58 protein-coding genes (2 of these 58 only partly in view) are annotated in these 55,458 nt (G+C 57.8%); 27 read left to right on the top strand and 31 right to left on the bottom strand.

Features of this window, described 5'->3' with window-relative positions:
• The 5 genes from srlB to gutQ all read left to right on the top strand — a co-directional run.
• Positions 1–294, top strand: partial view of a PTS glucitol/sorbitol transporter subunit IIA gene (gene srlB, locus EKN38_RS07525; protein WP_014833031.1) — the 3' portion only. Its footprint begins 69 nt before the window's first position; 294 of the gene's 363 nt are visible here — the last part of the coding sequence; the start codon falls outside the window, past its left edge; the stop codon is at positions 292–294.
• A 15-nt stretch (positions 295–309) separates the two neighbouring features.
• Positions 310–1,089, top strand: a complete 780-nt coding sequence (gene srlD, locus EKN38_RS07520; RefSeq protein ID WP_014833032.1) for a sorbitol-6-phosphate dehydrogenase — start codon at positions 310–312, stop codon at positions 1,087–1,089.
• A 67-nt stretch (positions 1,090–1,156) separates the two neighbouring features.
• Positions 1,157–1,516: a transcriptional regulator GutM gene (gene gutM / locus EKN38_RS07515; protein WP_014833033.1), complete on the top strand. Its 360-nt coding sequence runs from the start codon at positions 1,157–1,159 to the stop codon at positions 1,514–1,516.
• Positions 1,517–1,579: 63 nt separating this feature from the next.
• Positions 1,580–2,353, top strand: a complete 774-nt coding sequence (locus EKN38_RS07510) for a DNA-binding transcriptional repressor (RefSeq protein ID WP_014833034.1) — start codon at positions 1,580–1,582, stop codon at positions 2,351–2,353.
• Positions 2,346–3,311, top strand: a complete 966-nt coding sequence (gene gutQ / locus EKN38_RS07505) for an arabinose-5-phosphate isomerase GutQ (protein WP_014833035.1) — start codon at positions 2,346–2,348, stop codon at positions 3,309–3,311. Before EKN38_RS07510 ends, gutQ begins: the two co-directional genes overlap by 8 nt.
• On the opposite strand, the gene norR is transcribed toward gutQ, so the two are convergent.
• Entirely contained in the window at positions 3,308–4,822 is a 1,515-nt protein-coding gene (norR, locus tag EKN38_RS07500; protein WP_014833036.1) for a nitric oxide reductase transcriptional regulator NorR, read from the bottom strand. The two genes, gutQ and norR, sit on opposite strands and share 4 nt — an antisense overlap.
• Before the next feature lie 184 nt (positions 4,823–5,006).
• Between norR and norV the strand changes: the two genes are divergently transcribed.
• From norV to EKN38_RS07480, 5 genes are all read left to right on the top strand, one after another.
• Entirely contained in the window at positions 5,007–6,440 is a 1,434-nt protein-coding gene (gene norV, locus EKN38_RS07495; protein ID WP_014833037.1) for an anaerobic nitric oxide reductase flavorubredoxin, read from the top strand.
• Positions 6,437–7,570, top strand: coding sequence for an NADH:flavorubredoxin reductase NorW (norW, locus tag EKN38_RS07490; RefSeq protein ID WP_014833038.1), 1,134 nt, complete (start codon positions 6,437–6,439; stop codon positions 7,568–7,570). Before norV ends, norW begins: the two co-directional genes overlap by 4 nt.
• Before the next feature lie 244 nt (positions 7,571–7,814).
• Complete coding sequence (locus EKN38_RS25715; protein WP_014833039.1) at positions 7,815–7,973, top strand: hypothetical protein; 159 nt, start codon at positions 7,815–7,817, stop codon at positions 7,971–7,973.
• 218 nt (positions 7,974–8,191) lie between these two features.
• Positions 8,192–9,682 (top strand): N-acetylglucosamine-specific PTS transporter subunit IIBC, encoded by a 1,491-nt coding sequence (nagE, locus tag EKN38_RS07485; RefSeq protein ID WP_126521858.1) that lies wholly within the window; start codon positions 8,192–8,194, stop codon positions 9,680–9,682.
• Between the two features lie 131 nt (positions 9,683–9,813).
• Positions 9,814–11,478 carry an SgrR family transcriptional regulator gene (locus EKN38_RS07480; protein ID WP_014833041.1) on the top strand — a complete coding sequence of 555 codons (1,665 nt, stop codon included), beginning with the start codon at positions 9,814–9,816 and terminating at the stop codon, positions 11,476–11,478.
• Here EKN38_RS07480 and EKN38_RS07475 read toward each other — a convergent pair.
• The 4 genes from EKN38_RS07475 to EKN38_RS07460 all read right to left on the bottom strand — a co-directional run bounded on the left by EKN38_RS07475 (position 11,451) and on the right by EKN38_RS07460 (position 16,391).
• A complete protein-coding gene (locus tag EKN38_RS07475) occupies positions 11,451–12,473 on the bottom strand; it encodes a HoxN/HupN/NixA family nickel/cobalt transporter (RefSeq protein WP_014833042.1) in 1,023 nt (340 codons plus the stop codon). The two genes, EKN38_RS07480 and EKN38_RS07475, sit on opposite strands and share 28 nt — an antisense overlap.
• Position 12,474: 1 nt before the next feature.
• Positions 12,475–14,691 (bottom strand): carbamoyltransferase HypF, encoded by a 2,217-nt coding sequence (gene hypF, locus EKN38_RS07470; RefSeq protein ID WP_014833043.1) that lies wholly within the window; start codon positions 14,689–14,691, stop codon positions 12,475–12,477.
• 6 nt (positions 14,692–14,697) lie between these two features.
• Positions 14,698–15,243 carry an electron transport protein HydN gene (gene hydN, locus EKN38_RS07465; protein ID WP_014833044.1) on the bottom strand — a complete coding sequence of 182 codons (546 nt, stop codon included), beginning with the start codon at positions 15,241–15,243 and terminating at the stop codon, positions 14,698–14,700.
• A 134-nt stretch (positions 15,244–15,377) separates the two neighbouring features.
• Positions 15,378–16,391 (bottom strand): LacI family DNA-binding transcriptional regulator, encoded by a 1,014-nt coding sequence (locus tag EKN38_RS07460; protein WP_014833045.1) that lies wholly within the window; start codon positions 16,389–16,391, stop codon positions 15,378–15,380.
• Between the two features lie 215 nt (positions 16,392–16,606).
• Between EKN38_RS07460 and ascF the strand changes: the two genes are divergently transcribed.
• Both ascF and EKN38_RS07450 read left to right on the top strand, forming a co-directional pair.
• A complete protein-coding gene (gene ascF / locus EKN38_RS07455) occupies positions 16,607–18,058 on the top strand; it encodes a PTS cellobiose/arbutin/salicin transporter subunit IIBC (protein WP_014833046.1) in 1,452 nt (483 codons plus the stop codon).
• Between the two features lie 18 nt (positions 18,059–18,076).
• Positions 18,077–19,501: a 6-phospho-beta-glucosidase gene (locus EKN38_RS07450; RefSeq protein WP_014833047.1), complete on the top strand. Its 1,425-nt coding sequence runs from the start codon at positions 18,077–18,079 to the stop codon at positions 19,499–19,501.
• A gap of 62 nt (positions 19,502–19,563) precedes the next feature.
• On the opposite strand, the gene hycI is transcribed toward EKN38_RS07450, so the two are convergent.
• The 9 genes from hycI to hycA all read right to left on the bottom strand — a co-directional run bounded on the left by hycI (position 19,564) and on the right by hycA (position 27,348).
• Positions 19,564–20,025, bottom strand: a complete 462-nt coding sequence (gene hycI / locus EKN38_RS07445; RefSeq protein ID WP_126521856.1) for a hydrogenase maturation peptidase HycI — start codon at positions 20,023–20,025, stop codon at positions 19,564–19,566.
• Positions 20,018–20,428, bottom strand: coding sequence for a formate hydrogenlyase maturation HycH family protein (locus EKN38_RS07440; RefSeq protein ID WP_014833049.1), 411 nt, complete (start codon positions 20,426–20,428; stop codon positions 20,018–20,020). The genes hycI and EKN38_RS07440 overlap by 8 nt, the downstream gene beginning before the upstream one ends.
• The gene (locus EKN38_RS07435; RefSeq protein WP_014833050.1) at positions 20,425–21,192 is read right to left on the bottom strand and encodes an NADH-quinone oxidoreductase subunit B family protein; all 768 of its coding nucleotides are present in this window, start codon (positions 21,190–21,192) and stop codon (positions 20,425–20,427) included. The genes EKN38_RS07440 and EKN38_RS07435 overlap by 4 nt, the downstream gene beginning before the upstream one ends.
• Positions 21,192–21,734 (bottom strand): formate hydrogenlyase complex iron-sulfur subunit, encoded by a 543-nt coding sequence (locus EKN38_RS07430; protein ID WP_014833051.1) that lies wholly within the window; start codon positions 21,732–21,734, stop codon positions 21,192–21,194. The genes EKN38_RS07435 and EKN38_RS07430 overlap by 1 nt, the downstream gene beginning before the upstream one ends.
• A 9-nt stretch (positions 21,735–21,743) precedes the next feature.
• Positions 21,744–23,453: a formate hydrogenlyase subunit HycE gene (gene hycE, locus EKN38_RS07425; protein WP_014833052.1), complete on the bottom strand. Its 1,710-nt coding sequence runs from the start codon at positions 23,451–23,453 to the stop codon at positions 21,744–21,746.
• A 15-nt stretch (positions 23,454–23,468) separates the two neighbouring features.
• Positions 23,469–24,392, bottom strand: a complete 924-nt coding sequence (locus tag EKN38_RS07420; RefSeq protein WP_014833053.1) for a respiratory chain complex I subunit 1 family protein — start codon at positions 24,390–24,392, stop codon at positions 23,469–23,471.
• Between the two features lies 1 nt (position 24,393).
• The gene (hycC, locus tag EKN38_RS07415; RefSeq protein WP_014833054.1) at positions 24,394–26,208 is read right to left on the bottom strand and encodes a formate hydrogenlyase subunit 3; all 1,815 of its coding nucleotides are present in this window, start codon (positions 26,206–26,208) and stop codon (positions 24,394–24,396) included.
• Positions 26,205–26,813, bottom strand: a complete 609-nt coding sequence (locus EKN38_RS07410; protein ID WP_014833055.1) for a 4Fe-4S dicluster domain-containing protein — start codon at positions 26,811–26,813, stop codon at positions 26,205–26,207. Before EKN38_RS07410 ends, hycC begins: the two co-directional genes overlap by 4 nt.
• Positions 26,814–26,883: 70 nt before the next feature.
• Complete coding sequence (gene hycA / locus EKN38_RS07405) at positions 26,884–27,348, bottom strand: formate hydrogenlyase regulator HycA (RefSeq protein ID WP_013098469.1); 465 nt, start codon at positions 27,346–27,348, stop codon at positions 26,884–26,886.
• Between the two features lie 210 nt (positions 27,349–27,558).
• Here hycA and hypA point away from each other — a divergent pair, with 210 nt between their 5' ends.
• From hypA to EKN38_RS07350, 10 genes are all read left to right on the top strand, one after another.
• Positions 27,559–27,909: a hydrogenase maturation nickel metallochaperone HypA gene (gene hypA / locus EKN38_RS07395; protein ID WP_014833056.1), complete on the top strand. Its 351-nt coding sequence runs from the start codon at positions 27,559–27,561 to the stop codon at positions 27,907–27,909.
• A 3-nt stretch (positions 27,910–27,912) separates the two neighbouring features.
• Positions 27,913–28,776 (top strand): hydrogenase nickel incorporation protein HypB, encoded by an 864-nt coding sequence (gene hypB, locus EKN38_RS07390; protein ID WP_014833057.1) that lies wholly within the window; start codon positions 27,913–27,915, stop codon positions 28,774–28,776.
• Positions 28,767–29,039 carry a HypC/HybG/HupF family hydrogenase formation chaperone gene (locus EKN38_RS07385; protein ID WP_014833058.1) on the top strand — a complete coding sequence of 91 codons (273 nt, stop codon included), beginning with the start codon at positions 28,767–28,769 and terminating at the stop codon, positions 29,037–29,039. The genes hypB and EKN38_RS07385 overlap by 10 nt, the downstream gene beginning before the upstream one ends.
• Before the next feature lie 2 nt (positions 29,040–29,041).
• Positions 29,042–30,163, top strand: coding sequence for a hydrogenase formation protein HypD (hypD, locus tag EKN38_RS07380; protein ID WP_014833059.1), 1,122 nt, complete (start codon positions 29,042–29,044; stop codon positions 30,161–30,163).
• On the top strand, positions 30,160–31,170 hold the full coding sequence (gene hypE / locus EKN38_RS07375) for a hydrogenase expression/formation protein HypE (protein WP_014833060.1): 1,011 nt from the start codon (positions 30,160–30,162) through the stop codon (positions 31,168–31,170). The genes hypD and hypE overlap by 4 nt, the downstream gene beginning before the upstream one ends.
• A gap of 62 nt (positions 31,171–31,232) precedes the next feature.
• Positions 31,233–33,305 carry a formate hydrogenlyase transcriptional activator FlhA gene (gene flhA / locus EKN38_RS07370; RefSeq protein ID WP_014833061.1) on the top strand — a complete coding sequence of 691 codons (2,073 nt, stop codon included), beginning with the start codon at positions 31,233–31,235 and terminating at the stop codon, positions 33,303–33,305.
• Positions 33,306–33,456: 151 nt separating this feature from the next.
• The gene (locus EKN38_RS07365; RefSeq protein WP_014833062.1) at positions 33,457–34,455 is read left to right on the top strand and encodes an ABC transporter substrate-binding protein; all 999 of its coding nucleotides are present in this window, start codon (positions 33,457–33,459) and stop codon (positions 34,453–34,455) included.
• The gene (locus EKN38_RS07360; RefSeq protein ID WP_014833063.1) at positions 34,455–35,492 is read left to right on the top strand and encodes a FecCD family ABC transporter permease; all 1,038 of its coding nucleotides are present in this window, start codon (positions 34,455–34,457) and stop codon (positions 35,490–35,492) included. Before EKN38_RS07365 ends, EKN38_RS07360 begins: the two co-directional genes overlap by 1 nt.
• Positions 35,492–36,253 carry an ABC transporter ATP-binding protein gene (locus tag EKN38_RS07355; protein WP_014833064.1) on the top strand — a complete coding sequence of 254 codons (762 nt, stop codon included), beginning with the start codon at positions 35,492–35,494 and terminating at the stop codon, positions 36,251–36,253. The genes EKN38_RS07360 and EKN38_RS07355 overlap by 1 nt, the downstream gene beginning before the upstream one ends.
• A 14-nt stretch (positions 36,254–36,267) precedes the next feature.
• Positions 36,268–37,488 carry an MDR family MFS transporter gene (locus EKN38_RS07350; protein WP_043951796.1) on the top strand — a complete coding sequence of 407 codons (1,221 nt, stop codon included), beginning with the start codon at positions 36,268–36,270 and terminating at the stop codon, positions 37,486–37,488.
• A 5-nt stretch (positions 37,489–37,493) separates the two neighbouring features.
• Here EKN38_RS07350 and EKN38_RS07345 read toward each other — a convergent pair whose 3' ends face one another.
• Positions 37,494–37,838 (bottom strand): nitrous oxide-stimulated promoter family protein, encoded by a 345-nt coding sequence (locus EKN38_RS07345; RefSeq protein ID WP_014833066.1) that lies wholly within the window; start codon positions 37,836–37,838, stop codon positions 37,494–37,496.
• A 173-nt stretch (positions 37,839–38,011) separates the two neighbouring features.
• On the opposite strand from EKN38_RS07345, the gene EKN38_RS07340 reads away from it, so the two are divergent.
• Positions 38,012–38,257: a SymE family type I addiction module toxin gene (locus EKN38_RS07340; RefSeq protein ID WP_014833067.1), complete on the top strand. Its 246-nt coding sequence runs from the start codon at positions 38,012–38,014 to the stop codon at positions 38,255–38,257.
• On the opposite strand, the gene EKN38_RS07335 is transcribed toward EKN38_RS07340, so the two are convergent.
• Together EKN38_RS07335 and EKN38_RS07330 are read right to left on the bottom strand one after the other, a co-directional pair.
• Entirely contained in the window at positions 38,235–38,714 is a 480-nt protein-coding gene (locus tag EKN38_RS07335) for a hypothetical protein (RefSeq protein ID WP_072095008.1), read from the bottom strand. The two genes, EKN38_RS07340 and EKN38_RS07335, sit on opposite strands and share 23 nt — an antisense overlap.
• Positions 38,711–39,526, bottom strand: coding sequence for a transcriptional regulator (locus tag EKN38_RS07330; protein ID WP_043951688.1), 816 nt, complete (start codon positions 39,524–39,526; stop codon positions 38,711–38,713). Before EKN38_RS07330 ends, EKN38_RS07335 begins: the two co-directional genes overlap by 4 nt.
• Positions 39,527–40,051: 525 nt before the next feature.
• On the opposite strand from EKN38_RS07330, the gene mutS reads away from it, so the two are divergent.
• Positions 40,052–42,613 (top strand): DNA mismatch repair protein MutS, encoded by a 2,562-nt coding sequence (gene mutS, locus EKN38_RS07325; protein ID WP_047361432.1) that lies wholly within the window; start codon positions 40,052–40,054, stop codon positions 42,611–42,613.
• Positions 42,614–42,753: 140 nt separating this feature from the next.
• Here mutS and EKN38_RS07315 read toward each other — a convergent pair whose 3' ends face one another.
• The 3 genes from EKN38_RS07315 to EKN38_RS07305 are packed head-to-tail and all read right to left on the bottom strand — an operon-like array spanning position 42,754 to position 45,005.
• Positions 42,754–42,975, bottom strand: coding sequence for a non-oxidative hydroxyarylic acid decarboxylases subunit D (locus EKN38_RS07315; protein WP_003862116.1), 222 nt, complete (start codon positions 42,973–42,975; stop codon positions 42,754–42,756).
• 10 nt (positions 42,976–42,985) lie between these two features.
• A complete protein-coding gene (locus EKN38_RS07310; RefSeq protein WP_014833071.1) occupies positions 42,986–44,413 on the bottom strand; it encodes a non-oxidative hydroxyarylic acid decarboxylases subunit C in 1,428 nt (475 codons plus the stop codon).
• A complete protein-coding gene (locus EKN38_RS07305; protein WP_014833072.1) occupies positions 44,403–45,005 on the bottom strand; it encodes a non-oxidative hydroxyarylic acid decarboxylases subunit B in 603 nt (200 codons plus the stop codon). The genes EKN38_RS07310 and EKN38_RS07305 overlap by 11 nt, the downstream gene beginning before the upstream one ends.
• Positions 45,006–45,177: 172 nt before the next feature.
• On the opposite strand from EKN38_RS07305, the gene EKN38_RS07300 reads away from it, so the two are divergent.
• Positions 45,178–45,585: a MarR family winged helix-turn-helix transcriptional regulator gene (locus tag EKN38_RS07300; RefSeq protein WP_014833073.1), complete on the top strand. Its 408-nt coding sequence runs from the start codon at positions 45,178–45,180 to the stop codon at positions 45,583–45,585.
• Here EKN38_RS07300 and EKN38_RS07295 read toward each other — a convergent pair.
• Positions 45,582–46,469, bottom strand: coding sequence for a LysR family transcriptional regulator (locus tag EKN38_RS07295; protein WP_014833074.1), 888 nt, complete (start codon positions 46,467–46,469; stop codon positions 45,582–45,584). The genes EKN38_RS07300 and EKN38_RS07295 overlap by 4 nt on opposite strands.
• A gap of 108 nt (positions 46,470–46,577) precedes the next feature.
• Here EKN38_RS07295 and EKN38_RS07290 point away from each other — a divergent pair, with 108 nt between their 5' ends.
• Together EKN38_RS07290 and EKN38_RS07285 are read left to right on the top strand one after the other, a co-directional pair.
• Positions 46,578–47,786, top strand: a complete 1,209-nt coding sequence (locus tag EKN38_RS07290) for an MFS transporter (protein ID WP_014833075.1) — start codon at positions 46,578–46,580, stop codon at positions 47,784–47,786.
• Positions 47,783–48,160, top strand: a complete 378-nt coding sequence (locus tag EKN38_RS07285; protein WP_014833076.1) for a DUF4440 domain-containing protein — start codon at positions 47,783–47,785, stop codon at positions 48,158–48,160. The genes EKN38_RS07290 and EKN38_RS07285 overlap by 4 nt, the downstream gene beginning before the upstream one ends.
• 52 nt (positions 48,161–48,212) lie before the next feature.
• Here EKN38_RS07285 and rpoS read toward each other — a convergent pair whose 3' ends face one another.
• From rpoS to cysC, 10 genes are all read right to left on the bottom strand, one after another.
• A complete protein-coding gene (gene rpoS / locus EKN38_RS07280) occupies positions 48,213–49,205 on the bottom strand; it encodes an RNA polymerase sigma factor RpoS (protein ID WP_013098493.1) in 993 nt (330 codons plus the stop codon).
• Positions 49,206–49,264: 59 nt separating this feature from the next.
• Positions 49,265–50,389 carry a murein hydrolase activator NlpD gene (nlpD, locus tag EKN38_RS07275; RefSeq protein WP_014833077.1) on the bottom strand — a complete coding sequence of 375 codons (1,125 nt, stop codon included), beginning with the start codon at positions 50,387–50,389 and terminating at the stop codon, positions 49,265–49,267.
• 116 nt (positions 50,390–50,505) lie between these two features.
• Positions 50,506–51,132 (bottom strand): protein-L-isoaspartate(D-aspartate) O-methyltransferase, encoded by a 627-nt coding sequence (locus EKN38_RS07270; protein WP_126521854.1) that lies wholly within the window; start codon positions 51,130–51,132, stop codon positions 50,506–50,508.
• A complete protein-coding gene (gene surE, locus EKN38_RS07265) occupies positions 51,126–51,887 on the bottom strand; it encodes a 5'/3'-nucleotidase SurE (RefSeq protein ID WP_014833079.1) in 762 nt (253 codons plus the stop codon). Before surE ends, EKN38_RS07270 begins: the two co-directional genes overlap by 7 nt.
• Entirely contained in the window at positions 51,868–52,917 is a 1,050-nt protein-coding gene (truD, locus tag EKN38_RS07260) for a tRNA pseudouridine(13) synthase TruD (protein WP_014833080.1), read from the bottom strand. The genes surE and truD overlap by 20 nt, the downstream gene beginning before the upstream one ends.
• A complete protein-coding gene (gene ispF, locus EKN38_RS07255; RefSeq protein ID WP_013098499.1) occupies positions 52,914–53,393 on the bottom strand; it encodes a 2-C-methyl-D-erythritol 2,4-cyclodiphosphate synthase in 480 nt (159 codons plus the stop codon). Before ispF ends, truD begins: the two co-directional genes overlap by 4 nt.
• Positions 53,393–54,103: a 2-C-methyl-D-erythritol 4-phosphate cytidylyltransferase gene (gene ispD / locus EKN38_RS07250; RefSeq protein ID WP_014833081.1), complete on the bottom strand. Its 711-nt coding sequence runs from the start codon at positions 54,101–54,103 to the stop codon at positions 53,393–53,395. The genes ispF and ispD overlap by 1 nt, the downstream gene beginning before the upstream one ends.
• A 19-nt stretch (positions 54,104–54,122) precedes the next feature.
• A complete protein-coding gene (ftsB, locus tag EKN38_RS07245; RefSeq protein ID WP_008499609.1) occupies positions 54,123–54,434 on the bottom strand; it encodes a cell division protein FtsB in 312 nt (103 codons plus the stop codon).
• A 166-nt stretch (positions 54,435–54,600) separates the two neighbouring features.
• Positions 54,601–54,927, bottom strand: coding sequence for a DUF3561 family protein (locus tag EKN38_RS07240; RefSeq protein ID WP_013098502.1), 327 nt, complete (start codon positions 54,925–54,927; stop codon positions 54,601–54,603).
• A 58-nt stretch (positions 54,928–54,985) separates the two neighbouring features.
• Positions 54,986–55,458, bottom strand: partial view of an adenylyl-sulfate kinase gene (gene cysC, locus EKN38_RS07235; RefSeq protein WP_013098503.1) — the 3' portion only. The gene runs 133 nt beyond the window's last position; the window shows 473 of its 606 coding nt (coding positions 134–606); the start codon falls outside the window, past its right edge — the gene reads right to left on this strand; the stop codon is at positions 54,986–54,988.

The raw sequence follows: 55,458 nt of genomic DNA, 5'->3' as shown, positions 1-55,458 counted from the left end.
ATGCTGATCACTTTCCGCGAAGGTGCACCGGCAGATATCGAAGAGTTTTGCTTTATCCACTGTCACGGCGAACTGCACGGAGAGTTGAAAGCGGGAAGCCAGCTGGAGCTGGGTGATACCCGCTATGCCGTCACCGCCGTGGGCGACGTGGCCGAGCAAAATCTGCGCGAGCTGGGCCACATCACCCTGCGGTTCGATGGCCAGGCGCAGGCGGAATATCCCGGCACGGTTCACGTGGACGGCCCGGTTCCGCAGGCTGTTACCCCAGGCTGCACATTAAAATTTGTTGCGTAATTTAAGGAGAGCGTTATGAGTCAGGTTGCCGTTGTCATTGGTGGAGGACAAACCTTAGGAGAGTTTCTCTGCCGTGGGCTTGCCGCAGAAGGTTACCGCGTGGCGGTAGTGGATATTCAGAGTGAGAAAGCCGCCCGCGTGGCGGATACCATCAACACCGAATTTGGTGAAGGAATGGCGTACGGGTTTGGTGCCGATGCCACCAGCGAGCAGAGCGTCATGGCGCTGGCCCGCGGGGTAGACGAGATTTTTGGCCGTACCGACCTGCTGGTCTATAGTGCCGGGATTGCCAAAGCGGCGTTTATCAGCGATGTCGAGCTGGGGGATTTTGACCGCTCCCTGCAGGTCAATCTGGTGGGCTACTTCCTCTGCGCCCGTGAGTTTTCCCGTCTGATGATCCGCGACGGCATTCAGGGGCGCATCATTCAGATCAACTCCAAATCGGGAAAAGTGGGCAGCAAACACAATTCCGGCTACAGCGCGGCGAAGTTTGGCGGCGTAGGGCTGACGCAGTCTCTGGCGCTGGATCTGGCCGAATACGGAATTACCGTTCACTCGCTGATGCTGGGCAACCTGCTGAAGTCGCCTATGTTCCAGTCGCTTCTGCCGCAGTACGCCACCAAGCTTGGCATCAAAGAAGATGAAGTGGAGCAGTATTACATCGACAAAGTGCCGTTGAAGCGCGGGTGCGACTATCAGGATGTGCTGAATATCCTGCTGTTCTATGCCAGCCCGAAAGCCTCTTACTGCACCGGGCAGTCGATTAACGTCACCGGTGGGCAGGTGATGTTCTGATCGAGCAGGCTGATGCCCTCACCCTACCCCTCTCCCACAGGGAGAGGGAATATAACAAGGAGCCGATATGGTAACCGCACTCATCACCGTCGCCGCCCTCGCCTGGATCTGCCAGTTGGCGTTTGGCGGCTGGCAAATCCACCAGTTTAACCGCGCGTTTGACGCTCTGTGTCAGCAAGGTCGCGTGGGCGTCGGGCGTTCCGGTGGACGCTTCAAACCACGCGTCGTTGTCGCCGTTGCGCTGGATGAAAACAATAACGTCTGCGATTCCCTGATCATGCGCGGCATGACCGTCTTTGCCCGACCGGTGAAAATCCAGGCAATCAACGGCATTTCTTTGCAGGAATTGCGGCCTGATGTGATCTTTCCCCATGATCCACTCTGTCAGAATGCACTATCATTAGCGCTTAATCTGAAACATGGATAATTTCGTTGTGAAAGCTATAGACTTGCGAAATTATCATTTCGCAACCTAAGGAACGAAGCGCCTATGAAACCACGTCAGCGGCAGGCGGCCATTCTTGAGCATCTGCAAAAGCAGGGAAAATGCTCGGTAGAGGAGCTGGCCCACTACTTTGACACCACCGGCACAACAATACGCAAGGACCTGGTATTGCTCGAAAACGCTGGCGCAGTCATTCGAACCTACGGCGGGGTGATGCTCAACAAAGACGAAGCCGACCCGCCTATCGATCACAAAACGCTGATCAACACCCACCAGAAAGCGCTGATTGCCGAAGCCGCCGTGAAATTTATCCATGATGGCGACTCTATTATTCTTGATGCGGGCAGTACCGTCCTGCAGATGATCCCGCTGCTCAGCCGCTTTAACAACATCACGGTGATGACCAACAGCCTGCATATCGTCAACGCTCTCTCGGAGTTTGACAGTGAACAAACCATTCTCATGCCCGGCGGGACTTTCCGTAAAAAATCAGCGTCATTTCACGGCCAGCTGGCAGAAAATGCCTTCGAGCACTTCAGCTTTGACAAACTGTTTATGGGTACCGACGGCATCGACCTGAACGCCGGTGTTACCACCTTCAACGAAGTGTTCAGCGTCAGTAAAGCCATGTGCAACGCCGCCCGGGAAGTGATTTTAATGGCGGACTCCTCGAAGTTTGGCCGTAAAAGCCCCAACATAGTCTGTAGCCTTGAAAGCGTCGATACGCTGATCACCGATGCCGGGATCGATCCGGCGTTCAAAAAAGCGCTGGAAGAGAAAGGCATCGACGTGATCGTAACCGGAGAGAAAGATGAGTGATTTTCTGTTAAACGCTGGCCGTCAGACACTGATGCTGGAACTGCAGGAAGCCAGCCGCCTGCCTGAACGTCTGGGCGAGGATTTTGTGCGCGCCGCCAACACCATCATCCAGTGCGAAGGCAAAGTGATTGTCTCCGGGATCGGCAAGTCCGGCCACATCGGCAAGAAAATTGCCGCGACGCTGGCGAGCACCGGGACACCGGCGTTCTTCGTGCACCCGGCTGAAGCCCTGCATGGCGATCTGGGGATGATCGAAAGCCGCGACGTGATGCTGTTTATCTCTTACTCCGGCTCGGCCAAAGAGCTGGATCTCATCATCCCGCGTCTGCAGGAAAAATCGATCGCCCTGCTGGCCATGACCGGTAAATCCCGCTCGCCGCTGGCGCTGGCGGCCAAAGCGGTGCTGGATATTGCCGTGGAGCGCGAAGCCTGCCCGATGCACCTCGCCCCCACCTCCAGCACCGTCAACACCCTGATGATGGGCGACGCGCTGGCGATGGCGGTGATGCAGGCGCGCGGTTTCAATGAAGAAGATTTCGCCCGTTCACACCCTGCCGGGGCACTCGGCGCCCGCTTGCTGAATAACGTTCACCATCTGATGCGTACCGGCGATGCCATCCCGCAGGTCAAACTCGACACCAGCGTGATGGACGCGATGCTGGAACTGAGCCGCACCGGGCTGGGACTGGTCGCCGTCTGCGACGATATGCGTCAGGTGAAAGGCGTCTTTACCGACGGCGACCTGCGCCGCTGGCTGGTGGGCGGCGGCAAGCTGGAGGCACGCGTGTCAGAAGCGATGACCCCGGGCGGGTTAACGCTGAATGCCAGCAGCCGCGCCATTGAAGCCAAAGAGGTGCTGATGAAACGTAAAATCACCGCCGCACCGGTGGTGGATGACGCTGGCCGCCTGTGCGGCGCCATCAACCTGCAGGATTTCTACCAGGCAGGCATTATTTAACCCTTCAGTCCCAGACGCTTCGCCAGCCGGTGCAGGTTGGCGACGTCCATTTCCAGCGCCCGCGCGCACGCCGCCCAACTGCGGTTGTTCTGCTCCAGCGCGCGGGTAATCATCTGGCGCTGAAATTCTTCTGTCGCCTCGCGCAGGTTCTCGTTCACGCTCTCAGGCGTTGCGGGCTTCACGAACGGGGCACTTTCCTCATGCAGCGCAAAATGCCGCGCATGAATCACGATTTCATCCCCTGAGCGCGTCGCCCGCGCCAGCACCACCGCGCGATGGATGGCGTGCTCCAGCTCGCGTACGTTACCCGGCCAGGCGTAGGTCAGCAGATGGCTCCGCGCCCCCGGGCTCAATACCACGCGCGACAAGCCCATTTTGAGCCGACACTGTTCGCAGAAAAAACCCGCCAGCAGCACCACATCATCCCCACGCTCGCGCAGCGGCGGCACGGTAAGCGGAAAAACGCTCAGACGATGGAACAGATCGGCGCGGAAATTGCCGTTCAGCACCGCTTCGCGCAGGTCGCGGTTGGTTGCCGCCAGCACGCGCACGTTGACCCGTAAGCTGCGGTCGTCTCCCACGCGCTGAATATCACCGTACTGTAATACGCGCAGCAGCTTGGCCTGCAGCGACAGCGAAAGCTCGCCTATTTCATCGAGGAACAGCGTGCCGTTATCGGCCATTTCAAACTTACCGCTGCGGTTGCTGATGGCACCGGTAAATGCCCCTTTAACGTGACCAAACAGCTCGCTTTCCGCCACGCTTTCCGGCAGTGCAGCGCAGTTAAGGTAGACCAGCGGGTTGGCCGCACGCGGTGAAGCTTCGTGAATGGATTTCGCCACCAGCTCTTTACCGGTGCCGGTCTCACCGAAGATCAGCACGTTCAAATCGGATGCCGCGACGATCTCAATCTCTTTTTTGAGTTGTACCATGCCTGGCGAGAGGCCAATCATCTCCGTATGCGCGACCTGTTCAAACGCCGCCGGGCTGCCAGGAAGAATATTCTGGCTCTCCAGCTGTTCAATCAGCAGGGCAGTGTTCAGCGCCCCGGCGGCCAGGGCCGCAATCAGGCGCAGCTCTTCGTCGCTGAAGGTATCGAACTGGTCCGGCGACATCCCATCAAGGGTCAGCGCCCCAATCAGGTTTTGTCCGGCAAACAGCGGCAGGCCGATACAGGCGTGCACCTTCAGGCTCTCCTGCCCGGGTATAAGGCCGTCGTACGGGTCGGGCAGATCGCTGTCCGCCGGAAAGCGCACCACGTCCCCGGCCCGGGCGATGGTTTCCAGCCGCGGATGGCCTTCCAGGGTAAAACGCCTTCCAAGAACGTCCTGCGCCAGCCCGTCGATAGCCAGAGGTATAAACTGTCGTCCTTCATAGCGCAGCAGTGCCGATGCATCGCAGTCCAGCACGTGGCGCAGCGTGGAAATCAGCCGCTGAAAACGATCCTGATGACCGATACCGGTTTGCAGTTCAATGGCGATCTTCGCCAGCACGTCTACGGAAAAGCTCATGTCTGCCTCGCTGTCATTTTGACAATACATAGTGTCATATTGACATCTTTAACAATAGTCATAATGACTACCCATTCCGGGGAATAAAAATTTTAACCCATAAAAATCAATAAAATAAAAGTTGGCACGCAAGTTGATATAGACAAAACAGCTTATTCAACACGCCGTATTATTTGAGGTTGCTATGTCTATTCGGGTTAAAAATAACATTCATTGGGTCGGTCAACGTGACTGGGAAGTGCGTGATTTCCACGGGACGGAATACAAAACGCTGCGCGGCAGCAGCTACAACAGCTATCTCATTCGCGAAGGTAAAAACGTGCTGATCGATACCGTCGATCACAAATTCAGCCGCGAGTTCGTGCAGAACCTGCGCAGCGAAATCGATCTGAACGATATCGACTACATCATCATCAACCACGCGGAAGAGGATCACGCCGGGGCGCTGACCGAGTTGATGTCCCACATTCCGGATACCCCGATCTACTGCACCACCAACGCCATCGACTCCATCAACGGTCACCATCACCATCCGGAGTGGAATTTCCACACCGTGAAAACCGGCGACACGCTGGATATTGGTAACGGCAAACAGCTGATCTTCGTGGAAACCCCGATGCTGCACTGGCCGGACAGCATGATGACCTACCTGACCGGCGATGCGGTACTGTTCAGCAACGACGCCTTTGGTCAGCACTACTGCGACGAACGTCTGTTTAACGATGAAGTGGATCAGACCGAGCTGTTTGAACAGTGCCAGCGCTACTACGCCAACATCCTGACCCCGTTTAGCCGTCTGGTGACGCCAAAAATCACCGAGATCCTCGGCTTCAACCTGCCGGTGGATATGATTGCCACCTCCCACGGCGTGGTGTGGCGTGAAAACCCTACCCAGATCGTTGAGCTGTACCTGAAATGGGCGGCGGATTATCAGGAAGACCGCATCACGATTTTCTACGACACCATGTCCAACAACACCCGCATGATGGCGGATGCGATTGCCCAGGGCATCAACGAAGCGGACCCGAACGTGGCGGTGAAAATCTTCAACGTGGCGCGCAGCGATAAAAACGAGATCCTCACCAACGTCTTCCGCTCTAAGGGCGTGCTGGTGGGCACCTCCACCATGAACAACGTGATGATGCCGAAAATAGCCGGCCTGGTGGAAGAGATGACCGGCCTGCGCTTTCGCAACAAACGCGCCAGCGCCTTTGGCTCCCACGGCTGGAGCGGCGGTGCGGTAGATCGTCTTTCCACCCGCCTGCAGGATGCCGGTTTTGAGATGTCCATGAGCCTGAAGGCCAAATGGCGGCCTGATCTCGACGCGCTGGAAATCTGCCGTCAGCACGGCCGCGATATTGCGCGTCAGTGGGCGCTCGCACCGCTTCCGCAGGCAGCGAAACCGACCGAACAGCAGGAGGCCTGCGCCGCGACCGCCGATCCTGGCCCACGCATGCAGTGCAGTGTCTGCCAGTGGATCTACGACCCGGAACTGGGCGAGCCGCTGCAGGATGTCGCACCGGGTACGCCGTGGAGTGAGGTGCCGGACACCTTCCTCTGCCCGGAATGTTCCCTTGGGAAAGACGTCTTTGACGAACTGGCAACGGAGGCAAAATGAGCAATGGCATTGTCATCATCGGCTCGGGCTTTGCCGCCCGCCAGCTGGTGAAAAATATCCGCAAACAGGATGCAAACGTGCCGCTGACGGTCATCGCCGCCGACAGCATGAATGAGTACAACAAGCCTGATTTAAGCCATGTGATTAGCCTGAACCAGCGCGCTGACGATCTCACCCGCCAGACGGCGGGAGAGTTCGCGGAGCAGTTCAACCTGCGCCTGTTTCCCTACACCTGGGTCACCGATATCGACGCTGCCGCGCACGTGGTAAAAGCGAAAGACAAAACCTGGCAGTACGACAAGCTGGTGCTGGCGACGGGAGCCTCAGCTTTCGTGCCGCCGGTTGAAGGCCGCGAGCTGATGATCACCCTGAACAGTCAGCAGGCGTACCAGGCCTGTGAAACGACGCTTTGCGACGCAGGGCGGGTGATGATTGTTGGCGGCGGTCTGATTGGCACCGAGCTGGCGATGGATTTCTGTCGCGCAGGTAAAGCCGTCACTCTGGTCGACCACGCAGCAAGTATTCTGTCGGCCTTGATGCCCGCAGAAGTAAGCAGTCGCTTACAGCACCGTCTGACTGACATGGGCGTGCATCTGCTGCTGAAATCGCAATTGCAGAGTCTGAGCAAAACCGAAGGCGGCATTCGCGCAACGCTTGACCGCAACCGCAGCGTGGAGGTCGATGTGGTGATTGCCGCGACAGGGCTGCGCCCGGAAACCGCGCTGGCGCATCGCGCTGGCGCAGAAACAGACCGTGGTGTGAAGGTGAATAGCTACCTGCAAACCACGCAGCCCGACATTTACGCGTTGGGGGACTGTGCGGAAATCAACGGTCAGGTGCTGCCTTTCCTGCAGCCGATCCAGCTTGGCGCCATGCATCTGGCAAAAAACCTGCTCGGCGGCAGCGCACCGCTGAAATTACCGGCCATGCTGGTGAAGGTGAAAACGCCTGACATGCCGCTGCATCTGGCAGGCGAAACGCAGCGCCAGGATCTGCACTGGCAAATCACCCTCGACCCGCAGGGCATGGTCGCGCGAGGCGTGGATAACGAGGGTCAGATACGCGCCTTTGTCGTCAGTGAAGACCGGATGAAGGAGGCTTTCGCTCTGCTGAAATCACTGCCTGCTTAATCCGGCGTCGCCTGCCACGTTGACGTGATCTCTGGATATTAGTGTCCGCCGCCCCGCTGTCCCGGGGCTTTTTTTGGCGCATCTTATTCATGAGGTAAATACATATTAGATAAATCATCGTTTTTAATCCCTTATTCATTCCGTCCATAATTATTTAAATGCGGAACAGCTGTAAAACATCAACCTGTTTTATTCCCTGCTCCCGGCTTAGTCTGATGATTAATGACTCAACCGGAGATATCCCATGGCGACGTTCACCAAAGAGCTAAACTATCTTTCAGCCTATTTTACGCGGGTAAAAAAATCAGAGCGTATATTATTTCGCTGGCTCTATCTTAGCCCGGAGGCACGCATTGAGCGTCTGCGTGAACTGATGATGCCCCTGAACCACACGAAACGATGAACGCATCCAGAGCTTACAGGCCGGGTATGCGCAGTGCAACCCGGCAAAAAGCGGAACAAATAATTGAACTCATCATTGTTTATTTAAATATTAATTGACTGAGAAAATATAATAAAAATTAATTTATCCTCTATCACAATTTCATCCTTCCTGCTTTCGCATTAAAATTAAAGCTGTTATTTTTTGTCGTGAATTAAGTTCTACTGGAATCCACTCACATGAATGCATTTAGTTATCTGCAACGTCTGGGTAAAGCCCTGATGTTGCCAATCGCCACGCTGCCGGTGGCAGCGATATTATTACGTCTCGGTCAGCCTGATGTTTTTAATATTCCCTTTATTGCGAGTGCGGGGGGCGGTATTTTTGACAGCTTACCGCTCCTTTTTGCCCTTGGTATCGCCATTGGTCTGGCTAAAGACAACGCGGGCGCGGCGGCCCTTGCCGGTGCCGTTGGCTTCCTGGTGCTCACCAAAGCCACGGCGGTCATTAACGCCTCCATTAACATGTCCTTCTTCGCGGGGATTATTGCTGGCGTGGTGGCTGGCCACTGCTATAACCGCTTCTCGAATACCAAACTGCCGGACTTTCTTGCCTTCTTTGCGGGCAAGCGTCTGGTCCCCATCATGACCGGGCTTATCTGCCTGTTCATCGCCTGGGTGTGCGGCTACGTCTGGCCTTCGGTGCAGCACGGTATTGATACTTTTAGCCTGCTCGTTTCCCGCAGCGGCGAACCGGGCTGGTTTATCTATGGGGTGCTTAACCGGGCGTTGATTCCGTTTGGCCTGCACTACATTCTGCACTCCGTCTTCTGGTTTAGCCTCGGCGACTGTCTGAAGGTGAGCTATGATGCCGCGAGTGCAGTTCATAACATCTGTCTCGCGCCGGATGTGGTGAAAGGGCTGGTTGACGGTGGTACCGTACCGGGCATCGAGGGCTCCACCATCACACAGATTGCCACTGACCTGACCCGTGGCGACCTTAACCGCTTCTTCGCGGGTGACCCGCATGCTGGCGTCTACATGGCCTGGGCGTACCCCATCTTTATGGGCGGCCTGCCGGGAGCTGCGCTGGCAATGTATTTCGCCGCGCCGAAAGCCCGCCGTTCAGCCGTGGGCGGGATGCTGCTCTCTGTGGCGCTGACGGCCTTCCTGACCGGCATCACCGAACCCATCGAATTCTCCTTCCTGTTCCTTGCTCCTGCCCTGTACGCCCTGCATGCAGTACTTGCGGGCGTCAGCATGGTGATCGCCAACAGCCTCGGCGTGCTGCACGGCTTTGGTTTCTCCGCCGGGTTGATCGACTTTGTGCTCAACTGGGGGCTTGCCACGAAACCGTGGATTTTAATCCCGCTGATTGTGCTGTTCTTCGCGATCTATTTTGTGGTGTTCACCTTCGCTATTCGCGCCTTCAGGCTGAAAACGCCGGGTCGTGAGGAAGAGGACGCAATAACGGGGGATTCTGATGATCAGAGCGAGGCCATTGCCCGGTACATCGTGGCGTTAGGCGGCAAAGAAAACCTGACGAGCGTCGATGCCTGCATTACCCGCTTGCGCCTGACGCTGGTGGATAACAGCCTGCTGGATGAACCGGAGCTGAAAGCGCTGGGTGCCAAAGGTATTCTGAAGATGGGTACCCGGAATGCGCAGGTCATACTTGGCCCCCAGGCTGAACGTATTGCCCTGAAGATTCGGGCACAGACAGAAGCCTGACGCGGCGCGTTGCTGTTCCCTCTCCGTACCGGAGAGGGAATAAAACCGGAACACTTTACCTTTCCAGACCTTATTTATTCCGCAAAACGCCCTACACTCTCTGCATCCCTTATCATCTCCGGTATGTCGCCATGCGCCAGCTTCAGAAAATCCGACAATATCAACGGCTTTATCAGCACTTTGGTGCTGCGCCAAAGCCCACCACCATCGCTGAAGTGGCTGAGGTTGCGCTGTGCAGTGAACGCCACGCGCGTACCCTGCTGCGCCAGCTCGCGCAGAGCGGCTGGGTAAGCTGGCAGGCCCAGCCGGGACGCGGGCATCGTGCCATTCTGCATTGTCTGACGACCACCAGCGAACTGAGCGCGCCGCTAATGCATGCCTGTCTGGAGAAAGGGGATTACCAGAGCGCACTGCAGCTGGCAGACGGTGATCCGGCCAGCCTGCATCACATCATCACCCCATTTTTAGGCGGTAAATGGCTCAAGCACCAGCCCACGCTGCGTATTCCGTGGTACCGTCCACTGACGTCGCTCTGTCCTGCCTTGCAGCGTCGCCGCGCCGAGCAGCATATTATCTGCGCGGTTCACGCGGGGTTAACGCGATACACGCCAGGTCATCCTGACCCCGTGCCGGATTTGGCTCACCACTGGCATGCCAGTGAAGACAAACGCTGCTGGTACTTTTACCTGCGCAGCGGCGCGCACTGGCATAACGGGCAGGCCATCAGCGATGAGGATATACTCAGCGCCTTGCACCAGCTGCTGGCGGATCCGGCACGCAACGCGGGGCTGTTGCACGTTTCCCGGATATCGCTTGTCGCCCCCTGGTGTCTGGAGATCACGCTGAATATCCCCGATGCCATGCTGGCGCATCGTCTTGCCCATCATGTTTGCCGTCTGCCGCATCCACTGCAACCGACCATCGGGGCCGGGCCGTTTGCCATCGCACATCATCATTCGCACTATCTGCGCCTTGAGCGTCAGCCCTGGTACTTTGCCGCACACCCGCTACTGCATGCGATTGAGTTCTGGCGAACCCGCTCAGAGACACAAAAACCGGCCTGGATCACCGTCGGTAAGGGACAAAACGCGCAGAACGCAGCAACCTCGGTCAGCGGCGGTTTTACCTGGCTCATGGTAAATGCCGGGCTGCCATCTTCGCTCGCGGCCTGGTTGCGTCAGGACGTTCAGCAGATCAACCAGCATATTGCCCATCGGAATGATGTCGAAACCCGCACCGAAATCCTCCCCGGTCTGACGACGCCCGCAGTGCCAAAAGCTTCTGACGTCACACTTCCTGCCACGCTTTCACTGGTCTGTTATGACACGCCGGCGCTGTGCGAGCTTGCCAGCATGCTGCAAACTCGCCTGAGAACGCGCGGCTGCGAATTGCAGGTGTCCTTTAAAGACCGCGAAGCGTGGCATATTCCGGACGCGCTGGCGCAGGCTAACCTGCTGCTGGGCGATTATTTGTCGGGCGAGTCTCCGGCGTTTGCGCTGGCAGAGTGGTTCGTCGATGAACCGGCATGGGGGGCCGCACTGGGTGAAACCATATGGCAACGTGAGAAGCAGAAACTGATGGGTTATTGCGAAAGCGAGAAGAGCCTGCACACCCATCTGCCCGCTTTCTTTCGACGCGTGCTTGAAAGCGGCGTCTGCACGCCGCTGTTCCACTACCGCTATCGCCTGAATACCCTGGAAAATGTGCAGGACATTGTGCTGACCGCCAGCGGCTGGCTTGATTTTACCCGCGCCTGGCTACCGCCTGCTCAGGAGCGCACCACCAGCGCATCGTAGCCGCGCCAGCGGTAGTTGATCATGGAGATCAGCCAGCAGGCGACAAACAGCCCGACCACCACGAATCCGGCATTGCCGAGGTTGTCGTTGACGGCGCCAATGCGATCCCAGATGCCGCCGCTGAGAGCAAATTTATCCATCAGCAGCCCCAGCGCTTCCAGCCCGCCGATGAACACCGCCACCACCACAGAGGTGCCGGTGATGGTCATGTTGTAGTAGAGCTTGCGCTGCGGCTTGTTGAATGCCCAGCCGTATGCCCCCACCATCAGCATATTGTCGAGGGTATCCACCAGCGCCATGCCGCTGGCGAAAAGCGCCGGGAAGATCATGATTGACCACACCGACATGCCGTGTGAGGCGCTGGCGGCAGAGATCCCGAGCACGCCGATTTCGGTGGCGGTATCAAAGCCAAGCCCGAACAGAAAACCGACCAGATACATCTGCCAGCTTTTGTTGACCAGGCGGAAGGTCGCGCCAAACAGCCAGTGCATGACCCCACCCTGCACCGGGAGGGTCATGTCATCCTGTACCGCCTGTCCGTTTTTCAGCGCCTTAAAATTACGCCAGACGCCGCGCAAAATCACCATATTGACTAACGCCATCGCCAGCAGGAACGTCGCGGAGACGGCCGTGCCAATCAGGCTGCCGGTTTCATGAAACCAGGCCATATTTTTCTGAAACGCGGTCGCCGTCGCGGCAATGGCAATGGAGGCCAGCACCACAATGGTCGAGTGCCCCAGCGAGAACCACGCCCCGACGCCAGAGGGGCGCTTGCCCTGCTGCATCATCTTGCGTGTCACCGTGTCAATGGCCGCGATGTGGTCAGCATCCACCGCGTGACGCAGCCCGTAGCACCACGCAAGCAGGCTTGCGGCCATTAACGCAGAACTGCCGCTAAAGGCGTTCCACGCCCAGCCCCACGCCAGAAGATTAGCCATTACCAGCACCAGCAGCAGGAGCGCGGCGCGAGGTTCATTGCGTAAGCGTCGTAACATTTTAAATCCTTTTTGAACATGACCGGGCTGCGGCAACCACCGCCTGCCCGAAGGAGATAGCCCCGTCACCCGCAGGCAGATGATGGGGAAAAAGAAGCGTGAAATCAGAGAGGTGTGCCCGCAGACGCGCCCGCAGCAGGCGGTTATGTAACACGCCACCGCTGAAACAGACGGTAGAGAGCGACAGGCGTCGGGCATGGTGCCGGGCTAACGCCGCCAGCCCTTTTGCCAGCGCGTCGTGAAAGGCCCATGCGCGCTCGCAGGGTTGCGCCTGCCAGGCCAGCCACTGCTGCCAGAAGAGCGCAAGGTTTTCAACCTGAAGCGTCACCGGGTGCTCAACACCCGGGCACTGCGCGGCCAGCGCCTCAAGCCTGCAGGCGGCTTCGCCTTCATAGCGTTGTGTTTCAATACCCAGAGCACAAGCCACGGCATCAAACAACCGGCCGCAGGACGACGCCAGCGGCGCGTTAAGGCTGCGCTGAACGGCGGTCGCTAAAAGCGGCCAGTTTTGCGAACGTACGGCACGGGTTTCCGGGTAGCGTTGCCAGTCAGGCACAAACGCCAGGCAGTGTGCCAGCAGATTTCGCCAGGGCTGCATGGCCGCGAGATCGCCTCCCGGCATCGCCACGGCGGGCAGGCCGCCCAGATGCTCACACTCAAGGTAGTTCACCCGCAGACACTCCCCGCCCCACAGCGCGCCGTGCTCACCCATGCCAATCCCGTCCAGCGTCAGGGCGATCGCATCCCCGCCGTCGAGCGGCCAGCCGTTCTCCGCAAGGCAGGCCGCCGCGTGCGCGTGATGATGCAACACGGTATCGACCGGCTGAACCTGCTCCTCTGCCCAGTGCCGGGCGTGATAACCCGGATGGGCATCGCACACCAGCCGCTCTGGCTGAAAGGCGTAGATCTGCTGCATCAACGACAGTGCCGACCGCCACTGGGCCTCGACACCATCGTCACTGAGATCGCCAAAGTGCTGGCTCAGCACCGCCTGGTTACCGCGCACCAGACAGAAGGTATTCTTCATGTCGGCACCGGTCGCCAGAATGGCGGGAAGATGGCAAAAACCGGCGGGTAACGTGATGGCATCCGGCACGAAACCACGCGCCCGACGCAGCAAGGCGCCGTCCCGATCCATCACGGAATCGTCCATCCGCTGCAGGATGTCGCGGTTATGGAGCAGAAAACCGTCAGCGATCTCTGCGAGCTGTTCCAGCGCCTGTGAATTAGTGATGGCAGGCGGTCTGCCGCTGAGGTTGCCGGAGGTCATCACCAGCGGGCGTTGCGTCTCCTGCATCAGCAAATGCTGTAGCGGATTGGCCGGGAGCATCACACCAATGGTATCCAGGCCCGGCGCGATGTCGTCCGGGAAGGTCGGCAGCCACGCCTTGGGGATCAGCACGATGGGCGCGGCGGGCGAGCGCAGCTGCGCTCGCACCGCCTGCGGAAGGCCGTCGGCGCTGCGGATCATCACCGCCAGCGGTTTCCCCGGACGCTGCTTACGTGCCCGCAGCGTTGCCACCGCCTGCGGGTTAAGCGCGTCACAGGCCAGATGAAATCCCCCCAGCCCTTTGATGGCCACAATGCCACCGTTTTTCAGCCTCTCCACCGCCGCGTTCAGCGCCAGCTCGCGGGTGACAACCCGATCGGCCGCACGCCACTCAAGCTCAGGGCCACAGTCCGGGCAAGCCACGGGCTGGGCGTGAAAACGTCGGTCCGCAGGGTTGCGGTATTCCGTTTCGCACGGCGAGCAGAGCGGGAATGGCGCCATGGCCGTGGCCGGGCGGTCATACGGCATGGCGCGGATAATGGTAAAACGCGGGCCGCAGTGGGTGCAGTTAATAAACGGGTAACGATAACGGCGCTCGTGCGGGTCGTTCATCTCCGCAAGGCACGCGGGACAGGTGGCCGCATCCGGCACAACCTGGGTGTCCATTGCGCCACCCGCACTGTGGCGGATGGTGAATGTCTCCGGCACCGTTGACCAGTGGAACGGCTGCGTGTCGATACTCTCGATGTGCGCCAGCGGCGGGCAGTCCTGGCGCAGCCTCGCGGTGAAATGCCCCCCATTACCCGCGAGGCGCACCAGCACGCCCTCTCCGTCGTTGCAGACATCGCCGGTCAACTGCAGCGCCTGCGCAAGTTGCCAGACGAAGGGCCGAAAGCCCACGCCCTGCACCTTGCCACGCACCCGCAACTGTACGCCGTTACCGCTCATGACGGATCAGAACAACAGAGATGAGGTGGTATCGAACGCTGCGCGACGGCGCTTTTCGGCGCTCATCTGCTCAAGCTTGTCGCGATCCACGCACACCAGCGCGTGTGTCGGACAGGCTTCCATACAGGCCGGACCGGCGTCACGGTGGTAGCAGAGATCGCATTTGTTGGCTTCGGCTTTTTCCGCCCGCACGTTCAGCCCCATGCCGCTGTTGCGCACGACCGGACGAACAACCACCTCCATCGCGCCATACGGGCAGGCGACCACGCAGGTTTTACAGCCGATGCAGCGCGCCTGCATCACATGCACAAACCCTTTTTCACGTTTGATCGCCCCGTTCGGGCAGACATTGGCGCACGGCGCATCTTCGCACTGACGACAGATGGCGGCGGTGGAAATATTCACGCCTTTGATGACGTGGATCCGCGGCAAAAAGGTCTCAGGCGTCAGCGAAGCGCAATCCTGCTCCGCCTGATGAGACACCACGCACGCCACTTCACAGGTACGGCAGCCAATGCATTTACTGGCATCGGCCATAATAAAACGGTTCATCTGCTTCTCCAGCATTACAGTCATGCGCGGAGATATTCATAAACCGTGCCAGTTTTTAACTCGTTGATTTATAGTGATTTAGAAAATGACGGCGGGGCTGTCATCGTCACTTCTGACGATGACAGCTGTCGACATCAGCGGTGCGGGCCGTCGATAACAGAGTCGCGCAGGATAAGCTCACCCGAGAAGGTTTGCTGATACTTAAACTCGCCGCCGTCGAGCATGAAAATCAGGCGGCTGATGGTCTCTTTAATCATCTCCGTGACCGGAATGCGCACGCTGGAGAGCGAGGGCACGGTGTAGGGCGCAATCGCCACATCGTCGAAGCCTATCACCGACACCGCGCCGGGCGTGGCGATGCCGCTGTCGTGAAGCTGTTTCATGGCCCCAATCGCCATATCGTCGTTACTCGCCACCAGCGCGGTAAAGGTTTCGCCGTGCGACAGCAGTTCAGACACCGCCGCCGCGCCGCTGGCGGGGTTCCACTTGCCCTGCACGATCAGCGTCGGGCGCAATGGGATCTGGTGCTGCGCCAGCGCGTCTTTGTAGCCGGAGAGACGCTCTACGCCCGTGGGCGAATCCAGCGAGCCGGTGATAAACGCAATGTCACGATGCCCTTTCTCAATCAACTGCGACACCGCCTCCTGGCAGGAGGCTTTATGATCTGACCAGACGCTGTGGCTGCTGTTTTTTCGCAAGCGGCGGTTCAGTACCATGATCGGCTGTTCGTATTTCTCGACGATCTCGTCCATCTCCTCCACGCTCAGAAAACGTGGATAGATGATCACCGCGTCACAGCGCATATCGAGCAGGTACTGGATGGCTTCGCGCTCTTCGTCCGCGCTGTGCTTACCGTCCGCCAGGATCAGCTGCCGCCCTTTCTCTTCCGTCATGCGGGCGGCGTGAAACAGCAACTCACTAAAATAGACGCCGTGATACAGGGTGTTGGTCACCACCAGTCCCAGCGTCTGGGTGCGTTTGGTCGCCAGGTTACGCGCCAGCAAATTGGGGCGATAGCCGCTCTCTTCGATGGCCTGAAACACCCGGTCTTTGGTCTCCTGGCTGACATAGCCATTCCCCGACAGCACCCGGGAAACCGTCGCTTTCGAAACGCCTGCCCGCTTCGCCACTTCAAGCATCGTGGTCATATTGTTATTCCCTTTCACACAGATGCCACGCAGTGTACTGCACTGCAAAACAATTGTCGTAGCGACGATCGCACGCTTTTTGTGCCGACTGGTGATCGTCATCACGAAATGAAAAAATGGTCAAAATGCGATCTTGTTTCATTCAAAGAAACTCATGATGATTATGTGGAACCGGTTTCCTACATACTCTCACAACGACAACAGGATCACATCCGATGGCCAAAAATTATGCCGCGCTGGCGAACGACGTTGTCAGCGCGCTTGGCGGCAAAGACAACATCGTCGCCGTCACCCATTGCATGACGCGACTGCGTTTCGTGCTGAAAGACGAAACCCTTACCGATGCCGCACGCCTGAAAAGCATCAGCGGCGTACTGGGCGTCGTGCGTAACGACAACCAGTGCCAGGTGATTATCGGCAATACCGTTTCTCAGGCGTACCGTGAGGTGGTGAGCCTGCTGCCCACCCACCTGCAGCCTGCCGTGCCGGAAGGCCCGCAGAAATTGACTCTCCGCCGAATCGGTGCGGGGATCCTCGACGCGCTAATTGGCACCATGTCACCGCTGATCCCGGCGATCATCGGCGGCTCGATGGTAAAACTGCTGGCAATGATCCTTGAGATGACCGGCGTGCTGGAGAAAGGCGCGCCGACGCTCACCATCCTGACCGTGATCGGCGACGGGGCGTTCTTCTTCCTGCCGCTGATGGTGGCAGCGTCTGCCGCGGTGAAATTCAAAACCAACATGTCGCTGGCGATTGCCATTGCGGGGGTGCTGGTGCACCCGAGCTTTATCGAGCTGATGGCGAAAGCCGCACAGGGTGAGCACGTCGAATTCGCGTTTATTCCGGTGACGGCGGTGAAGTACACCTACACCGTGATCCCGGCGCTGGTGATGACCTGGTGCCTGTCGTATATCGAACGCTGGGTGGATCGCATTACGCCTGCGGTGACGAAAAACTTCCTCAAGCCGATGCTGATCGTGCTGATTGCCGCCCCGCTCGCCATCGTGCTGATTGGGCCGCTGGGGATCTGGATCGGTAGCGCGATCTCCGCGCTGGTCTATACCATCCACGGCTATCTGGGCTGGCTCTCCGTGGCGATTATGGGGGCGCTCTGGCCGCTGCTGGTCATGACCGGGATGCACCGCGTCTTTACCCCGACTATCATTCAGACCATTGCCGAAACGGGTAAAGAGGGGATGGTGATGCCGTCGGAAATCGGTGCCAACCTGTCGCTCGGCGGTTCATCCCTGGCGGTGGCGTGGAAAACCAAAAACCCGGAGTTGCGCCAGACGGCGCTGGCCGCGGCGGCTTCCGCCATCATGGCGGGCATCTCTGAACCGGCGCTGTACGGCGTGGCGGTTCGCCTGAAACGCCCGCTGATTGCCAGCCTGATTAGCGGCTTTATCTGTGGCGCGGTGGCCGGGATTGCGGGGCTTGCCAGCCACTCGATGGCGGCGCCGGGGCTATTTACCAGCGTGCAGTTCTTCGATCCGGCCAACCCGATGACCATTGTCTGGGTATTCGGCGTCATGGCGCTGGCGGTCGTGCTCTCCTTCGTGCTGACCCTGATATTAGGCTTTGAAGATATCCCGGTCGAAGACGAGGCTGAAAAAGCCCGCGCCCTGCAGAGCGCGCCGGTGCAGGCCAAAACCGCACAAGTTTAACCGTATAACGAGGTAGAAATGTCTGTTTTTCCACAAGGATTTTTATGGGGCGGCGCGCTTGCCGCCAACCAGAGCGAAGGCGCTTACCGTGAAGGCGGCAAAGGGCTGACCACGGTCGACATGATCCCCCACGGCGCAAACCGCCTGGCGGTGAAGCTTGGTAAGGAAAAGCGTTTTTCGCTGCGTGACGACGAGTTTTACCCAAGCCACGAGGCGATTGATTTTTACCATCGCTACAAAGAGGACATCGCCCTGATGGCGGAGATGGGCTTTACGGTGTTCCGCACCTCAATTGCCTGGAGCCGCCTCTACCCGAACGGCGACGAGCCGCTGCCGAACAAAGAGGGCATTGCCTTCTATCGCGCGGTGTTTGAAGAGTGCAAAAAGTACAACATTGAGCCACTGGTCACCCTGTGCCACTTCGACGTGCCGATGCATCTGGTGACGGAGTACGGCTCCTGGCGCAACTGCAAGATGGTCGATTTCTTTGCCCGCTACGCCCGCACCTGTTTCGAAGAATTTAACGGCCTGGTGAAATACTGGCTCACCTTCAACGAGATCAACATCATGCTGCACAGCCCGTTCTCCGGTGCGGGGCTGGTGTTTGAAGAAGGTGAAAACGAAGATCAGGTGAAATACCAGGCCGCGCACCACGAGCTGGTCGCAAGCGCGCTGGCGACCAAAATCGCCCACGAGGTCAACCCGGAAAACCAGGTCGGCTGCATGCTGGCGGGCGGGAATTTCTACCCTTACTCCTGCAAGCCGGAAGACGTGTGGATGGCGCTGGAAAAAGATCGCGAGAACCTGTTCTTTATCGATGTGCAGGCGCGCGGCAGCTATCCGGCCTACTCCGCCCGCGTGTTCCGGGAAAAAGGGGTGGTGATTGTCAAAGATCCGGGCGATGACGAACTGCTGAAAAACACTGTCGATTTTGTGTCGTTCAGCTATTACGCTTCGCGCTGCGCGTCGGCCGATATGAACGCGAACAATACCAATGCGGCGAACATCGTCAAATCCCTGCGCAACCCGCATATTCAGGTGAGCGAATGGGGCTGGGGCATCGATCCGCTCGGCCTGCGCATCACCATGAACATGATGTACGACCGCTATCAGAAACCGCTGTTCCTTGTGGAAAATGGCCTCGGCGCAAAAGATGTCATTGATGAAAACGGCGAAATTAACGATGACTACCGCATCAGCTATCTGCGCGAGCATATCCGCGCGATGGGCGATGCCATTGAAGACGGCGTCCCGCTGATGGGCTATACCACCTGGGGCTGCATTGACCTGGTGGCGGCCTCAACGGGCGAAATGAGCAAGCGCTACGGGTTTGTCTATGTTGACCGCGACGATGCCGGAAACGGCACGCTGGAGCGCAAACGCAAGAAATCGTTCTGGTGGTATAAGAAGGTGATTGCGAGTAACGGGGCGGATCTGGCGTAGGCTGTTGCCCTCACCCTAACCCTCTCCCCATAGGGGAGAGGGGACAAAAAACACCCTCTCCCCTATGGGGAGAGGGGTTCAAACCCACCCTTTCCAGCCCACCCCGCAAGCCGTGAATAGACCACTTCCACCGCTGCTTTCACCGGTGGCGTCATCGGGTAATAAAACCCAACGATGTCCGGCTGAATGCCCAAAAACAGCACCTCGCCAACGTCCTCTTTGATCTGATCCACCAGATAGTTAAGCGGCATATTATGCGTGGTCATCATGAACATGTCGGCAATGTCGTCCGGGTCGCTCAGGCGGATGTCCCCCGGGTTCAGCCCCATATCCGTAGCATCGACAATCAACAGCCGATCAGGGTGCAGTTCGCGGATGGCCACCACGTCATTTTCCGGCGCGCTGCCGCCGTCAATCACCACCCAGTTGCCCTGCGGGTTCGCGGCACACATCTCTGCCAGCAGTGGGCCTGCGCCGTCGTCGCCCATCATGCTGTTGCCGACACACAGTAAAACGTCAGTCACGTAATCTCCTCACCATCAGGTAGATGGCACTTTCCTGATGAATGTCATGCAGCATGCTGAGCAGCGTTTTGCTCCACGCCTGCTGTTCGGGGGTTTGCCGTTTCAGCGCCGCGTCAAACGCGTTCGCCAGCATCGCAATATGGTTGGCGTCGATAACGATCTCACCGTACTTCGGTACCCCTTCCATTTTGCGCCGCGCCGTACTGCCCTCCTCCAGCGTGGCGATCCACGCCAGATAGTCGGACCACGGGCAGCTCAGCGCCGCCTCCAGGCAGTCGATCACCCCGAGGTGATGCCCAATCGCCAGGCTGTAATAGACCACCTGCTGCGCCGCGTCTGGCGTGGCATCGTTCTCATCAATAAATTTACGGCTCAGCTGACTGAACACCACCGTCTCACTCATCGAATACGCGCCTCATCCACAATGCTGTTCAGGTTCGCCACAATCTCATTGAGACGCGGGTCGTTTTCCGCCTCCAGCCAGCGCGCCACCTGGTGCTCGCCCTGGCTCAGCAGGCGCAGGTAATCGTCGGCAATCTGACGGCCATAGCGATAGCCCGCCAGCCTGCGCGCCGTGCGGTCGACCTTCACCCGCAGCGGCTGCACCATGTCCGGGTGCAGGATCATCGCAGGCTGATTATCGGGTTCACCCGGTTCACGGGCGTGGATTTTCTGCTCCAGCAGGCCGAGCGCCATGGCAAAGCCGTACAGCGTGGCCGCAGGCGTTGGCGGACACCCTGGAATGTAGACGTCCACCGGCACGATTTTGTCGGTGCCGCCCCACACGCAGTAGAGGTCGTGGAAGATGCCGCCGCTGTTACCGCACGCCCCGTAGGAGATGCAGATTTTCGGATCGGGCGCAGACTGCCAGGCGCGCAGCGCCGGCGAGCGCATGGCGCGGGTGACGGCCCCGGTAAACAGCAGAATGTCGGCATGACGCGGAGACGGCACCACTTTGATGCCGAAGCGTTCAGCGTCAAACAGCGGTGACAGGGTGGCGAAGATCTCAATCTCGCAGCCGTTGCAGCCGCCGCAGTCCACGCGGTAGACGTAGGCCGAGCGTTTGATTTTTTTCAGCAGCGACGCCTTCATGCTGGCGATGGACTCCTCCACCGTCATCGGCACCGGAATGCCCCGCTCGTCGCGCGGGCCGAGTAAGTTTTCCATCAGCTGGCCTCTCTCATATGACGGGTGATATCGATGCGGTCGGACGGCAGCAGACATTTCTGCCGTTTGCATTCCGGGCAGGTTTCAAAGCTTTCGCGATGATGCTCCGCACGGGCATCGCCGTTGTGCTTCAGCAGCGCGATGGCGTAGTCGATCTCTTTTTGCACGGCGAACGGACGTTTGCAGACGCGGCAGTTACACAGGGCAAAACGCGACTGCTGCAAAAAATCCTCTTTCTTCCACACCGCCAGCTCGTACGCCTGAGACAGACGAATGGCGACCGTCGGGCAAACCTCTTCGCAGCGGCCGCAGAAGATGCAGCGTCCGAGGTTAAACTGCCAGGCCAGTTCGCCGGTTTTCAGATCTGTTTCCACCCTCAGGGCATTCGACGGACAGGCGTTGACGCAGGCCGCACAGCCGATGCACTGCTGCGGGTTGTGCTCGGGCTTGCCGCGAAAGTTTTTATCCACCGGCATCGGCTCCAGCGGGTAGCGGCTGGTGGGCGTGCCGGTTTTGATCACTTTTTTGATAAAGGTAAACATGACGAGTCCTTATTTCAGCGGCGAGTTCTTACGCTCGATGCTGTAGCGCTCAAGCTCTTTGTACGGCACCACCTGGCTTTTCTTCTTGCGCACGTCCACCACGGTCATGCGGTCGGTGCAGGAGTAGCACGGGTCGAGGCTGCCGATGATCAGCGGCGCGTCGGAGACCGTGTTGCCACGCAGCATATAGCGCAGGGTTGGCCAGTTGGCGTAGGTCGCCGCGCGGCAGCGCCAGCGGTAAAGCTTCTGGTTGTCGCCGGTCATGCTCCAGTGGATGTCGTCCCCGCGCGGCGCTTCGGCAAAGCCGAGGGCAAAGCGGTTCGGGATGTAGGTGAAACCCTCCACCATCAGCGGGCCACCCGGCAGGTTATCGAGGCCGAAGTCGATCATATTCAGGGCGGTGAATACCTCGTTAATACGCACCTTGAGGCGCGAAATAACGTCGCAGCCCTGCTCGCTGTGCACGGTCATCGGCAGCAGGCCGTAGCCGACAAACGGGTGATCGGCGCGGGTATCACGGGCGTGGCCGCTGGCGCGCACCATCGGGCCGACGTTGCTGAAGTCGCGGGCGATTTCCGGGTCAAGACGGCCGATGCCCACGGTGCGCTGCTCGATGTTTGGCGTGCTGAGCAGCATATCCACCAGCTCCTGCACGTCGCGACGCATCTGCTGTGCCAGCTGGCGGGTCTGGATCATGTCGTTTTTAAGCAGGTCACGGCGGATCCCGCCGATCAGGTTCAGACCGTAGGTTTTACGCGCCCCGGTAAGGATCTCCGCCATCTTCATCGACGCCTCGCGCACGCGGAAGAACTGCATAAACCCGGAGTCGAAACCGACGAAGTGACAGGCCAGGCCGAGGTTCAGCAGGTGCGAGTGCAGACGTTCCACTTCCAGCAAAATGGCGCGGATCATCTGCGCGCGCTCCGGCACCACGATCCCCATGCCGTTTTCCACCGAGGTGGTGTAGGCGGTGCTGTGGGCGAAGCCGCAGATGCCGCACACGCGGTCAGAGAGGAATGTAACCTCGTTATAGCCCATCCGGGTTTCCGCCAGTTTTTCCATGCCGCGATGGACGTAGAACAGGCGGTAGTCGGCGTCGATAATGTTTTCACCGTCAACAAACAGGCGGAAATGGCCCGGCTCATCAGAGGTGACGTGCAGCGGACCAATCGGCACCACGTTATTCTTTTTGTTGCCGAGCTCATTAATGAACTCATAGGTTTCGCTGTCGGTGGTCGGGGCCGGACGCTGGCGGTAGTCCATGCTGTCTTTGCGCAGCGGATACAGTTCGTCCGGCCAGTCGTCCGGCAGCACCAGGCGGCGTTCATCCGGCAGCCCCACCGGCACGAGGCCGTACATGTCGCGCACTTCGCGCTCGCCCCAGACGGCGGCAGGAACACGTGGCGTGACGGACGGGTACTCCGGTTTATTCGGGTCGACTTCCACGCGCACGGTAAGCCAGCATTTTTCGCCCTGCTCCATCGACATCACGTAGTACACCGCGTAATTGCCGCACAGCTGACGCTCGTCATTACCGAACAGCACCGACAGCCAGCCGCCCTGCTGGTAGTAAAGAAACTCCACCACTTCCGGCAGATAGTTCACCTTCACGGTGACGGTTACCTGGTCTTTGGTCTGCCATCCTTCCTCCAGCACAACACCCGGAAAAGCCTGATGCAACGCGGCGAGATACTGCTGACCTTTTTTTTCTTCAGACATAAATACTCTCTTTAATCACGCCACCAGCAAGGAGACGAACGCTAAAAATGCAAAACCAAAACCGGCCCAGGTGATGCGCGAGGTCGCCACAAAACGCAGACGCGCCATGCTGTTTTCAAACAGGGCAATCACTAGCACGCCGATAAGCAGCTTGAGGGCGGCAACCACCACGGCCAGGATCAGGCCGCCTGCTGAGAAGTGCGTCATCTGCCCCCACGGGAAGAAGACGCCAACAAACATCTGCAGGACCACCAGCTGTTTGAGGCTGATGCCCCACTTCAGCACCGCGAAGCCGTAGCCGCTGTACTCGGTCAACGGTCCTTCCTGTAATTCCTGCTCGGCTTCCGCGAGGTCAAACGGCAGTTTGCCCATCTCGATAAAGGTGGCGAAGGCGCAAGCGCACAGGGCCAGAAGCAGCGGAAGGGAGCGGGCCACCGGCCAGTGGTAAACGGTGTGGGTGATGAAGCTGATATGGGTGGAACCCGCGACCTGCGCGGCCACCCATAGCCCCAGCAGCAGGATCGGCTCGACCAGCACGCCCAGCATCGCCTCGCGGCTGGCGCCGATACCGGTAAACGGGCTGCCGGTATCCAGGCCCGCAATAGCAAAGAAGAAGCGGGCGATGGCGAAGAGGTAAATCAGCGTAATCAGATCCCCAAGTGCTGGCAGCGGTGCCCCCACCGTCACCACCGGCAGCGCGGTGGCGATGGTCAGCATCACGCCGACCATCACGAATGGCGTGAGGCGGAAGACCCAGCCTGCGGCATCCGGCGCCACGCTCTGGCGGGAGAGCAGCTTGAAGAGATCGCGGTACTCCTGGAGCACGCCTGGCCCGCGACGGTTGTGCATCCGGGCGCGCGCCACGCGCGTGATGCCCGACAGCAGTGGCGCAACGGCGAACAGCACCAGCGCCTGAAGTATTGCCAGTAACAGACTCATGTCAGGCTCCTCGTGAAATCACAATCACCACCAGCACCGCCAGCTCGATCAGCGCGAGACGGCGCAACAGCACAGGTACGGCGGCGCTCTGCCAGCCCGGCATCCAGCCCACCGGGTTCAGCCAGTGGCGCAACTTCAGCACGGCAGCAAAGTTCTCTTTCACCGGCATGGCAAAACCGTGGGCGGTGATCACCATCGATTGTTCGTGTTCGTAGCCACAGGCCCAGGCCGCCCCGCGCGAGCGGGAGGCGAGTCGGTCGCGCCTGAAGAACAGCATCAGCACAAACGGCAGCAGCGGTGCGACAATCAGCAGCAGCGCCATCATCGGCTGGGAGACGGTGGTATGGGCGGTGGTCAGCGGCAGTGGAATGGCGTTACCCAGCAGCGGCAGCAGCCATGGGGCGGCGACCCCGCCCGCGATGCAGCACAGCGCCAGCGCGACCACGCAAGCACCCATCAACACTGGCGCGCAGCAGGCGTTTTCCGCTTCCCGCGTGCGCGGTGCGCCGAGGAAGGTGACGCCGTAGACTTTTGCCATACACATCACCGCCAGCGCCCCGGTTATCGCCAGGCCAACCGCCAGCAGCGGGCCGAGCAGTCGGGCGATAAAGGCGTCGCTCTGACCGAGCGCGAAGAAGGACTGGTAGATCACCCACTCGCCCGCGAAGCCGTTCAGCGGCGGCAACGCGGCCATCGCCATCAGCCCGACCAGCATGGCGAGAGAAATCACCGGCATCTTTTTGCCGATACCGCCGAGTTTTTCGATATCCCGATGACCGGTGCGGAACCAGACGCTTCCCGCGCCCAGGAACAGGGTGCTTTTGAACAGGCTGTGGTTAACAAGGTGATACAGCCCCCCGATAAACCCGGCGGCGATCAGCGCCGGTTGATTGAGTCCCAGCCCGGTCACGCCTGCGCCGATGCCGAGCAGGATAATGCCGATATTTTCCAGGGTGTGGTACGCCAGCAGACGCTGAATATTGTGCTCCATCAGCGCATACAGACCACCGACAAAAGCGGTAACCATACCGGCGATAAGCAGCGCGACACCCCACCACAGCGGCGGCTGGCCGCCGGTCAGGGTGATCGTCAGCATGCCGAACAGACCGACCTTCATGACCACGGTGGAAAACAGCGCGGCAGCGGGCGCTGAAGCATTCGCGTGCGCCTGCGGCACCCAGCCGTGCAGCGGGATAATCCCGGCCAGCAGGCCAAAGCCCACCACGCCCAGCAGCCAGACGTCATTTCCCAGCGGCTGACCGTTAAGCGCTGCGAAGTCAAGCGTGCCGAAACGTTGCCACACCAGCCAGCAGGCCAGCGCCAGCAGCAGCGTGCCGAGGCGCCCCAGCGCAAACCACAGTTTGCCGGAGGCGCTACACCCCGTCAGGAACACGCCGCAGAGCGCCATGATCTCCGCCATCACCACCAGCGCGCCGAGGTTGCTGGCGATAACGGTACAGACCGCCGTCGCCAGCAGCAGGTTGACCAGCAGACCATTGGCTCTGGTGTGTGGATGGCGGTGCCAGTCGATATTGAACAGGCTGATAAACAGCCCGCACAGGCCAAAGGTGATAAGCCAGATGGCGTTCAGCGGCGTAAGCGCCACGGTGTGGCGGATCAGCGGCATCACCGCCTGCGCGGATTGTCCACCAAGCAGTACCACCCCGCCCGCCGCCAGCGTCATCAGGCTTCCGACCGCTCCGCCGATCCCGGCGATCCAGCCGCTCAGGGTTTTATGGAATGACAGAAGCCACGCCAGCACAGCGGCGGCGGCAAAGTACGCCACCGCGCTGGTAATCATCGTAACCGCGTTCATTTCGCCCCCTCATTAAGCGCCTGAAGCAGAGAAAGATCGCCCATATCGCTGTTGATGGTCAGCTCGCGCTTGCGCTTGCTGGTACGGGCGATGTCACGAATGTTGACCAGAATCAGCGCTTTGGTCGGGCAGGTGCGCACGCAGGCCGGGCCCTGTTCATCGAAGCTGCACAGGTCGCACTTCACCGCCACCGCACGCACGCCGGGCACCCAGTCGAGCAGCGTGCTCACCCGTGCCGTAGCCGGTGGCGCAGGCGGCGCTTTTGGGGTGTTGGCATTCGCCGGAATATGCAGCGGACGGCTGCCGGAAAATTCAATCGCACCGAACGGGCAGGCTATACCGCACAGCTTGCAGCTCACGCACAGGCTTTCGTTCAGCTGTACCGCGCCGTCAACGCGGGTGATGGCATTCACCGGGCAGACACCCGCGCACGGCGCATCTTCACAGTGGTGGCAGAGCTGCGGGGCAGACTCTTTTTCATTACGCATGACGCGCAGTCGCGGCATGGACTGGAGCCCGTGCAGGCGGTGCGTTTCCGAACAGGCCGCCTCACAGGTTCGACAGCCAATACAGACCGTCGAGTCAGCAATTACAAAACGGTTCACCGGGTCATCCTCTGGTGATAGTCATTTTTGACGAAAAACTGTCATGTCGACACTTTTCGACACGTGATGATCAGGCCACGTCCGCTGAGGCGTGTTCATCCATCAGCTGCTTCAGGTTGACCGGGAGATCGTGTTCAACGGCGGTGTACAGACCGTTATAAACCGGCGCGATTTTTTCCAGATAGTGCTCCAGCACCTGCTGGCGATCGCGGTTGCTGACGTGACCGTCCACCATGCCGTCGGCCATCAGTTGCGCCTTTGCAATACACTGTTTTTCACCCTCTTTTGTCTCGACGTAGTACTCAATGGTGTGGCTGTTGAAGGTGTCAGCCAGGGTGACGTAAATCGTGAAATGGCCGAACAAAACAAAGCGCATATCCCCCTGCGCCGCACAGCTCATGGCGTGGTGAAGACGGGCTTTGGAGAGGGTGATGCCCTGGACCAGTGAGTTGCAGTAAAGGTGCCACTGGTCCTGTAACTGCTGGTGACGCTGCGCGATGTAATCCGCTTTTTCGCTAATTTCCCAAATAGTCATAGAAGGTATCCGGTTAATGGAGATAGCGGCTGTTAAGCAGATTCCATGCCAGCTTTTAATATATTGATATTTAATGGATTTAATTCAAAACAGGCTGTCAATGTGAGGGTGTCGACGTGTCATTTCGACAGCGTTGACATCGTCACCCCCTAACCAAAACCAGGCTGGCACTGTTATTGCATTAACGGGGCAATTCATTAAGGAGGCGTCATGCACGAAATCACCCTCTGCCAGCGGGCACTGGAACTCATCGAACAGCAGGCAGCGCAAAACCACGCGACGCGCGTGACCGGCGTCTGGCTGAAAGTCGGGGCCTTTTCCTGCGTCGAAACCAGCGCCCTCACCTTCTGTTTTGAGCTGGTGTGCCGCGGCACACTGGCGGAAGGCTGCGAACTTCATATTGAAGAGCAGCAGGCGGAGTGCTGGTGCGAGCAGTGTCAGCAGTACGTCACCCTGCTGTCGTCGAAGGTCCAGCGCTGCCCACAGTGTCAGCACACCGGCCTTCGCATCGTGGCGGATGACGGGATGCAGATCCAACGCCTTGAAATCGAGAAGGAGTAAAGTATGTGTAGTACCTGCGGTTGCGCCGAAGGCAACCTGTATATCGAAGGGGATGAACACCGTCCTCACTCCGCGTTTCGCTCCGCCCCCTTTACCCCCGCACCGCGTCCGGCAGCGGCACTCACCGGCATTCGCTTTGCGCCTCAACGCTCCGATGAGGGCGATCTTCATTACGGCCACGGCGAGGCGGGTACCCATGCGCCGGGCATGAGCCAGCGCCAGATGCTGGACGTGGAAATCAACGTACTCGATAAAAACAACCAGATCGCCGCCCGCAACCGCGCCCGGTTTGCCGCACGTCAACAGCTGGTACTGAATCTCGTCTCCAGCCCCGGCTCCGGCAAAACCACGCTGCTGACGGAAACGCTCAAACGCCTGAACGAACGCATCTCCTGCGCGGTAATCGAAGGCGATCAGCAAACGGTCAACGATGCCGCGCGCATTCGTGAAACCGGCACCCCGGCGATTCAGGTCAACACCGGTAAAGGCTGCCATCTGGATGCGCAGATGATTGCCGATGCCGCGCCGCGTCTGCCGCTGGCGGATAACGGCATTCTGTTTATCGAAAACGTCGGCAATCTGGTCTGCCCGGCGAGCTTCGATCTCGGGGAGCGGCATAAAGTGGCGGTCCTCTCGGTGACCGAAGGAGAAGACAAGCCGCTCAAATATCCGCATATGTTTGCCGCCGCGTCGCTGATGCTGCTGAACAAAGTCGACCTGCTGCCGTACCTGAATTTCGACGTGGATAAATGCCTGGCTTATGCCCGTGAAGTGAACCCGGACATTGCGATCCTGCTGGTCTCCGCCACGCGCGGCGACGGCATGGAGCACTGGCTGAACTGGCTGGAGAGTGAACGATGTGCATAGGCGTCCCCGGACAAATCTATTCCATTGACGGAAACCAGGCCAAAGTGGCGGTCTGCGGCATATTGCGCGACGTGGATTTAACCCTGGTGGGCAGCACCGATGAAACGGGCGTCTCGCGCCTTGGGCAGTGGGTGTTGGTACACGTGGGGTTTGCCATGAGCGTGATTAATGAAGCGGAAGCGCGCGACACGCTGGATGCCCTGCAGAACATGTTCGACGTCGAACCGGACGTCGGCGCGCTGCTGTACGGCGAGGAACGGTAATTATGCGTTACGTTGATGAATACCGCGCGCCTGAGCAGGTGATGCAGCTTATCGGTCATCTGAAAACGCGGGCCACCCTGCTGGAGTATACGGCGCAAAAACCGCTGCGGATCATGGAAGTCTGCGGCGGGCACACCCATGCCATTTTCAAATTTGGCCTCGACCAGCTGCTGCCGGACAACATTGAGTTTATCCACGGCCCGGGCTGCCCGGTATGCGTGCTGCCCATGGGGCGCATCGACAGCTGTATTGAGATAGCCAGCCAGCCTGATGTCATTTTCTGTACCTTTGGCGACGCAATGCGCGTGCCGGGAAAAACGGGTTCGCTGTTGCAGGCCAAAGCGCGAGGTGCGGACATCCGGATCGTGTACTCGCCGATGGACGCCCTGAAGCTTGCAACCGATAACCCGGACCGCAAGGTGGTATTTTTCGGGCTGGGTTTTGAGACCACCATGCCCGCCACGGCAATCACCCTGCAGCAGGCCAAACGCAGCAACGTCACCAATTTTTTCTTTTTCTGCCAGCACATTACGCTTATCCCGACGCTGCGTAGCCTGCTGGAAGAGCCGGACAACGGCATTGACGCGTTTCTGGCGCCGGGCCATGTGAGCATGGTGATTGGTACCGACGCTTACGGCTTTATCGCTGACGATTACCATCGCCCCTTAGTTGTCGCTGGTTTCGAACCTCTTGATCTACTGCAAGGCGTCACCATGCTGGTTGAGCAGAAAATAGCAGCCCTGAGCGCGGTGGAAAATCAGTACCGCCGCGTGGTGCCGGATGCCGGAAATGAACGGGCGCAGCAGGCGATAGCTGACGTGTTTTGCGTTGAAGGCGACAGCGAGTGGCGCGGGCTGGGGTTGATTGCTGAATCTGGCGTGCGCCTGACGCCAGCCTACCGGTCGTTTGACGCAGAAACGCATTTCCGTCCACAGCCACAACAGGTTTGCGACGATCCCCGGGCCCGCTGCGGCGAGGTTCTGACAGGAAAATGCAAACCCCATCACTGCCCGTTATTTGGCAACACCTGTAACCCGCAAACGGCCTTTGGCGCGCTGATGGTCTCTTCCGAAGGGGCATGCGCCGCGTGGTACCAGTATCGCAACCAGGAGAGTGAAGCATGAAGACGGTTGAAATGGCGCACGGCAGCGGCGGTCTGGCGATGCAGCAGCTGATAAACCGGCTGTTTATGGAGGCCTTTGATAATCCCTGGCTCGCCGAGCAGGAAGACCAGGCCCGCATTGACCTCACTTCCCTCACCGCCCAGGGCGACAGGCTGGCCTTCTCCACCGACAGCTATGTGATTGACCCGCTGTTCTTCCCCGGCGGCGATATCGGCAAGCTGGCCGTCTGCGGTACCGCGAACGATGTCGCCGTCAGCGGTGCCATTCCGCGCTACCTCTCCTGCGGATTTATCCTTGAAGAAGGTTTGCCGATGGAGACGCTCGCGGCGGTGGTCAGCAGCATGGCGCACACCGCGCGCGAAGCAGGGATTGCTATCGTCACCGGCGATACCAAGGTGGTGCAGCGCGGCGCGGCGGACAAGCTCTTTATCAACACCGCCGGGATGGGGGCGATCCCCGCCGATATTCACTGGGGCGCGCAGCAGCTGGCCGTGGGCGACGTGCTGCTGGTCAGCGGCACGCTGGGCTGTCACGGGGCGACCATCCTTAACCTGCGCGAAGGGCTGGGGCTGGACGGGGAACTGCGCAGCGACTGCGCGGTGCTCACCCCGCTCATCCAGACGCTGCGTGCGATCCCCGGCGTGAAAGCCCTGCGCGATGCCACCCGTGGCGGCGTCAATGCCGTGGTGCATGAGTTCGCGGCCTGCTGCGGCTGCGGTATTGAACTTACTGAGCGCAACCTGCCCGTGAAGCCTGCGGTTCGTGGACTGTGCGAGCTGCTGGGGCTGGATCCGCTCAATTTTGCTAACGAAGGCAAGCTGGTGATAGGCGTTGAGCGCACCGCGGCCGAAGCCGTACTTGAACAGTTGCGGGCGCATCCGTCAGGAAAAGAGGCCGCAATCATTGGTGAGGTGGTTGAGCGCAAAGGGGTGCGCCTGGCCGGACTGTATGGCGTGAAGCGCACGCTGGAGCTGCCGCACGCGGAACCGTTACCCCGCATTTGCTAGAACCGCGCGAAAAGCGGTCGGCACGGAATTTATTTTTTTGCCCGTTTCTACTGGAAAGCACTATGCCGTATACACCGATGAGCGATCTCGGACAGCAGGGTCTGTTCGACATTACGCGAACACTTTTACAGCAGCCCGACCTGGGTGCGCTGAGCGATGCCCTGACGCGCCTGGTCAGGCAATCTGCACTGGCAGACAGCGCCGCCATTGTGCTCTGGCATAGCGGCAGCCATCGTGCGAGCTACTTCTCCACACGAGAAAACGGAAAAGCGTTTGAATACGAAGACGAAACGTATCTCGCTCACGGGCCAATCCGCCGTATTCTTTCCCGACCGGAAGCGCTGCACTGCAATTTTGAGGAGTTCCGCCAGGCCTGGCCCATGCTGGCCCGGAGCGCGTTATACCAGCCATTCGGCCACTACAGCCTGCTGCCGCTGGCGGTGGAAGGCCATATTTTTGGTGGCTGCGAGTTTATCCGCAATACCGACCAGCCGTGGAGCGAGGCGGAATATGAGCGTCTGCACACCTTTACCCAGATAGTGGCCGTCGTCGCCGAGCAGATCCAAAGCCGCGTCAGCAATAATGTGGATTACGACCTGCTGAGCCGCGAGCGTGACAACTTCCGGATTCTGGTGGCAATCACCAACGCCGTGCTCTCCCGTCTCGACATGGATGAGCTGGTCAGCGAAGTGTCGAAGGAGATCCATCACTACTTCAAAATAGACGCCATCAGCATTGCCTTGCGCGGCCATCGCAAGGGCAAGCTAAATATCTACTCCACCCACTATCTCGACGAAGCGAATCCGGCTCATGAGCAGAGCGAAGTGGATGAAGCAGGAACCCTCTCGGAACGGGTGTTTAAAAGTAAGGAGATCCTGCTGCTCAATCTCAGCGAGCAGGATGTGATGGCGCCTTACGAGCGGATGCTGTTTAACATCTGGGGCAACAAAATCCAGACTCTGTGCCTGCTGCCGTTGATGTCCGGTAACACCATGCTGGGCGTTCTCAAGCTGGCGCAGTGTGAGGAAGGGGTGTTCACCACCGCCAACCTGAAGCTGCTGCGTCAGATTGCAGAGCGTATCTCTATCGCGCTGGATAACGCGCTGGCGTATCAGGAGATCCACCGTCTGAAAGAACGGCTGGTGGATGAAAACCTGGCGCTGACGGAACAGCTTAACAATGTCGACAGCGAATTTGGTGAAATCATCGGACGCAGCGACGCCATGTACAGCGTACTCAAACAGGTGGAAATGGTGGCGCAAAGCGACAGCACGGTGCTGATCCTGGGCGAGACCGGCACCGGCAAGGAACTGATTGCCCGTGCGATCCACAATCTGAGCAACCGCAACAGCCGCCGGATGGTGAAAATGAACTGCGCCGCCATGCCTGCGGGTCTGCTGGAAAGCGATCTCTTTGGCCATGAGCGCGGCGCGTTTACCGGCGCCAGCAGCCAGCGACTGGGCCGTTTTGAGCTGGCGGATAAAAGCTCGCTGTTCCTCGATGAAGTGGGCGATATGCCGCTGGAGCTGCAGCCGAAACTGCTGCGCGTGCTCCAGGAGCAGGAGTTCGAACGTCTTGGCAGCAATAAGCTGATTCAGACCGACGTGCGGCTGATTGCCGCCACCAACCGCGATCTGAAAAAAATGGTCGCCGACCGCGAGTTTCGCAGCGACCTCTACTATCGCCTGAACGTGTTCCCGATTTGCCTGCCGCCCCTGCGCGAACGTCCGGAAGATATCCCGCTGCTGGTCAAAGCGTTTACCGCCAAAATTGCCCGTCGGATGGGACGCAACATCGACAGTATTCCTGCCGAGACGTTACGTACCCTTTCATCGATGGAGTGGCCCGGCAACGTGCGCGAGCTGGAAAACGTTATCGAGCGTGCGGTGCTGCTGACGCGCGGAAATGTGCTGCAACTCTCCCTGCCGGAGGTCTCTCTGCCGGAAACGCCCGTTACGGCGACCGACGTGGCTCAGGAAGGGGAAGATGAATATCAGCTGATTGTCCGCGTGCTGAAAGAGACCAACGGCGTGGTGGCCGGACCGAAAGGGGCCGCCCAGCGGCTGGGGTTAAAACGCACCACCCTGCTGTCGCGCATGAAGCGTCTCGGAATTGATAAAGAGAGCCTGATTTAAGGCGCATTCCGGCGGTGTTTTTTGACACCGCCTTTCATCACCCTGCGTTATTGTCCCTCATTGACACAAAATCGATTCCTCTGTATAAAATTCCGCCTTAATAATGAGTTTCATTTGCATCAAAAATAATTTTAATGAAGGGTAGCGTTTAATGAAGAAGGTCATCTGCGCGTTAGGCCTGGCGGTTGCGTCGGTCAGTTCTGCTCTGGCAACCACTTATCCTCTGACCATTGAAAACTGCGGTTATAAAGAGACCTTCACCAAAGCGCCGGAACGCGTTGTGGCCCTTGGTCAAAATACCGTTGAGATTTTGCTTCTGCTGGGTCTGGAAGATAAGGTAAAGGCCAGCGCCTTCTGGCCGACCAAAGTGCTGCCGCAGCTGGCGGAACAGAATGCCAAAATCAAAACGCTCACCGTCGAAATTCCTACCCTGGAATCTATCCTTGCGCAAAACCCCGATTTTGTTCCTGCACAATTGCCGCTGCTGCTCGGGCCAGAAAGTAAGGTCGCAAAACGTGAGGATCTGGCTACCGTCGGCGTGAACAGCTATTTATCACCGGGTATGTGCGCCACCAAAAAAGCCTCGGGCGATATGTACGGCAGCCGCCAGAAGCTGTGGGATATGACATATCTGTATAAAGAGATTGAAGATTTCGCCAAAATTTTCAACGTTGAAGATCGTGGCCAGGCCGTGATCGCCGATTTCAAAAAGCGGGAGGCAGACCTGCGTCAGGAGTTTGGCAAGAGCAAAAAAGACCTCTCTTTTGTCTTCTGGTTCTCCAGTTCATCCCCTTCTGCTGATGCCTACGTGGGCGGTAAGAACAGCGCCTCCGGGTTTATCGCAAACGTACTGGGTGGCCACAACGCCATTACCTCCGAGACCGAATGGCCAACCGTGGGCTGGGAAAGCATCATTGCCGCTAACCCGGATGTGATTGTGGTCTCAAGCCTCGACCGTAACCGCTGGGCGCTGGATAACGCGGAAGAGAAAATCAAATTCCTGAAAAGCGATCCGGCCGTCAGCCAGCTTGATGCGGTCAAAAAAGGCCATATAGTGGTGATGGACGGCCAGGCAATGAACCCGACGATCCGTACCATTTATGGCGCTGAACAGGTGGGCGAACAGCTCAGAAAACTGGGGCTGAACTGATGACGGCAGCCGTACTTCAGGCCCGGCAGGGCCTGTTCCTGACCACTTCCGCTCTGCTGGCTATTGTCCTGTTGTTTCTGGTGATAGCCCTTGGTGTAAGCGTCGGAGAGTTGTCGATTCCGCTGTCCAATGTCTTTTATGCTATCGGTAATAAGCTGGGGCTGACCGCGGTTCCGCTTAACCGCATCTACGAGAGCGTGATTTGGGACTTCCGCCTGAGCCGTGCGCTGGTGGCGGCCTGCTGCGGCGCGGGGTTGGCTATCTGCGGCGCGGTTTTGCAGAGCCTGCTGAAAAACGCGCTGGCTGAACCTTACGTGCTCGGCGTCTCTGCGGGAGCGTCCACCGGCGCGGTTTCCGTCGTGGTGCTGGGGATAGGGACCGGCGCGGTGTCACTCTCTGCGGGCGCGTTTGCCGGGGCATTCGCCGCCTTTGCGTTTGTCGCTTTTCTGACCAACGGCGCGCGCGGCGGCAACGAGCGCACCATCCTCGCAGGTGTGGCCGCGTCACAGCTTTTCAACGCTATCACCGCCTATACCATCAGCACCTCCGCCAGCGCGCAGCAGGCGCGAGATGTGATGTTCTGGCTGCTGGGCAGCTTCAGCGGGGTGCGATGGCCAGAATTTCAACTGGTACTGGTCGTGGTGCTGGCTGGCCTTGCCATTTGTCTTTATTACTCCCGGGCGCTGGATGCCTTTACCTTTGGTGATGACGCCGCCGCCTCGCTGGGGATTGCCGTTCCGTGGGTCCGCCTGGCGCTCTTTACCACCACCGCATTGATCACCGCAACCATCGTCAGCATGGCGGGCTCAATCGGCTTTGTGGGCCTGGTGGTTCCGCATATGATGCGCTTCTTCTTCGGCCCCCTTCATCGCACATTGCTGATTGCCAGCGCGCTGGCAGGTGCCATCCTGATGGTGCTGGCAGATATCGCTTCGCGTCTGCTGATTGCCCCGCAAAGTCTGCCGGTGGGCGTGGTGACCGCGCTGGTTGGCGTGCCGTTCTTTGCCGTGATCATCTACCGTTCAAGGAATAAGTGATGAGTATTTGCGCTGAAAATATTACCTGGAAGGTCGGCAAAAAGGTCATCGTCAATGACGTGTCGCTCAACGTGGCGCAGGGTGAAACGGTAGGACTGCTTGGTCCCAATGGCTGCGGTAAATCATCGCTTCTGCGCATTCTGGCTGGCCTGCGCCGCCCGGATGCAGGCTGTGTGACGCTGGACGGTCAGAACATCTCCCGCATCGCCAAAAAGCAGCTTGCGCGCCGGGTCGCCTTCGTTGAACAGCACGGCATGACCGATGCCAATATGCGCGTTCGCGATGTCGTCAAACTGGGTCGCATTCCGCATCACTCCCCGTTCTCAAACTGGAGCAAGCAGGATGACGAGACCGTCACCGCGGCCCTGCAGCGGGTGGATATGCTGGAAAAAAGCGATCAGGGCTGGCTGAGCCTCTCCGGTGGGGAGCGCCAGCGCGTGCATATCGCCAGGGCGCTGGCGCAGACGCCGACCGAAATTCTGCTGGATGAACCGACCAACCACCTGGACATTCACCATCAGATGCAGCTGATGCACCTGATAAGCGACCTGCCGGTGACCAGCATTGTCGCCATTCACGATCTCAACCATGCGTCAATGTTCTGTGATTCGCTGATTGTGATGCAGAAGGGACAAATCGTAGCCACCGGAACGCCACAGGAGATCCTCTCCGAGGAGCTGCTGTGGGACGTGTTTCGGGTGAAAACCAAAATCGAGATCTCGCCGTTCCATGGCAAAAAGCACATCCATTTTATGGTTTAGGCGTCACTAGAATGATGCCCCTGCGCCCTGCAACAACGCTCTGGCCGCCCGTCTTACTGGGCAGCCAGTTTGTGTTTAACATCGGTTTTTACGCGGTTGTCCCCTTCCTGGCGATTTTTTTGCGCGACGATATGCTGCTTTCCGGCGGGCTTATCGGGCTGATTCTGGGGCTGCGTACCTTTTCGCAGCAGGGGATGTTCATCGTCGGCGGTGCGCTCTCCGACCGCTTTGGTGCCAAAATCATTATCCTCTGCGGCTGCATCATCCGCGTTGCTGGTTATCTGCTGCTGGCGTTTGGACACGCTCTCTGGCCCATCATCCTTGGCGCCTGTCTGACCGGCATTGGCGGCGCGTTGTTCTCTCCCTCCATCGAAGCGCTGCTGGCAAAGGCGGGTACGCAAAGCGAGACTAAAGGGAAACGCAGCCGCGCTGAGTGGTTTGCGCTCTTTGCCGTCTGCGGTGAACTTGGCGCGGTGCTGGGCCCGGTTGCCGGGGCTTTGCTCACGGGGCTGGGGTTTCGCCAGGTGGCACTGGCTGGCGCGGGGGTCTTCGTCGTCGCGCTGATTGTGCTCTACTTCTGCCTTCCGGCTGCGCGACACAGCAAGCAGACACTCACTATTGTTCCCTGGTGGACGACCTTCCGTCAGCCGCGTTTTGTCGCTTTTATCATCGCCTACAGTTCGTGGCTGTTGAGCTACAACCAGCTCTATCTGGCGCTGCCGGTGGAGATCCAGCGCGCCGGCGGTAACGAGAAAGATCTCGGCCCCCTGTTTATGCTGGCCTCTGTGCTGATCATCACCTTGCAGCTTCCGCTGGCGCGTTTCGCCCGACGCGTGGGCGCGATAAGAATTTTGCCGGTGGGCTTTTTGCTGCTCTCGGCCTCCTTTGCGAGCGTGGCGATGTTCGCCCCGGCTGCGCCATCAGAGGGCTGGCTGCGGTTACTTCCGTCCGTGTGTCTTGTGACGCTGTTGACGCTGGGGCAGATGCTGCTGGTGCCCTCGGCAAAGGATCTGGTTCCACGCTTTGCAGAGGAGTCGACGCTTGGCGCGCACTACGGCGCACTCGCCACCGCTGGCGGTGTTGCGGTGCTGGCGGGAAATTTACTGTTTGGCAGTCTGCTGGATCGCGCCCTGGTGCCCTCACCTCAGGCAATGTATCCCTGGCTGCTGCTGGCCCTGTTCCCGTTATGCAGCGCGGTCGCCCTGAACGTCATTTGTCGCCCCTTCAGGGGCTGAAGCCGTTACTTTTTGGGGCGATACTTTTCCGGTAATTCCGGCACCGGACGACGATCGTCCAGCAGATGACGAACCGTCAGGATCGGGTGACGCCATAGCATGCGTGGCCCTGCCCAACGCATTATCTGCTTCATCTCTTCACGCCTGGCAGGCTGGTAGCAGTGTACCGGACACTGTTTACAGGCCGGTTTGTCCTCACCAAAGACACACTTATCCAGACGCTTATCCGCATAGGCGTTCAGCACCTGATAATGCCCCGCTTCCTGAGATGCCTCCGGGCACTGCTTTTCATACAGAGCGATCATTCTGGCGATCGTCTTTTTTTCTCGTGAAATTCGTTTACCAGACATAGCAGCTCACCGTTTGAAACATGCATCAATAATACCTTTTTATACCCTAATTTTCAGTTGTTGCATGTCGTTTTCTGAAGCCGCCTTCCACTATTAAGCCCACACTCGCCGTTTTTTACTGGTATTTTATACAGGCATTACGAACACACATTGCCCGTCGTTATGGAGGCTGTATGCAAGAGATCGCTATGACCAAACACTATCGCCACTTAAAAGTCGGTTATTTCAGAAAACGTCACGAAAACCGGAAAACCAAAATCCCGACACGCTACAGCGTACATGCGGCATTAAGCTTAAAAGGCGACTGGCTTGAGCAGGCAGGGTTTACCACCCACTCTCAGGTGCGGGTGGGCGTTGAACAGGGGAAAATTGTCATCGAACTACTGAAAGAAGATCTCAGCGAGAACAGAAGAAAATAGGACGCTTACCGACGGTAAATAGAAACCCTCTGGGCCCTTGTTTCAGAATGGTATAGTTCAATTTATGGTTCGGGTAAATAAAGAAATCAGGCAACACGTCGCCGAGCACGTTATCCGGCAGAGAATCTTCGTTAACGTCATGGATCTTAACGGAGGTAAACTGGAAAGAGTCCTTGTTTTCAGTCCAGATATAAGACACGTCTCTTCGGATAGACGCTATCGCCTTATCGTTTTTAAAATACGTACCGCCTACCGCGACAACACCGGTCTGCTTCTGCATGGTATACATAAAGTCCAGCGTAAGGTGTGCGCGGACATCCTCATGATAAACAACAACAGAAACTGAACAGGCTTCCGTATCATGTTTTTTTTCTAAGCGATAATGGTAAAGCCAGGACGCCAGTGCGCCCGCAGCAAACAGTAAGAGACACATTATGGCAGTGGACTTTTTAGTCACTGATTGTACCCCCTGAAATAAAGCGTAACGCACCCTGCATCTTCTTCTTGTTCATACGGTTTTCTGCAAATAAGTACCGAAAGTGCCGGAGCCGTACTGGTTGAGGAGAAATAGACCCACGGGTATTTTTTACAATCGAGCCCCGTTTGCATGATAATTTTTTTATAACGCGTGTAGTTTCCGATGCTTTTAATATCATCGTTTCGTGAGAAAAAATGGCACCCATTTTCGGTGCTGCTTATGGTGTAATCTTTAAAAAAATCTTTCTTTGAATAGTCATGCACGGCCAGATGGAGAATAAAATAGCCCAGCCCAAAAGAGAGGGCCATAAAAAGCAGTGGAAGATAGCGACGATAGTGATGACGCGGGGTCTTATCCTTCACCTGAACGGCAGCAGTTTCCGCAATAGCCTCTTTCGGGACGGTGACAGGCCGGGCTTCTGCTGTCGCGCTTTCTGATTCTGCTACGTCGTTTTCAATTCGGGCGACCTTAACTTCTTTTTTAATCTGGAACCCTTTTCTGGGTACCGTGGCAACCAGCGTGTCGTCAGTCTCTCCCGTCGTGCGCAACCCACGCCGGATAATGGAGATATTCTGATAAAGGGTATTGGCCGGAACTAACATTCCGTCTTCACCCCAAACTTTAGTGAAGAAATCCCTTTGATTAACCACTTCCGGGGCGGACTCTAGCAGGAGAACCAGGCAACGACTGGCTGGCGTGGTCAGAATGACGCTTAACTCCGGTCGGGCCATAGAGACAAGTAAGTTTTTCTCTGGACAAAATTTAATATTATCGTTAATTATCCAGAACATATGATACTCACTATGCAATAAACAGAATCAGAAAACTGTTGCCAGAGTTAGCAAGTATACTCTGCGAATATTCCTTGTCAAAGCAGTAAGTTATGGCGTTTGTTCAACAGTAACGCTGAAATAAAAATAATATGAGCATAATAGAATATTGTACCCACATCGAAGACAAATACGTTTCTGAAACAGAAAAAGAAAGGTTCACGTTATATTCTGACGCCTTTATTCCCGTTTACGTTTAATACGCAAGGAATATCGCGCGGTGTTCCTTTAGCGTTACCGGACCAGCGCGCCTGCCGCAATTGCGGCAAGACAGGCCCACGTCTTCAGCATCGCTGGAATCAGGTACGCATTTTAGTCGAAAGAGCCTGCACGTCTGTTTTCCTGTCCAGCAGAGTCCGTTATCATGGTCCGTGAACGATTCATGATAAGAAACGCAGGATGTCATGCGTTCCAATGAGAGAGTAAGAAACCTGACAATAAAAAAGACAACTCATTGAAATTGAAAAAAATGGACACGGTAACCTAATGAGTACACTTGAAAATTTCGACGCCCACACCCCAATGATGCAGCAGTACCTGAAGCTGAAAGCACAGCATCCGGAAATCCTGCTGTTTTACCGCATGGGCGATTTTTACGAGCTGTTTTATGACGATGCTAAACGGGCATCGCAGCTGCTCGACATCTCTCTGACCAAACGTGGCGCATCGGCAGGTGAGCCTATCCCGATGGCAGGCATTCCGCATCATGCGGTAGAAAACTACCTGGCCAAGCTGGTGAATCAGGGCGAGTCGGTGGCCATCTGTGAGCAGATCGGCGATCCGGCCACCTCAAAAGGCCCGGTAGAACGCAAGGTCGTGCGAATCGTCACGCCAGGCACCATCAGCGATGAAGCCCTGCTCCAGGAGCGCCAGGACAACCTGCTGGCAGCACTCTGGCAGGATGGTAAAGGGTTTGGTTACGCCACGCTGGATATCAGCTCCGGACGGTTTCGTCTGAGCGAGCCGGCTGACCGGGAAACCATGGCTGCCGAACTCCAGCGCACCAACCCGGCGGAACTGCTGTATGCCGAAGATTTCGCCGAAATGGCGCTGATCGAAGGTCGTCGCGGTCTGCGCCGCCGTCCGCTGTGGGAATTTGAAATTGATACCGCGCGCCAGCAGCTCAATCTGCAGTTCGGCACCCGCGATCTGATTGGCTTTGGGGTGGAAAACGCCCCGCGCGGGCTGTGCGCCGCGGGCTGCCTGCTGCAGTATGTGAAAGACACCCAGCGCACCGCCCTGCCGCATATCCGCTCTATCACCATGGAGCGCCAGCAGGACAGCATCATTATGGATGCGGCCACGCGCCGGAATCTGGAGATCACTCAGAACCTGGCGGGGGGCGTTGAGAACACGCTGGCATCCGTCCTCGATAACACTGTGACGCCGATGGGCAGCCGCATGCTGAAGCGCTGGCTGCATATGCCCGTCCGCGATACGGATACGCTCGTTTGTCGTCAGCAGACCATTGCCGCGCTGCAGGATCGCTACACCGAGCTGCAGCCCGTGCTGCGTCAGGTGGGCGATCTGGAGCGTATTCTGGCTCGCCTGGCGCTGCGCACGGCACGGCCTCGCGATCTTGCACGGATGCGTCACGCCTTCCAGCAGCTGCCGGAACTGCGTGCTCAGCTGAGTGACGTTGACAGCGCACCGGTTCAGAAACTCCGCGAAACCATGGGTGAGTTCGCTGAACTCCGCGATCTGCTTGAACGCGCGATCGTTGATGCGCCGCCGGTTCTGGTCCGCGACGGGGGCGTCATTGCCCCTGGCTATAACGAAGAGCTGGACGAATGGCGCGCGCTGGCTGACGGCGCAACGGATTACCTCGACAAGCTGGAGATCCGCGAGCGCGAACGTCTCGGACTCGATACCCTGAAAGTTGGCTATAACGCGGTACACGGTTACTACATTCAGATCAGCCGCGGACAGAGCCATCTGGCGCCGATTCACTATGTGCGTCGCCAGACGTTGAAAAACGCTGAGCGCTACATCATTCCTGAGCTGAAAGAGTATGAGGACAAAGTTCTCACCTCGAAAGGCAAAGCGCTGGCCCTGGAAAAGCAGCTTTACGACGAGCTGTTCGACATGCTGATGCCACACCTCGCGGACCTGCAGTTAAGCGCAGGTGCGCTGGCGGAGCTGGATGTGCTGGTGAACCTGGCAGAGCGCGCTGAAACGCTGAACTATACCTGCCCGACCTTTACCGATAAGCCCGGCATTCGCATTACCGAAGGCCGCCATCCGGTGGTGGAGCAGGTACTCAACGAACCGTTTATCGCCAACCCGCTGAGTCTGTCACCGCAGCGCAGAATGCTGATCATTACCGGTCCGAACATGGGCGGTAAAAGTACCTATATGCGCCAGACAGCACTTATCGCGCTGCTCGCGTATATCGGCAGCTACGTGCCGGCGCAAAAAGTGGAGATTGGCCCCATCGATCGTATCTTCACCCGCGTGGGTGCGGCGGACGATCTGGCCAGCGGTCGTTCCACCTTCATGGTCGAAATGACTGAAACCGCCAATATCCTGCACAACGCAACAGAACACAGTCTGGTGCTGATGGATGAAGTCGGACGCGGCACCTCAACCTACGACGGACTGTCGCTGGCGTGGGCGTGTGCCGAAAGCCTGGCGAATAAAATCAAGGCCATGACGCTGTTCGCGACGCACTACTTTGAACTGACGCAGTTGCCGGAGAAAATGGAAGGCGTGGCAAACGTCCACCTGGATGCACTGGAGCATGGTGATACTATCGCCTTTATGCACACGGTGCAGGATGGTGCGGCGAGCAAGAGCTATGGTCTGGCCGTCGCGGCGCTGGCGGGTGTGCCTAAAGAGGTGATTAAACGCGCGCGTCAGAAACTGCGCGAGCTGGAAAGTCTGTCGCCGAATGCAGCCGCCACCCAGATTGATGGCACGCAGATGTCGCTGCTGGCTCCTGCGGAAGAGACCTCCCCCGCCGTTGAAGCGCTGGAGAATCTCGATCCAGATTCCCTGACGCCGCGTCAGGCGCTGGAGTGGATTTATCGGCTGAAGAGTCTGGTGTAGTTCTCTGCGATCTTTGCCCGGTGGCGCTGCGCTTACCGGGCCTACGGGTTTTGTAGGACGGGTAAGGCGAAGCCGCCACCCGGCAAAACAGACCGCACGATGTTACCGCCCGGTAAGCGTAGCGCCACCGGGCTTTTTTTTTACAACAATGGCGGAATGGTTGGCACCTGCGGCGCCTCATCAATATCCTTCTGCGTCATGCGGAACGCTTCCGGATAATGTTCACGGCTGGTACGACGCAGCGGCTCGGTATCGCGCCAGGTATACAGACAGTGCTGGCACTGATAAACCGTCCAGACCCCTTTCACCGGTGATGTGGCCATCACCTCAATATGCTCATCGGCACAACGTGGACAAATCATCTTTTCCTCCTTATTGACGTGCTGCCAGCATCGCGGTCAGCTTTTCAGCCCAGGCTTTGGTTTCAGGTAAATCCTGCACCGGCTGGCTGTAGTGACCGCGGTTATCCGGCGCGACAGGCGTGGTGGCATCAATAATCAGCTTGTCAGTGATCCCTGCCGGGCTGGAGCCCGGGTCGAGCTCAAGAACCGACATGTTCGGCAACTGCACCAGATCGCCTGCCGGATTCACTTTCGAGGACAGCGCCCACATCACCTGCGGCAGGTTGAACGGATCCACGTCTTCATCCACCATGATCACCATCTTCACGTAGCCCAGACCGTGTGGCGTGGTCATGGCACGCAGGCCAACTGCGCGGGCAAAACCGCCATAGCGTTTTTTGGTGGAGATAATCGCCAGCAGGCCGTGGGTGTACATGGCATTCACCGCCTGGACTTCCGGGAACTCTGCTTTTAACTGCTGATACAGTGGCACACAGGTCGCCGGCCCCATCAGGTAGTCAATCTCGGTCCAGGGCATCCCCAGATAGAGCGACTCGAAAATCGGTTTGGTGCGGTACGAGACTTTATCAATTCGCACTACCGTCATGTTGCGCCCGCCGGAATAGTGCCCGGTAAACTCACCGAACGGCCCTTCGATTTCACGTTTACGGCCTTCAATCACCCCTTCCAGGATCACTTCTGAACCCCACGGCACATCGAAACCGGTCAACGGTGCCGTGGCAATCGGATACGGGCTTTCACGCAGCGCCCCGGCCATTTCATATTCGGATTGATCGTATTTCAGCGGCGTCGCACCCATCAGGGTGATTATCGGGTCGTTGCCCAGAGTAATCGCCACCGGCAGATCTTCACCGCGCTCTTCGGCTTTATGCAGATGCAGGGCGATATCGTGCATCGGCACTGGCTGCAGGCCGAGCTTACGTTTGCCCTTCACCTCCATACGATAAATACCGACGTTCTGCTTGCCGAAGTGGTCCGGGTCGAGCGGATCGCGCGACACGACACACGCTTTGTCGAGATAAAAGCCCCCGTCCCCGTCGTTCAGACGGAACAGCGGCAAAATGTCGAACAGGTTGATGTCTTCGCCGTCTACCGTATTCTGCGCCCACGCAGGATCGGCGCGCCGCTCGGGCGTAACCGGGAATTTATCCCAGCGGCGAATGAATTCGTCGATCTGCTTTTTTACCGGCGTATTTGCAGGCAATCCCATGGAGATAGCGTGGTTTTGCCAGGAGCCGATGGTGTTCATCACCACCCGGGCATCGGTAAATCCGCGAATGTTATCGAACCACAGCGCAGGTGCGCCGTCACCAATTCGTCCCGTCGCGTTGGCGGCCGCCGCCAGATCCGGTTCCGCATTGACCTCTTCTTCAATTTTCAGCAGTTGCCCTTGCTCATCGAGCGCCTGCAGGAAGCTTCTCAAATCATCAAATGCCATCTTTATTCTCCTGTGAAAAATGTTTCGCCGCCTGCAAACCGTTCCAGCGACGCGCTTTTGTATGCTCCAGACCAAACTGGTCGAGCACGCGGGTCACGATGTGTTGGGTGATGTCATCGGCGGTTTGCGGGTGGTTGTAATACGCAGGCATGGGCGGCACCATCGCCACACCCATGCGAGAAAGCGCGAGCATGTTCTCCAGATGAACAGTGCTGAGCGGCGTTTCACGCGGGACCAGCACCAGCTTGCGCCCCTCTTTCAGCACCACGTCTGCCGCACGGCCCACCAGCCCTTCGGCATAGCCCGCGCGGATCCCCGCCAGCGTTTTCATACTGCAGGGAATGACGATCATGCCGTCGGTGCGAAACGAGCCGGATGAAATGGTGGCGGCCTGATCGGCCGGGCTGTGGACAACATCAGCCAGGGCGGCGACATCCTGCGCGGTATAAGGCGTTTCCAGCTCGATGGTGGTTTTTGCCCATTTCGACATCACCAGATGGGTCTCGACCTCCGGCATGTCGCGTAACGCCTGCAGTAAAGCCACCCCCAGCGGAGCACCTGTTGCCCCCGTCATTCCGACTATCAATCTCATTCAGCACCTCAATCAATTCGTTCGCATACGAACATATTGAGTAAACTACTCCCGGAACGCCTGCCTGACAAGATCGTTCGCATACGATCACACTAAATGCTAAAAACTGCTGCGTTAAAATCACAGGCAATAGCGGCTATCATAGGGGGAGAATTTTTTCGTCGGAGTGTTCATGGAACTGAGACAAGAAGCGTTCCACCTTTTACGTCAGCTTTTTCAACAGCATACGGCCCACTGGCAACATGCTTTACCGGAGCTGACCAAGCCACAATATGCGGTGATGCGCTCTATTGCCGAAAATCCGGGAATCGAACAGGTCGCCCTGACGGAAGTGGCGGTAAGCACAAAAGCGACGCTGGCCGAAATGCTGAGCCGCATGGAATCACGTGGGCTGGTGAAGCGCGAACATGATCCTGCGGATAAGCGCCGCCGGTTTGTCTTCCTGACGCCTGAAGGTGAAGCCCTGCTTGCAAGCTGTAAACCGGTCGGCAACGAGGTGGATGAGGCGTTTTTAGGGCGTCTCAGCAAAGATGAGCGGGAACAATTTACGGCACTGATCAAAAAGATGATGCACGATTAGTTCACGCGGGCACGCATAAAATCAATAAATGTCCGGACCTTAGCGGGCACATGCTGGGCATCCGGATAAACGGCATAGATGCCCTGCTGAGCAAAGGTGTATCCCGGTAAAAGCGATACCAGATCGCCCGAATTCAGTGCGTTTCGCACCAGCCACTCCGGCAGCAGCGCCACTCCACATCCCGCATGTGCGAAAGCCATCAGCGCCTGGGCGCTATCGGCGTACAGGCGCGAGGCTTTTTTAATCTCAAAGGCAACCAGATTGCCATCCGCATCTTTCACCTGCCAGTGCAGCGGCGAAGGTAAACGCTCGTGAACGATCCATTCTGCCTGGGCCAGGTGTTCGAGAGATTCAACCGGATGGTTAGCCAGCCACCCGGGGGCGGCAACCGGCAGGATCGAAAAGTGTGAAATCAGGGCGGCGTGGTAGCGCGAATCAGCGAGTGTTCCCAGCCGGATGGCGACATCAAAGCGCTCCGAGATGAGATCGGCATGCTGAGACGACGAAACATGACGAACGCGAAGGTCCGGGTGCTGCTGGCTAAATTCGGCCAGCAAAGGCACAACCACCTGCGAACCGTACTCGGGCGTGGTGGTGATCCGCAATTCCCCGGTCAGGCCGGCATGGTTAGCGCGAACGTCATCCTGCAGGCGTTCAGCCTCCTGTAAAAGCCTGACGCTTCGCTGATGAAAAAGCACGCCCGCCTCGGTTAACGTCAGGCGACGGGTGGATCGCAGCAGCAGCGTGACTCCCAGCTCATCTTCCAGCTGGCGAATATTGAAGCTGACCACGGCCTTTGTCAGCCCCATCGACTCTGCGGCGGCAGTAAAACTGCCCGCATCCGCTACCGCTACAAACATCGCCGTTCGCTGGAGATTCAGCATCGTTAACCTTCATTATTGTCAAAATAGTTTTGACAGTATATCGCGAATTGTTGCGTTTATCGGCACCGGACAAGCCGATACGATACGCCCCTCACCGGAGGATCCACCATGACGTATCGCAGCAAAGTCGCCGTAGTCTATCTGCTGGGCTTTTTTCTTGATTTGATCAACATGTTTATCGCCAGCGTCGCCTTTCCGGCAATGGCGCAGACCTATCACGCCACGCCCTCTGCACTTGCCTGGGTCAGTAACGGGTATATTGTCGGCCTGACGCTGGTGATCCCGTTCAGCAGTGCCCTGACGCGCCGCATCGGGGCAAAGCACGTCATCCTTCTCTCGCTGGTTCTCTTTAGCGTAGCCTCCACCGCGGCAGGCTTGTCTGCCACACTTGAAACGCTGATTGCCTGGCGGGTGCTGCAAGGCGTGGGCGGTGGCTTATTGATCCCCGTAGGGCAGGCGCTGACCTGGCAACAGTTTAAAGCGCATGAACGCGCCAGGCTCTCTTCCGCCGTCATGCTGGTTGCACTGCTTGCCCCCGCATGCTCACCTGCGTTAGGGGGCCTACTGGTTCAGGCTTTAAGCTGGCGGTGGGTATTTTTTGCTACCCTCCCGGTTGCTCTCCTGACCTTTGCATTGGCCTGTCTGTGGCTTAAGCATGAAATGCCAGCGATAAAAGCAAACCGACTGCTGAACCTGAGTTTGATCGCCGATCCGCTTCTGCGCGTTTCCATGATGGTTTATGTATGTGTCCCCGGCATGTTTATCGGAATAAACGTCACGGGCATGTTTTATCTGCAGAGCGTGGCCAACATGACGCCAGCCGCGACGGGCATGCTGATGCTGCCGTGGTCTCTGGCATCGTTTATGGCCATCACCGCAACGGGCCGTTACTTTAACCGTGTCGGCCCCCGACCTCTGTTGATCGCGGGATGCCTGCTTCAGGCGTCAGGTATTCTGCTTTTGCTCAACGTCAGTGCGACCACGGGCACGTTGCCAGCGACCGTTGCGTTTGCATTAATGGGCGCAGGAGGCAGCCTTTGCAGCAGTACGGCGCAGAGCAGCGCATTTCTGACAACGCGTCGGGAAGAGCTGGCTGATGCCAGCGCGCTGTGGAATCTTAATCGTCAGCTGAGTTTTTTTACGGGTGCCTTTCTGCTGGCACAGGTGCTGGATCTGGCCCAGAGGTATTTGCCCCCCGTCGCCGCGTGGCACGGGATGTTTCTGGTTGCTTCGGCCATCACCCTGGTGCCCGTCATCTCTGTATTTCGTCTTAACAACCCGCAGGTGCTTGCACAACTGCAACAGGAGAAACCATGACGCCTTTCGAACACGACATCATTGATATTCATATCGCACTGGAAAGCTGGCTGGGTGCCGGTGAAGGTCATGTTGATGCCCTGCTCGCCCGTTTCCAGCCTGACTTTCTGATGGTTCCCCCGACTGGGGCGCATTTAAACCATGACGCCCTTGCCCGTTTTCTGCACGCCCAGCGTGGAAGCCGACCCGGCCTGAAAATCATCATTGATGAGTTAGCCACGATTCAGTCATGGGATAACGGTGCGGTACTTCATTATCGGGAGACGCAGACCCGCCCGGACCAGCCCGTCAACGTACGCTGGTCAACCGCGGTGCTCAATCGGGAAGGCGAGACGATCAGCTGGCGTCTGCTGCACGAAACAGCGCAGCCGTAAGAGATTAAAAAAGGCCCGTCTCACGACGGGCCTTTTTCTGACGAAAGGTTGCTTATTCGCGGAACAGCGCTTCGATATTCAGACCTTGCCCCTGCAGAATTTCACGCAGGCGACGCAGACCTTCAACCTGAATCTGACGAACACGTTCACGGGTCAGGCCAATTTCACGGCCGACGTCTTCCAGTGTCGCAGCTTCATACCCCAGTAAACCGAAACGACGTGCCAGCACTTCACGCTGTTTGGCGTTCAGTTCGAACAGCCATTTAACGATGCTCTGTTTCATGTCATCGTCCTGCGTGGTGTCTTCCGGACCGTTGTCTTTCTCATCGGCCAGGATATCCAGCAGCGCTTTTTCGGAGTCGCCACCCAGCGGGGTGTCAACCGAGGTAATGCGCTCGTTGAGACGCAGCATGCGGCTTACGTCATCAACCGGTTTGTCGAGTTGCTCAGCAATCTCTTCTGCGCTTGGCTCGTGGTCCAGTTTATGGGACAACTCGCGCGCGGTACGCAGATAGACGTTCAACTCTTTGACGATGTGAATCGGCAGTCGAATCGTACGGGTTTGGTTCATAATCGCCCGTTCGATGGTCTGACGAATCCACCAGGTCGCGTAGGTGGAGAAGCGGAACCCACGTTCAGGGTCAAACTTCTCTACTGCGCGGATGAGACCTAAGTTGCCCTCTTCAATCAGGTCCAGCAGAGCCAGACCACGATTGCCGTAACGACGGGCAATTTTCACGACCAGACGCAAGTTACTTTCAATCATGCGACGGCGCGAGGCAACATCACCACGCAAAGCACGACGTGCGAAATAGACTTCTTCTTCGGCCGTTAACAGTGGGGAGTAACCAATCTCCCCAAGGTAAAGCTGAGTCGCGTCCAGTACACGCTGTGTGGCACCCTGCGATAACAGCTCTTCTTCAGCCAAATCGTTATCACTGGGTTCCTCTTCTACTAAGGCTTTTTCGTCAAAAGCCTCTGCTCCGTTCTCATCAAATTCCGCATCTTCATTTAAATCATGAACTTTCAGCGTATTCTGACTCATAAGGTGGCTCCTACCCGTGATCCCTGAACGAGACACCCTGGCTGGCATGCCCCGTCAATTTATCGCTGCGGCAAATACTGCAGCGGGTTTACGGATTTCCCCTTGTAACGAATTTCAAAATGCAAGCGTGTAGAACTGGTTCCGGTGCTACCCATGGTAGCGATTTTTTGCCCCGCCTTAACTTCTTGTTGTTCCCGGACCAGCATTGTGTCGTTATGGGCGTAGGCACTCAGGTAATCATCGTTATGTTTGATGATGATAAGATTACCGTAACCGCGCAGAGCGTTACCGGCATACACAACGCGTCCGTCTGCGGTCGCGATGATAGCCTGTCCCTTACTTCCTGCGATATCGATCCCTTTGTTCCCTCCTTCGGAGGAAGAGAAGTTCTCGATAACCTTACCGTCAGTTGGCCAGCGCCAGGTTGAGATTGGCGAACTGGAACTCATACTGCTGGCAGTCGGTTCAGTAGAGCTAACCACAGGTGCCGTAGCCGGTGCTGTGACAGCAGTCGCAGTCCCTTTATTATTCGGCAACATTTTGTTAGCAGTCTGATCACCTGAATCTTCAGAATACGTAATTACAGGTTGTGAAGCAACCACCGTGGTGGATTTTTGTGCAGGCTTAACGCTGTTATTTTGCGCGGTCACATCCGCTGCAGAAACGGTGTTACCAGGCGTAAGCGGCGTACCCGTCGCGTTGCCCACCTGGAGCGTCTGCCCGACTTCCAGCGCATACGGTGCCTGGACGTTGTTGCGCTGCGCGAGGTCACGGAAATCGTTCCCGGTGATCCACGCGATATAGAACAGCGTATCGCCACGTTTCACGGTATAAGTGCTGCCGCCGGTATAGCTGCCTTTCGGAATGTTCCCATACTGACGGTTATATACTATGCGGCCATTTTGGGTCTGAACAGGTTGTTCGACTGGCTGAATCTGTGTTGGCTGTGTAACAGGTTGTTGCACAGGCTGAATCTGTGGTGTTTGCTGCGGCGCAGCAGTACCCATTTTAGGCGGCGGCGTGATCAACATTCCGCTGGACGTGTTACCGGAGCCGCTGGTTCCGCCGACGGAACTGACAGGCGCAGGTGCATTGTTAGAACTCGTACAGCCTGCCAGCCAGAGCGAAACCAGTGATAATGCCGCAACACGGCTGATGGTGAATTTAGGGCTTCCCGCGCTCATTTATCCCCCAGGAATGTGTTAACTACCAGTGACTTAAAATTAACCGTGATGGCACGACTCTTTCGCGCCACACCATACGCTGAATTTGCCTTAATAACCCTGGATAATTCCGAGTCTTAGGCCAGTTCCCCCTTTACCAGAGGCACAAAGCGCACGGCTTCTACGGTATCGATAATAAACTCGTCGCCACGTCGACGAACGCGCTTCAGCAGCTGCTGCTCATCGCCAACAGGCAGAACAAGAATGCCCCCCTCATCCAGCTGCGACAACAGGGCCGCAGGGATCTCAGGTGGAGCGGCCGTCACGATGATCGCGTCAAACGGGGCGCGAGCCTGCCAACCCTGCCATCCATCACCGTGTCGTGTCGAAACATTGTGTAAATCAAGTTGTTTCAGGCGACGACGCGCCTGCCACTGTAAACCTTTGATCCGCTCAACCGAGCACACATGATGCACCAGATGCGCCAGAATCGCAGTTTGATACCCGGACCCGGTGCCAATCTCCAGCACGCGGGAGTCGGGGGTGAGCTCCAGCAGCTCCGTCATGCGTGCCACCATGTAGGGCTGCGAAATCGTCTGGCCTTGCCCGATGGGCAACGCCACGTTCTCCCACGCTTTGTGTTCAAACGCCTCATCTACAAATTTCTCACGCGGAACCTGGGCGAGCGCATGCAGCACATGCTCGTCGCGGATCCCCTGTGCGCGAAGTTGATCCAGAAGAGTTTGTACACGTTTGCTTACCATTGCGCGTTCACTCCTGCGCGATCAAGCCAGCCCGACACCACATCATGCGCGCTATACGCGGTTAAATCTACGTGCAGTGGCGTCACCGAGACATAGCCTTCATCCACGGCAGCAAAGTCGGTATCCGGCCCCGCATCGCACTTATCGCCAGGAGGGCCAATCCAGTAAAGTGTATTGCCGCGCGGATCCTGTTGCGGGATAACCTGATCGGCCGGATGACGGCTTCCGCAACGCGTGACGCGAATGCCCTTGATTTCATTCAGCGGGAGATCCGGCACGTTGATATTAAGAATACGCCCGGTGCGCAGCGGTTCACGGTTCAGCGCCCGCAGGATAGAACAGGTCACCACGGCTGCGGTGTCGTAGTGGGTGTGACCGTTTAGCGACACCGCCAGCGCCGGAAACCCAAGATGACGGCCTTCCATTGCGGCCGCCACGGTTCCGGAGTAGATCACGTCATCGCCAAGATTCGGCCCGGCGTTAATCCCGGAAACGACAATATCCGGGCGCGGGCGCATCAGCGCATTCACACCCAGAAACACACAGTCCGTCGGCGTGCCCATCTGCACGGCAATATCGCCATTTTCAAAGGTAAAGGTGCGAAGCGACGACTCCAGCGTCAATGAGTTAGACGCTCCACTGCGGTTACGATCGGGAGCCACGACCTGCACATCCGCAAATTCGCGAAGGTGTTTCGCCAGCGTCTGAATGCCTGGCGCATGGATCCCGTCATCGTTACTCAGCAATATTCGCATAATCACCCGACGTGTTGATAAGTTCCCTGACAACACTGGTGGCAAAGCTACCTGCCGGTAGCCAGAAGCGTAACTCAACGGTTACGTCATCCCACCAGTTCCAGCTTAACTGCTGCGGGTAGAGCAACATCGCCCGGCGTGCTGCTTCGACTTTTTCCCGCACCAGCAATGATTGTAATTCCTGCGCTTCGGCAACGGCTGCCTGCTCCGCGGCCAGCGCGTCACCCTGCGTACCCCAGTCGCCCGAGCCAGGCAAGGCCGCGGTGATCATCAGCGTTTTGGCGTCCACACGCGACTGAACATCGGCCATTTCGTCAGCCGTTGCCACAAACCAGCTGCCGCGTCCCGCTAATTGTAGCGCATCGCCGACAACAACTTGATTCGCGTCCGGTTTTTTCAGCCGTTCGCTTACGATCTGATTAAACAACGCACTGCGGGCCGCCGACAACCAAAAACTGCGTTTATTCCTGTCACGCACCGGCGCATCGCTTTGCGCCCAGCGCAGTGCGCCCTGCAGGTTACTGCCGCCGATACCAAAGCGCTGCGCACCAAAGTAGTTCGGCACGCCGTGGTCATTAATGGCCTGCAGACGCTTTTCCACGTCGTCACGGTCGGTCACTTCACGCAACACCAGAGTAAAGTTGTTACCTTTCAACGCCCCCAGACGCAGTTTGCGCTTGTGGCGCACGTACTCCAGCACCTTACAGCCCTCAAGCTCAAATTTGCTTAAATCAGGCATCGCATTACCGGGAACGCGCGCGCAAAGCCACTGTTCGGTGACCGCGTGTTTGTCTTTTTGTCCCGCGAAGCTCACTTCGCGGGCATGGATTTTGAGGAATTTCGCCAGCGCATCGGCCACAAAGCGGGTATTGCAGCCATTTTTGAGGATGCGCACCAGGATATGCTCGCCTTCGCCGTCCGGCTCAAAGCCCAAATCTTCCACGACCACGAAATCTTCGGGGCTGGCTTTCAGCAGACCACTCCCCTGCGGTTTACCGTGCCGGTAGGTCAGGTTGTCAAAATCGGTCATTTGCTCGCCTTCACCAGCAGCGCCACGGCTTCGCAGGCGATGCCTTCGCCGCGACCGGTAAAGCCCAGTTTCTCCGTGGTAGTCGCTTTGACGTTAACGTCATCCATGTGGCAACCCAGATCTTCAGCGATAAATACGCGCATCTGAGGAATATGTGGCAGCATTTTGGGGGCCTGAGCGATGATCGTCACATCGACGTTACCCAGGGTGTAGCCCTTCGCCTGAATACGGCGCCAGGCTTCACGCAACAGCGCACGGCTGTCTGCCCCTTTAAACGCCGGATCGGTGTCCGGGAACAGCTTGCCGATATCGCCCAGCGCCGCAGCACCCAGTAAGGCGTCGGTTAAGGCGTGTAACGCCACGTCGCCATCAGAATGCGCCAGCAGCCCTTTTTCATACGGAATGCGCACGCCGCCAATGATAATTGGGCCAACGCCTCCAAAGGCGTGTACATCAAAACCGTGTCCAATTCGCATTATGCCTTCTCCTGATGGGTCGAACGGGTAAGATAAAATTCCGCGAGCTGTAAATCTTCCGGACGCGTCACTTTTATATTATCAGCGCGCCCTTCAACAAGCGTTGGGTGGAAACCGCAATACTCCAGCGCAGAGGCTTCGTCCGTTATGGTCGCACCTTCCGTAAGCGCGCGCGTTAAGCAGTCGTGGAGTAATTCACGGGGGAAAAATTGTGGCGTCAGCGCGTGCCATAAATCGACACGTTCAACGGTATGGGCGATAGCCTGTTTACCCGGCTCAGCGCGCTTCATGGTGTCGCGTACCGGGGCGGCCAGAATGCCACCGACTTTACTGGTTTCACTTAGCGCCAGCAGGCGCGCAAGATCGTCCTGATGCAGGCACGGGCGCGCAGCGTCGTGGACCAGCACCCATTGGGCATCGCCGGCGGCCTGGATGCCCGCCAGTACGGAATCGGCGCGCTCGGCGCCGCCATCAACGACGGTGATCTGCGGATGATGTGCCAGCGGTAACTGTGCGAATCGGGCATCGCCCGGACTGATAGCGATGATCACGCGCGTCACTCGGGGATGCGCCAGCAGCGCCGCCACAGCGTGTTCGAGGATCGTTTTATCGCCAATAGAGAGGTATTGCTTGGGACATTCTGTCTGCATGCGCCGGCCAAAACCCGCGGCCGGCACCACGGCGCATACGTCCGAAAAAGTCACTGCCATGTCGTAATCCTGGGCCTGATTATCGATTGTTCTGTGCTGAGCCCTGATTGCGTTTAGACGCATCCGGAACCAGACGATAAAAGGTTTCGCCCGGCTTAGTCATACTGAGTTCATTGCGTGCGCGTTCCTCAATCGCCTCTTGCCCGCCATTGAGGTCATCAATTTCAGCAAAGAGTTGATCGTTTCGCGCCTTAAGTTTGGCGTTTGTTGCCTGCTGAGCCGCGACGTCATCGCTTACCCGGCTATAGTCGTGCAGTCCGTTCTTACCGAACCACAGCGAATATTGCAGCCAGATCAGCAAAGCCAGCAACAGCAGCGTTAGTTTACCCATCCTGCCCCCTGAAAAACGGCATCTTCATCCCACAACGCCCCCGGCGCTCTATGCCGGAGTAACAGAGATGCCGCAACATCGCGGGCAAATGTACCACATTTTTTCCGCAGAATCGCCCTGCACAATATCGTCACACAGTTGGTTACGGTTTGAATTATGGCTGAAGTTAGCCCATGAGCCACAAAAATAACAGACCAAACATCAGGACCACCGTCACAATCGTGACAACGGTACTGTAAAGCAGTTTGCCGTTAAGCAGCGAATGCAGGGCAATGCCGACGACAACCGCCACGGGCATCAGCGCCAGGAAGAAGGGCCAGGTGTAGAGAAAGAAGAACAGCGTGTTACCGCCGTAGATGAGAAACGGGATGCCCAGCGCCAGCAACCACGAGACGAAGCCGACGAAGGCCCCGGGAAATGACCAGGTCGTCTCGTCGTCGGTCGCTATCGGATCCGACCCGGTGGTAATCATGTAGTTTTCACTGTTGCGCATAGCTAATCCTGTGACCGTGACTCATCGTTCGGGGAGACAGCTCCCGAACGATACCGTCTCAGGATCTGATAATATCGTCCCGTCTGAGCAGGTCTAATAATTGGCTTACTAAATTTGTTACCAATTGTTGACCTTCCAGGTGAATCTCAGGGGATTCAGGCGCTTCGTAGACCGAGTCGATGCCGGTGAAGTTTCGCAGTTCACCCGCGCGGGCTTTTTTATACAGCCCTTTCGGATCGCGCGCTTCACAGATTTCCAGCGGCGTATCGACAAACACCTCGATAAAACGATCCTGACCGACGCGCTCGCGCACCATCTGGCGCTCGGCGCGGTGAGGCGAGATAAACGCGGTCAGCACCACCAGCCCGGCATCCGCCATCAGGCTGGCGACTTCCCCAACCCGACGGATATTCTCTTTGCGATCCTCATCGCTGAAGCCCAAATCACTGCACAGACCGTGACGCACGTTGTCGCCGTCCAGCAGGTAGGTGCTTACGCCCTGCTGATGCAATGCCTCTTCCAGCGCCCCCG

Origin of the sequence: Enterobacter sp. WCHEn045836 (genome assembly GCF_003965585.1) — a bacterium.
Classification (GTDB): Bacteria; Pseudomonadota; Gammaproteobacteria; order Enterobacterales; family Enterobacteriaceae; genus Enterobacter; species Enterobacter dissolvens.
This window is presented reverse-complemented; position numbering and strand designations above follow the sequence as displayed.

Excerpts from the sequence above, each read along its gene's own strand:
- srlD (WP_014833032.1), top strand. The coding sequence starts at position 310 with ATGAGTCAGGTTGCCGTTGTCATTGGTGGAGGACAAACCTTAGGAGAG.
- gutM (WP_014833033.1), top strand. The coding sequence starts at position 1,157 with ATGGTAACCGCACTCATCACCGTCGCCGCCCTCGCCTGGATCTGCCAG.
- EKN38_RS07510 (WP_014833034.1), top strand. The coding sequence starts at position 1,580 with ATGAAACCACGTCAGCGGCAGGCGGCCATTCTTGAGCATCTGCAAAAG.
- gutQ (WP_014833035.1), top strand. The coding sequence starts at position 2,346 with ATGAGTGATTTTCTGTTAAACGCTGGCCGTCAGACACTGATGCTGGAA.
- norR (WP_014833036.1), bottom strand. The coding sequence starts at position 4,822 with ATGAGCTTTTCCGTAGACGTGCTGGCGAAGATCGCCATTGAACTGCAA.
- norV (WP_014833037.1), top strand. The coding sequence starts at position 5,007 with ATGTCTATTCGGGTTAAAAATAACATTCATTGGGTCGGTCAACGTGAC.
- norW (WP_014833038.1), top strand. The coding sequence starts at position 6,437 with ATGAGCAATGGCATTGTCATCATCGGCTCGGGCTTTGCCGCCCGCCAG.
- EKN38_RS25715 (WP_014833039.1), top strand. The coding sequence starts at position 7,815 with ATGGCGACGTTCACCAAAGAGCTAAACTATCTTTCAGCCTATTTTACG.
- nagE (WP_126521858.1), top strand. The coding sequence starts at position 8,192 with ATGAATGCATTTAGTTATCTGCAACGTCTGGGTAAAGCCCTGATGTTG.
- EKN38_RS07480 (WP_014833041.1), top strand. The coding sequence starts at position 9,814 with ATGCGCCAGCTTCAGAAAATCCGACAATATCAACGGCTTTATCAGCAC.
- EKN38_RS07475 (WP_014833042.1), bottom strand. The coding sequence starts at position 12,473 with ATGTTACGACGCTTACGCAATGAACCTCGCGCCGCGCTCCTGCTGCTG.
- hypF (WP_014833043.1), bottom strand. The coding sequence starts at position 14,691 with ATGAGCGGTAACGGCGTACAGTTGCGGGTGCGTGGCAAGGTGCAGGGC.
- hydN (WP_014833044.1), bottom strand. The coding sequence starts at position 15,243 with ATGAACCGTTTTATTATGGCCGATGCCAGTAAATGCATTGGCTGCCGT.
- EKN38_RS07460 (WP_014833045.1), bottom strand. The coding sequence starts at position 16,391 with ATGACCACGATGCTTGAAGTGGCGAAGCGGGCAGGCGTTTCGAAAGCG.
- ascF (WP_014833046.1), top strand. The coding sequence starts at position 16,607 with ATGGCCAAAAATTATGCCGCGCTGGCGAACGACGTTGTCAGCGCGCTT.
- EKN38_RS07450 (WP_014833047.1), top strand. The coding sequence starts at position 18,077 with ATGTCTGTTTTTCCACAAGGATTTTTATGGGGCGGCGCGCTTGCCGCC.
- EKN38_RS07440 (WP_014833049.1), bottom strand. The coding sequence starts at position 20,428 with ATGAGTGAGACGGTGGTGTTCAGTCAGCTGAGCCGTAAATTTATTGAT.
- EKN38_RS07435 (WP_014833050.1), bottom strand. The coding sequence starts at position 21,192 with ATGGAAAACTTACTCGGCCCGCGCGACGAGCGGGGCATTCCGGTGCCG.
- EKN38_RS07430 (WP_014833051.1), bottom strand. The coding sequence starts at position 21,734 with ATGTTTACCTTTATCAAAAAAGTGATCAAAACCGGCACGCCCACCAGC.
- hycE (WP_014833052.1), bottom strand. The coding sequence starts at position 23,453 with ATGTCTGAAGAAAAAAAAGGTCAGCAGTATCTCGCCGCGTTGCATCAG.
- EKN38_RS07420 (WP_014833053.1), bottom strand. The coding sequence starts at position 24,392 with ATGAGTCTGTTACTGGCAATACTTCAGGCGCTGGTGCTGTTCGCCGTT.
- hycC (WP_014833054.1), bottom strand. The coding sequence starts at position 26,208 with ATGAACGCGGTTACGATGATTACCAGCGCGGTGGCGTACTTTGCCGCC.
- hycA (WP_013098469.1), bottom strand. The coding sequence starts at position 27,348 with ATGACTATTTGGGAAATTAGCGAAAAAGCGGATTACATCGCGCAGCGT.
- hypA (WP_014833056.1), top strand. The coding sequence starts at position 27,559 with ATGCACGAAATCACCCTCTGCCAGCGGGCACTGGAACTCATCGAACAG.
- hypB (WP_014833057.1), top strand. The coding sequence starts at position 27,913 with ATGTGTAGTACCTGCGGTTGCGCCGAAGGCAACCTGTATATCGAAGGG.
- EKN38_RS07385 (WP_014833058.1), top strand. The coding sequence starts at position 28,767 with ATGTGCATAGGCGTCCCCGGACAAATCTATTCCATTGACGGAAACCAG.
- hypD (WP_014833059.1), top strand. The coding sequence starts at position 29,042 with ATGCGTTACGTTGATGAATACCGCGCGCCTGAGCAGGTGATGCAGCTT.
- hypE (WP_014833060.1), top strand. The coding sequence starts at position 30,160 with ATGAAGACGGTTGAAATGGCGCACGGCAGCGGCGGTCTGGCGATGCAG.
- flhA (WP_014833061.1), top strand. The coding sequence starts at position 31,233 with ATGCCGTATACACCGATGAGCGATCTCGGACAGCAGGGTCTGTTCGAC.
- EKN38_RS07365 (WP_014833062.1), top strand. The coding sequence starts at position 33,457 with ATGAAGAAGGTCATCTGCGCGTTAGGCCTGGCGGTTGCGTCGGTCAGT.
- EKN38_RS07360 (WP_014833063.1), top strand. The coding sequence starts at position 34,455 with ATGACGGCAGCCGTACTTCAGGCCCGGCAGGGCCTGTTCCTGACCACT.
- EKN38_RS07355 (WP_014833064.1), top strand. The coding sequence starts at position 35,492 with ATGAGTATTTGCGCTGAAAATATTACCTGGAAGGTCGGCAAAAAGGTC.
- EKN38_RS07350 (WP_043951796.1), top strand. The coding sequence starts at position 36,268 with ATGCCCCTGCGCCCTGCAACAACGCTCTGGCCGCCCGTCTTACTGGGC.
- EKN38_RS07345 (WP_014833066.1), bottom strand. The coding sequence starts at position 37,838 with ATGTCTGGTAAACGAATTTCACGAGAAAAAAAGACGATCGCCAGAATG.
- EKN38_RS07340 (WP_014833067.1), top strand. The coding sequence starts at position 38,012 with ATGCAAGAGATCGCTATGACCAAACACTATCGCCACTTAAAAGTCGGT.
- EKN38_RS07330 (WP_043951688.1), bottom strand. The coding sequence starts at position 39,526 with ATGTTCTGGATAATTAACGATAATATTAAATTTTGTCCAGAGAAAAAC.
- mutS (WP_047361432.1), top strand. The coding sequence starts at position 40,052 with ATGAGTACACTTGAAAATTTCGACGCCCACACCCCAATGATGCAGCAG.
- EKN38_RS07315 (WP_003862116.1), bottom strand. The coding sequence starts at position 42,975 with ATGATTTGTCCACGTTGTGCCGATGAGCATATTGAGGTGATGGCCACA.
- EKN38_RS07310 (WP_014833071.1), bottom strand. The coding sequence starts at position 44,413 with ATGGCATTTGATGATTTGAGAAGCTTCCTGCAGGCGCTCGATGAGCAA.
- EKN38_RS07305 (WP_014833072.1), bottom strand. The coding sequence starts at position 45,005 with ATGAGATTGATAGTCGGAATGACGGGGGCAACAGGTGCTCCGCTGGGG.
- EKN38_RS07300 (WP_014833073.1), top strand. The coding sequence starts at position 45,178 with ATGGAACTGAGACAAGAAGCGTTCCACCTTTTACGTCAGCTTTTTCAA.
- EKN38_RS07295 (WP_014833074.1), bottom strand. The coding sequence starts at position 46,469 with ATGCTGAATCTCCAGCGAACGGCGATGTTTGTAGCGGTAGCGGATGCG.
- EKN38_RS07290 (WP_014833075.1), top strand. The coding sequence starts at position 46,578 with ATGACGTATCGCAGCAAAGTCGCCGTAGTCTATCTGCTGGGCTTTTTT.
- EKN38_RS07285 (WP_014833076.1), top strand. The coding sequence starts at position 47,783 with ATGACGCCTTTCGAACACGACATCATTGATATTCATATCGCACTGGAA.
- rpoS (WP_013098493.1), bottom strand. The coding sequence starts at position 49,205 with ATGAGTCAGAATACGCTGAAAGTTCATGATTTAAATGAAGATGCGGAA.
- nlpD (WP_014833077.1), bottom strand. The coding sequence starts at position 50,389 with ATGAGCGCGGGAAGCCCTAAATTCACCATCAGCCGTGTTGCGGCATTA.
- EKN38_RS07270 (WP_126521854.1), bottom strand. The coding sequence starts at position 51,132 with ATGGTAAGCAAACGTGTACAAACTCTTCTGGATCAACTTCGCGCACAG.
- surE (WP_014833079.1), bottom strand. The coding sequence starts at position 51,887 with ATGCGAATATTGCTGAGTAACGATGACGGGATCCATGCGCCAGGCATT.
- truD (WP_014833080.1), bottom strand. The coding sequence starts at position 52,917 with ATGACCGATTTTGACAACCTGACCTACCGGCACGGTAAACCGCAGGGG.
- ispF (WP_013098499.1), bottom strand. The coding sequence starts at position 53,393 with ATGCGAATTGGACACGGTTTTGATGTACACGCCTTTGGAGGCGTTGGC.
- ispD (WP_014833081.1), bottom strand. The coding sequence starts at position 54,103 with ATGGCAGTGACTTTTTCGGACGTATGCGCCGTGGTGCCGGCCGCGGGT.
- ftsB (WP_008499609.1), bottom strand. The coding sequence starts at position 54,434 with ATGGGTAAACTAACGCTGCTGTTGCTGGCTTTGCTGATCTGGCTGCAA.
- EKN38_RS07240 (WP_013098502.1), bottom strand. The coding sequence starts at position 54,927 with ATGCGCAACAGTGAAAACTACATGATTACCACCGGGTCGGATCCGATA.